This window comes from Flavobacterium soli DSM 19725, assembly GCF_000422705.1.
GTDB classification, from domain to species: domain Bacteria; phylum Bacteroidota; class Bacteroidia; order Flavobacteriales; family Flavobacteriaceae; genus Flavobacterium; species Flavobacterium soli.
The window spans coordinates 346,029-403,699 of record NZ_AUGO01000001.1; the positions used below are offsets into that span (position 1 = coordinate 346,029).

General features: G+C 36.7%; 49 protein-coding genes and 1 pseudogene (2 of these 50 cut by a window edge). 14 read left to right on the forward strand and 36 right to left on the reverse strand.

Going from position 1 to position 57,671, the window contains the following annotated elements:
* Both prs and G508_RS0101580 read right to left on the reverse strand, forming a co-directional pair.
* Window positions 1-155: the 5' portion of a ribose-phosphate diphosphokinase gene (gene prs / locus G508_RS0101575; protein ID WP_026703679.1), read on the reverse strand. The gene continues 673 nt to the left of window position 1, outside the view; 155 of the gene's 828 nt are visible here — the first part of the coding sequence; the start codon lies at window positions 153-155; its stop codon lies off the left edge, out of view.
* Window positions 156-230: 75 nt separating this feature from the next.
* On the reverse strand, window positions 231-923 hold the full coding sequence (locus G508_RS0101580) for an NUDIX hydrolase (protein ID WP_026703680.1): 693 nt from the start codon (window positions 921-923) through the stop codon (window positions 231-233).
* A 147-nt stretch (window positions 924-1,070) separates the two neighbouring features.
* Between G508_RS0101580 and G508_RS0101585 the strand changes: the two genes are divergently transcribed.
* The 6 genes from G508_RS0101585 (at window position 1,071) to G508_RS0101615 (ending at window position 6,905) form a co-directional block, all read left to right on the forward strand.
* Complete coding sequence (locus tag G508_RS0101585; RefSeq protein ID WP_026703681.1) at window positions 1,071-2,228, forward strand: iron-containing alcohol dehydrogenase; 1,158 nt, start codon at window positions 1,071-1,073, stop codon at window positions 2,226-2,228.
* A gap of 125 nt (window positions 2,229-2,353) precedes the next feature.
* A complete protein-coding gene (locus G508_RS0101590) occupies window positions 2,354-2,740 on the forward strand; it encodes a c-type cytochrome (protein ID WP_026703682.1) in 387 nt (128 codons plus the stop codon).
* Window positions 2,741-2,792: 52 nt separating this feature from the next.
* Window positions 2,793-3,266, forward strand: a complete 474-nt coding sequence (locus tag G508_RS0101595) for a methylated-DNA--[protein]-cysteine S-methyltransferase (protein WP_026703683.1) — start codon at window positions 2,793-2,795, stop codon at window positions 3,264-3,266.
* Window positions 3,267-3,481: 215 nt separating this feature from the next.
* Window positions 3,482-4,630, forward strand: a complete 1,149-nt coding sequence (locus G508_RS0101605) for a serine hydrolase domain-containing protein (RefSeq protein WP_026703685.1) — start codon at window positions 3,482-3,484, stop codon at window positions 4,628-4,630.
* 83 nt (window positions 4,631-4,713) lie between these two features.
* On the forward strand, window positions 4,714-5,427 hold the full coding sequence (locus G508_RS0101610) for a 3'-5' exonuclease (protein ID WP_026703686.1): 714 nt from the start codon (window positions 4,714-4,716) through the stop codon (window positions 5,425-5,427).
* A 38-nt stretch (window positions 5,428-5,465) separates the two neighbouring features.
* A complete protein-coding gene (locus G508_RS0101615; protein WP_026703687.1) occupies window positions 5,466-6,905 on the forward strand; it encodes a nucleoside recognition domain-containing protein in 1,440 nt (479 codons plus the stop codon).
* Between the two features lie 89 nt (window positions 6,906-6,994).
* Here the strand turns inward: G508_RS0101615 and G508_RS0101620 are convergent, their stop codons facing one another.
* From G508_RS0101620 to G508_RS0101670, 10 genes are all read right to left on the reverse strand, one after another.
* Window positions 6,995-7,654 carry a CoA transferase subunit B gene (locus G508_RS0101620; RefSeq protein WP_026703688.1) on the reverse strand — a complete coding sequence of 220 codons (660 nt, stop codon included), beginning with the start codon at window positions 7,652-7,654 and terminating at the stop codon, window positions 6,995-6,997.
* A gap of 3 nt (window positions 7,655-7,657) precedes the next feature.
* Entirely contained in the window at window positions 7,658-8,359 is a 702-nt protein-coding gene (locus tag G508_RS0101625) for a CoA transferase subunit A (RefSeq protein ID WP_026703689.1), read from the reverse strand.
* 140 nt (window positions 8,360-8,499) lie between these two features.
* Window positions 8,500-10,812: a penicillin-binding protein 1A gene (locus G508_RS0101630; protein WP_026703690.1), complete on the reverse strand. Its 2,313-nt coding sequence runs from the start codon at window positions 10,810-10,812 to the stop codon at window positions 8,500-8,502.
* A 4-nt stretch (window positions 10,813-10,816) separates the two neighbouring features.
* The gene (locus G508_RS0101635; protein ID WP_026703691.1) at window positions 10,817-11,302 is read right to left on the reverse strand and encodes a gliding motility lipoprotein GldH; all 486 of its coding nucleotides are present in this window, start codon (window positions 11,300-11,302) and stop codon (window positions 10,817-10,819) included.
* On the reverse strand, window positions 11,286-12,698 hold the full coding sequence (locus tag G508_RS0101640) for a PSP1 domain-containing protein (RefSeq protein WP_026703692.1): 1,413 nt from the start codon (window positions 12,696-12,698) through the stop codon (window positions 11,286-11,288). Before G508_RS0101640 ends, G508_RS0101635 begins: the two co-directional genes overlap by 17 nt.
* Before the next feature lie 176 nt (window positions 12,699-12,874).
* Window positions 12,875-14,224: an oxygen-dependent tRNA uridine(34) hydroxylase TrhO gene (gene trhO, locus G508_RS0101645; RefSeq protein WP_026703693.1), complete on the reverse strand. Its 1,350-nt coding sequence runs from the start codon at window positions 14,222-14,224 to the stop codon at window positions 12,875-12,877.
* Window positions 14,225-14,602: 378 nt separating this feature from the next.
* Window positions 14,603-15,013 carry a BrxA/BrxB family bacilliredoxin gene (locus tag G508_RS0101650; protein ID WP_026703694.1) on the reverse strand — a complete coding sequence of 137 codons (411 nt, stop codon included), beginning with the start codon at window positions 15,011-15,013 and terminating at the stop codon, window positions 14,603-14,605.
* Window positions 15,014-15,125: 112 nt separating this feature from the next.
* Complete coding sequence (locus tag G508_RS0101655; RefSeq protein WP_026703695.1) at window positions 15,126-16,271, reverse strand: lycopene cyclase family protein; 1,146 nt, start codon at window positions 16,269-16,271, stop codon at window positions 15,126-15,128.
* Window positions 16,272-16,433: 162 nt separating this feature from the next.
* Window positions 16,434-16,901 carry a thioredoxin family protein gene (locus G508_RS0101660; RefSeq protein WP_026703696.1) on the reverse strand — a complete coding sequence of 156 codons (468 nt, stop codon included), beginning with the start codon at window positions 16,899-16,901 and terminating at the stop codon, window positions 16,434-16,436.
* A 96-nt stretch (window positions 16,902-16,997) separates the two neighbouring features.
* Window positions 16,998-19,259 carry a TonB-dependent receptor gene (locus G508_RS0101670; RefSeq protein ID WP_026703697.1) on the reverse strand — a complete coding sequence of 754 codons (2,262 nt, stop codon included), beginning with the start codon at window positions 19,257-19,259 and terminating at the stop codon, window positions 16,998-17,000.
* 88 nt (window positions 19,260-19,347) lie between these two features.
* Between G508_RS0101670 and G508_RS0101675 the strand changes: the two genes are divergently transcribed.
* A complete protein-coding gene (locus G508_RS0101675; RefSeq protein ID WP_026703698.1) occupies window positions 19,348-20,001 on the forward strand; it encodes a metal-dependent transcriptional regulator in 654 nt (217 codons plus the stop codon).
* A gap of 1 nt (window position 20,002) precedes the next feature.
* Window positions 20,003-20,821, forward strand: a complete 819-nt coding sequence (locus tag G508_RS0101680) for a ZIP family metal transporter (RefSeq protein WP_026703699.1) — start codon at window positions 20,003-20,005, stop codon at window positions 20,819-20,821.
* A gap of 127 nt (window positions 20,822-20,948) precedes the next feature.
* Here the strand turns inward: G508_RS0101680 and G508_RS0101690 are convergent, their stop codons facing one another.
* Genes G508_RS0101690 through G508_RS0101700 form a run of 3 tightly spaced genes read right to left on the reverse strand, consistent with a single transcriptional unit; the run spans window position 20,949 to window position 24,165 of the window.
* Complete coding sequence (locus tag G508_RS0101690) at window positions 20,949-21,785, reverse strand: hypothetical protein (protein WP_157485856.1); 837 nt, start codon at window positions 21,783-21,785, stop codon at window positions 20,949-20,951.
* Window positions 21,786-21,822: 37 nt separating this feature from the next.
* On the reverse strand, window positions 21,823-23,925 hold the full coding sequence (feoB, locus tag G508_RS0101695) for a ferrous iron transport protein B (protein WP_026703701.1): 2,103 nt from the start codon (window positions 23,923-23,925) through the stop codon (window positions 21,823-21,825).
* A gap of 6 nt (window positions 23,926-23,931) precedes the next feature.
* Entirely contained in the window at window positions 23,932-24,165 is a 234-nt protein-coding gene (locus G508_RS0101700) for a FeoA family protein (RefSeq protein WP_026703702.1), read from the reverse strand.
* Between the two features lie 355 nt (window positions 24,166-24,520).
* Here G508_RS0101700 and G508_RS0101710 point away from each other — a divergent pair, with 355 nt between their 5' ends.
* Window positions 24,521-24,967, forward strand: a complete 447-nt coding sequence (locus G508_RS0101710; protein WP_026703703.1) for a lipocalin family protein — start codon at window positions 24,521-24,523, stop codon at window positions 24,965-24,967.
* Window positions 24,968-25,052: 85 nt separating this feature from the next.
* Here G508_RS0101710 and G508_RS0101715 read toward each other — a convergent pair whose 3' ends face one another.
* Window positions 25,053-25,721, reverse strand: a complete 669-nt coding sequence (locus G508_RS0101715) for an SCO family protein (protein WP_026703704.1) — start codon at window positions 25,719-25,721, stop codon at window positions 25,053-25,055.
* A gap of 130 nt (window positions 25,722-25,851) precedes the next feature.
* Here G508_RS0101715 and G508_RS0101720 point away from each other — a divergent pair, with 130 nt between their 5' ends.
* Entirely contained in the window at window positions 25,852-27,903 is a 2,052-nt protein-coding gene (locus tag G508_RS0101720; protein WP_026703705.1) for a M13 family metallopeptidase, read from the forward strand.
* Between the two features lie 167 nt (window positions 27,904-28,070).
* Here the strand turns inward: G508_RS0101720 and G508_RS0101725 are convergent, their stop codons facing one another.
* The 4 genes and pseudogenes from G508_RS0101725 to arsC all read right to left on the reverse strand — a co-directional run bounded on the left by G508_RS0101725 (window position 28,071) and on the right by arsC (window position 32,626).
* Complete coding sequence (locus G508_RS0101725; RefSeq protein ID WP_026703706.1) at window positions 28,071-28,946, reverse strand: cation diffusion facilitator family transporter; 876 nt, start codon at window positions 28,944-28,946, stop codon at window positions 28,071-28,073.
* A 59-nt stretch (window positions 28,947-29,005) separates the two neighbouring features.
* Window positions 29,006-29,544, reverse strand: a pseudogene (locus tag G508_RS20470) (IS1 family transposase).
* 225 nt (window positions 29,545-29,769) lie between these two features.
* Window positions 29,770-32,187 (reverse strand): outer membrane beta-barrel family protein, encoded by a 2,418-nt coding sequence (locus G508_RS0101735; protein WP_026703707.1) that lies wholly within the window; start codon window positions 32,185-32,187, stop codon window positions 29,770-29,772.
* A gap of 97 nt (window positions 32,188-32,284) precedes the next feature.
* Window positions 32,285-32,626, reverse strand: a complete 342-nt coding sequence (gene arsC, locus G508_RS0101740) for an arsenate reductase (glutaredoxin) (RefSeq protein WP_026703708.1) — start codon at window positions 32,624-32,626, stop codon at window positions 32,285-32,287.
* A 101-nt stretch (window positions 32,627-32,727) separates the two neighbouring features.
* On the opposite strand from arsC, the gene G508_RS0101745 reads away from it, so the two are divergent.
* Both G508_RS0101745 and G508_RS0101750 read left to right on the forward strand, forming a co-directional pair.
* A complete protein-coding gene (locus G508_RS0101745) occupies window positions 32,728-33,645 on the forward strand; it encodes a CPBP family intramembrane glutamic endopeptidase (RefSeq protein ID WP_026703709.1) in 918 nt (305 codons plus the stop codon).
* A 2-nt stretch (window positions 33,646-33,647) separates the two neighbouring features.
* Complete coding sequence (locus G508_RS0101750; protein ID WP_026703710.1) at window positions 33,648-34,688, forward strand: AMP-binding protein; 1,041 nt, start codon at window positions 33,648-33,650, stop codon at window positions 34,686-34,688.
* Between the two features lie 84 nt (window positions 34,689-34,772).
* On the opposite strand, the gene G508_RS0101755 is transcribed toward G508_RS0101750, so the two are convergent.
* On the reverse strand, window positions 34,773-36,041 hold the full coding sequence (locus G508_RS0101755) for an OmpA family protein (protein ID WP_026703711.1): 1,269 nt from the start codon (window positions 36,039-36,041) through the stop codon (window positions 34,773-34,775).
* Window positions 36,042-36,311: 270 nt separating this feature from the next.
* On the opposite strand from G508_RS0101755, the gene G508_RS0101760 reads away from it, so the two are divergent.
* Window positions 36,312-36,710, forward strand: a complete 399-nt coding sequence (locus G508_RS0101760; protein ID WP_026703712.1) for an acyl-CoA thioesterase — start codon at window positions 36,312-36,314, stop codon at window positions 36,708-36,710.
* A gap of 63 nt (window positions 36,711-36,773) precedes the next feature.
* On the opposite strand, the gene G508_RS0101765 is transcribed toward G508_RS0101760, so the two are convergent.
* The 15 genes from G508_RS0101765 to G508_RS0101835 form a co-directional block, all read right to left on the reverse strand.
* The gene (locus tag G508_RS0101765) at window positions 36,774-38,171 is read right to left on the reverse strand and encodes an efflux transporter outer membrane subunit (protein WP_026703713.1); all 1,398 of its coding nucleotides are present in this window, start codon (window positions 38,169-38,171) and stop codon (window positions 36,774-36,776) included.
* 11 nt (window positions 38,172-38,182) lie between these two features.
* Window positions 38,183-41,326: an efflux RND transporter permease subunit gene (locus G508_RS0101770; protein WP_026703714.1), complete on the reverse strand. Its 3,144-nt coding sequence runs from the start codon at window positions 41,324-41,326 to the stop codon at window positions 38,183-38,185.
* 5 nt (window positions 41,327-41,331) lie between these two features.
* On the reverse strand, window positions 41,332-42,486 hold the full coding sequence (locus G508_RS18395; RefSeq protein WP_084625899.1) for an efflux RND transporter periplasmic adaptor subunit: 1,155 nt from the start codon (window positions 42,484-42,486) through the stop codon (window positions 41,332-41,334).
* A gap of 19 nt (window positions 42,487-42,505) precedes the next feature.
* Window positions 42,506-42,997, reverse strand: a complete 492-nt coding sequence (locus G508_RS0101780; RefSeq protein ID WP_026703715.1) for a GbsR/MarR family transcriptional regulator — start codon at window positions 42,995-42,997, stop codon at window positions 42,506-42,508.
* 132 nt (window positions 42,998-43,129) lie between these two features.
* Entirely contained in the window at window positions 43,130-43,519 is a 390-nt protein-coding gene (locus tag G508_RS19945) for a septal ring lytic transglycosylase RlpA family protein (RefSeq protein ID WP_026703716.1), read from the reverse strand.
* Window positions 43,520-43,534: 15 nt separating this feature from the next.
* Window positions 43,535-44,005, reverse strand: coding sequence for a septal ring lytic transglycosylase RlpA family protein (locus tag G508_RS19950; protein ID WP_026703717.1), 471 nt, complete (start codon window positions 44,003-44,005; stop codon window positions 43,535-43,537).
* An 89-nt stretch (window positions 44,006-44,094) separates the two neighbouring features.
* A complete protein-coding gene (locus G508_RS0101795) occupies window positions 44,095-44,517 on the reverse strand; it encodes a hypothetical protein (RefSeq protein WP_026703718.1) in 423 nt (140 codons plus the stop codon).
* A gap of 93 nt (window positions 44,518-44,610) precedes the next feature.
* Entirely contained in the window at window positions 44,611-47,349 is a 2,739-nt protein-coding gene (locus G508_RS0101800) for a TonB-dependent receptor (protein ID WP_026703719.1), read from the reverse strand.
* Window positions 47,350-47,772: 423 nt separating this feature from the next.
* Window positions 47,773-49,413, reverse strand: a complete 1,641-nt coding sequence (pgi, locus tag G508_RS0101805; RefSeq protein WP_026703720.1) for a glucose-6-phosphate isomerase — start codon at window positions 49,411-49,413, stop codon at window positions 47,773-47,775.
* Between the two features lie 249 nt (window positions 49,414-49,662).
* The gene (locus G508_RS0101810; protein WP_026703721.1) at window positions 49,663-50,901 is read right to left on the reverse strand and encodes a M23 family metallopeptidase; all 1,239 of its coding nucleotides are present in this window, start codon (window positions 50,899-50,901) and stop codon (window positions 49,663-49,665) included.
* A gap of 30 nt (window positions 50,902-50,931) precedes the next feature.
* A complete protein-coding gene (locus tag G508_RS0101815; protein WP_026703722.1) occupies window positions 50,932-51,858 on the reverse strand; it encodes a tryptophan 2,3-dioxygenase family protein in 927 nt (308 codons plus the stop codon).
* Window positions 51,858-52,634, reverse strand: coding sequence for a DUF3108 domain-containing protein (locus tag G508_RS0101820; RefSeq protein ID WP_026703723.1), 777 nt, complete (start codon window positions 52,632-52,634; stop codon window positions 51,858-51,860). The genes G508_RS0101815 and G508_RS0101820 overlap by 1 nt, the downstream gene beginning before the upstream one ends.
* A 316-nt stretch (window positions 52,635-52,950) precedes the next feature.
* Window positions 52,951-54,114, reverse strand: coding sequence for a 4-hydroxyphenylpyruvate dioxygenase (gene hppD / locus G508_RS0101825; protein WP_026703724.1), 1,164 nt, complete (start codon window positions 54,112-54,114; stop codon window positions 52,951-52,953).
* Window positions 54,115-54,196: 82 nt separating this feature from the next.
* Window positions 54,197-54,412: a four helix bundle protein gene (locus G508_RS20520; RefSeq protein WP_342662947.1), complete on the reverse strand. Its 216-nt coding sequence runs from the start codon at window positions 54,410-54,412 to the stop codon at window positions 54,197-54,199.
* Window positions 54,413-54,682: 270 nt separating this feature from the next.
* Window positions 54,683-55,840, reverse strand: a complete 1,158-nt coding sequence (locus G508_RS0101835; protein WP_026703725.1) for a homogentisate 1,2-dioxygenase — start codon at window positions 55,838-55,840, stop codon at window positions 54,683-54,685.
* Window positions 55,841-56,250: 410 nt separating this feature from the next.
* Between G508_RS0101835 and G508_RS0101840 the strand changes: the two genes are divergently transcribed.
* Window positions 56,251-57,671 carry the 5' portion of a sodium-dependent transporter gene (locus G508_RS0101840; protein WP_026703726.1) on the forward strand. It continues 250 nt past the right edge of the window, so 1,421 of the gene's 1,671 nt are visible here — the first part of the coding sequence; it begins with the start codon at window positions 56,251-56,253; the stop codon falls past the right edge of the window.

Here is a 57,671-nt window from a genome sequence, read left to right on the forward strand (position 1 = left end):
GAATTGATACGGTGTGTAATGGTAACCGTTTCGGAAACATCAAAATCGGGTTTGATCTTAATGTGAGGTTCGCCACCTGAAAAAATAAAACTTTGGAATTCTATTTCTTTTTTATCAGTAAACGGTTTGAAGTTATTGTCGAGATTGAGTATCATAATTTCTTATTTTGTGTAAATGTTACGCAAAGTTAAATGAAAATAATTTAGGAATCAAAATATTTAGTGTAAAATTTACGCAAACTTTATTTCGAAGTGAAAACCTTCGTCTTGCAAAGCATTATATTTCGGTTTGTTGAATTTGAAAAGTTTGGCAGGACGGCCTGTTTTTACTGGAGAAAAGTGCTCCGTTTCTGAAATAATTCCGAAGCTTAAAATCTTTTTTCTGAAGTTTCTTCGGTCGATTTCTTTTTCAAGAATGGTGCAGTATAGATTTTCTAATTCAGAAAAAAGAAATTCTTTTGGCAATAAATCGAATCCAATTGGTTGATACGTCAACTTTGCTTTCAATCGCTCAATTCCTTTTTGTAAGATTAAATTATGGTCAAAAGCCAATTCGGGAATATTTTTCACCTCAAACCATTGTACTTTTTCTGCATCAGAATCAGCCTTTATTTCAAATTTAGAACTGTCGACCAATGCAAAATAGGCGACAGAAATTACTCTATTTCTTGAATCCCGGTGAACATCATCGCCAAAAGTATAGAGCTGTTCGAAGTAATTGATTTCCACATTTGTCTCTTCCTTGAGCTCCCGTTGAACAGCTTCTTTTAGTGTTTCATCTTCCTTAACCAAACCACCAGGCAAAGCCCAATACGCTTTTTCTGCACCAAATTTCTGCTGAATTAAAAGCACATAAAGTTTGTTGTTTTGGTAGCCAAAAACAATGGCATCAACAGCAATTCTGATATTTTGATTTTGAGACATAATTGAAAATGCGTATTATTTACACAAATATAAATATTAGTTCTTACAAGAGTTGCTTTTATTTTTTTAAAGTTGTCCGATTTCTTAACACAGCTTTACCATTTGTTCCTCATCGTGTTTCGTAATTTTGTCTAAAACACAATCATTATGCAAAATTTTGAATTATACACTCCTACCAATTATATTTTTGGGAAAGGACAAATAGAAAAATTATCAAAAGTAATCCCTCAAGGTGCTAAAATTCTTTTGGCCTATGGAGGTGGAAGCATCTTTAAAAACGGAGTTCATGAACAAGTTGTTAAGAGTCTTGAAGGGTATGAAATAGTAGAATTTGGTGGTATTGAACCGAATCCACATTTTGAAACCCTTATGAAAGCTGTTGCCGTCATCAAGGAGAAAAATCTTGATTTTATATTGGCAGTTGGTGGTGGTTCTGTAATTGACGGCGTGAAATTTATTTCGGTTGCCGTAAATTTCGAAGGAAACCCTATCGATTTGCTTCAAAAAAGAGCAGCTGTAAGTGGCAAGCCTGTTCCTTTTGGAACCGTTCTGACTTTGCCGGCTACAGGAAGCGAAATGAACTCGAGCACTGTTGTAACCATTGCCAAAACACAGGAAAAACTTTCTTTTGGAGGTCCAGCACTCTATCCTCAATTCTCAATTTGTGATCCCAAAACTATTGCCTCTTTGCCTAAAAAACAAATTGAAAATGGTATCGTGGATGCCTTCACTCACGTCATGGAACAATACATGACCTATCCTCAAGACGCCTATCTGCAAGACCGAATTGCCGAAGGTATTTTGCAAACTTTAATCGAAATTGGTCCAAAAGTAGTTGAAAATCCTACCGATTATAAATTGGCTTCAAATTTTATGTGGAGTTGCACAATGGCCTTGAATGGACTACTCAACAAAGGTGTTGTAACCGACTGGACTACTCACATGATTGGTCATGAATTAACGGCTCTTTATGGAATTGATCACGCAAGAACCCTTGCTATCATTGCTCCAAACCTTTACAAGGTAATGTTCGAAACCAAAAAAGAAAAACTCACACAATACGGAAAACGTATTTTTAACCTAACAGGAAGCGACGATGAAATCGCAAAAGAGGCCATCAACAAAACAGTTGAGTTTTTCCACCTGATGGGAATGGACACCAAGCTTTCTGAATACACGGAAGACTATAAAAAGTCTGCCGATTTTATTGTAGAACGTTTCGAAAATAGAGGTTGGAAAGCGTTGGGCGAAAAGCAAAATATTACTCCAGAGAAAGTACACAAAATTGTAGAAGCGAGTTATTAAACTATAATCACTTTCTTGATCCAAACTCTTGTTATACTGATTTCGATTTTTCGAGATTAGAATAACAAGAGTTTTTTACATAATTCAAACCATTTTAAATACATTTATACTTTCAAAAACTAACGATGAAAAAAACAATATTTCTCTTCGCCATTTTGCTTTTCATAAGCTGTAAAAAAGAAGAAACCAAAAACGAATCCCTATATCCTGAAGCTGAAAAATCTGCCGAAGAAAAACAACTTGAACTCGGACAAGCTATTTTTGAAGGAAAGGGAAATTGTTTTTCCTGCCACAAACCCGATCAAAAAATCATTGGGCCAAGTATTCAGGAAATTGCCGTAATGTATAAAGAAAAAAATGGTGATATGGTAGCCTTCCTAAAAGGAAAAGCTGAACCAATCGTTGACCCAAGTCAATATGAAGTGATGAAAACCAATTTCGCTATCACCAAAAATTTACCCGAAGAAGAATTGAAAGCTTTGGAAGCTTACTTTTATAGTTTTGCAAAATAATACTTTGTGAACTTAATGAAAACTTTTTGATCTTAGTGGTTCAATAAAATTTATGAAAACAGCCTACATCAAATCGCCTCTAGGAATCACCGAAATCATCGGGGATGAAAATGGTATTTCGAATATTTCTGTACTAGATTCTGAAAAGGAAATTTCTACAGCGATTCCTGATATGCTGAAAGATGCAGTTGCCGAACTTCAAGACTATTTTGCCGGAAACAGAAATGATTTCACCTTTAAACTCAACCCGAAAGGAACTGATTTTCAACAAAAAGTATGGCAGGAATTGCTCAATATTCCGTTTGGAAAAACGATGTCCTACTTGGAATTATCTAAAAAATTAGGGGATGTAAAAGCGATTCGGGCTGTGGCTTCCGCTAATGGAAAAAATCCATTGTGGATTGTAGTGCCGTGTCATCGTGTCATTGGAACCGATGGCTCGTTGACAGGTTATGCCGGTGGTTTATGGCGGAAAAAATGGTTGTTGGAACACGAAAATCCGTCGCATCAGCAAAGTTTATTTTAGTGTTTCTGGAATGAAATTCATTTTCTCAATAGCCCCGATGCTGCAATTGTTTGAGCTCTTAAAACTGTGACTAACAGTTTTAAAGCGAGTTGCTGCAGCGGGAAAATGGTTTCCAGACACACACTACCGTTTCGCTCCTGAAAAGAAAAAAAACTGATTTTCTGCATCCAAAAAGATTTTTGTGTAAATTCGTATGAATCGTAAATCGTTTTCACATGAAATTCCTTAAAAAATTCTTCCTTTGGTTTATTGGTTTGTTGCTTCTTTTGATTGTTTTGATGTATATTTTCAATGTTGATTATTTGCTGAAAGCGGTTAGGACAATTTATTTTAACGGGCATACGACCGCATTTCTAGACGATTACAACTATTTTGATAACCGAAAAATTGAAACCGGAGTTGCACAACCTTGGTCCGTTTCAAAATCGTATAACACGGTAAAACCAACAGCGGAATTGGAGAAAATGCACCAACAAACAGGAACGGTAGCTTTTTTGATCATTAAAAATGACAGCATTTGGAGCGAAAGTTATTATGATGGATATGCTAAAGATTCCAAATCTAATTCGTTTTCGATGGCAAAAAGTATCGTTTCGGCTAGTTTAGGAAAAGCGATTTTAGAAGGCAAAATCAAAAGTCTAGACCAAAAAGTTTCCGACTTTTTTCCTGAATTTGCAGCAGGAAAATCTGCGACAATGACGGTTGGCGATTTATCGTCGATGGCTTCCGGTTTGGATTGGGATGAGTCCTATTATAGTCCGTTTTCGATTACTACACGTGCCTATTTTGATGAAGACTTGAATGGTGTTATCTTAGGATTGAAAGGTGTTGAAACTCCGGGAACTTCCTATAAATATTTGAGCGGCAATACCCAACTTCTGGCCATGTGTATTGAAAAAGCGGTTGGAAAAAGTCTTGCAGATTATGTTTCGGAAAAATTTTGGAAGCCAATGGGGGCCGAAAATGAAGCCCTTTGGCAAACCGATAAAGAAGATGGAATCGTGAAAGCCTACTGCTGTATCGCCAGTAATGCAAGGGATTTTGCCCGTTTTGGAAAACTTTATAAACAAAATGGAAAGTGGAACGGACAGCAAATTCTAGACAGCACTTTTATAGCAACTTCTACAAAACCACGTTTTGCTGATTCGCCAGAATATGGCTATGGCTGGTGGTTGAGCGATTATAACAACAAGAACATCTACTATATGAGAGGCCATTTGGGGCAATATGTTATCGTGATTCCCGAAGACGATTTGATCATTGTTCGCCTTGGACATCAAAACGCAAGAAGCACGAATGGAACGGTTCACAGTGATGATTTTTATGTTTTTATTGATGAGACGTATAAGATGCTGGGGAAATAGTGGTCAGTGTTCAGTGGCAGTTTTCAGTTATAAGCTTTGTCAAAATAAACTAATAACCAAATAGACAAATTACACATTAAACTATGATTGAGAAAATCAGACTTGAAAATATTTTATTTTTAGATATTGAAACGGTTCCTGAAACGGAAAATTTCGATTTGTTGGATGATGAAATGAAATCGCTTTGGGGACTCAAAACCCAATACCAAAGACGGGAGGAATTTTCGCCAGAGGAATTTTATGACCGTGCTGGAATTTGGGCCGAATTTGGAAAAATCATCTGTATTTCTGTAGGCTATTTTACCTTGAAAGGTGATATTCGGCATTTTAGAGTAACTTCTTTCTTTGGTGAAGAAAAGAAAATTCTGCTTGATTTTAGTAATCTTTTGAACAATCACTATAACGGCCCACAACATCTTTTGTGTGGTCATAATTCGAAGGAATTTGATATTCCGTTTATAGCAAGACGCATGATTATTAATCAAGTTAGGATTCCGAACAAGCTGGATTTATTTGGCAAAAAGCCTTGGGAAATTCCGCATCTGGATACGTTGGAGTTGTGGAAGTTTGGTGATTACAAACATTTTACTTCGCTGAAGCTACTGACAAAAATCCTCGGAATTCCTTCTCCAAAAGGCGACATCGACGGAAGCCAAGTGGGACATGTTTTTTATGTTGAAAAAGACATCGATCGGATTGTAACCTATTGCGAAAAAGACACGATTGCTGTTGCTCAAATTTTCCTTCGCCTGAGAAGGGAAGATTTATTGATTGACGAAGAAATCATTCATATATAAATAAAAAAGGTTTATTACATTTACCAAAATAATTTTTTATGGTCCTCAGCAGATTTTGGCTTGTCATTTTTATATCCTCTCTAGCATTTATAGTACTTGGTTTCTTCTTGGGAAACAGTTATTCGGTCGATTCTGTCTTGAACGGAAAAAAAGACGACCCGATTTTAATCTCTGAAAAATATCTAAACGAACTTCCAAAGTTCCTTCAGGATAGTATTCAAAAAAATGACGAAAAATCATTTACTATAAATAGGGACACTTTAAATGCTGACACAACTTATGTATATAAAAATCAGACAGTTAAAATATACAGTGGTATCCAAAAAACAGATGGTTTGTTGCCAACTTGTAAGAACAGTTTGTTTGATTTAATCTTGCCTTTGATGGCCTATTTGGCTTTTTTCTGCGGGTTGATGGAACTGTTGATTGTTTCTGGTGCTGCCGAAAAATTAGCCAAACAATTAAGTCCGATTTTTGCAAAAGTCTTTCCTACGGTACCTAAAAACCACGAATCCATTTCGTACATGACCTTGAATTTTGCTGCCAATTTCCTAGGACTGGATTCGGCTGCAACCCCTTTTGGACTAAAAGCGATGCAGAGTTTACAGGAAATCAATCCGGATAAAGACAAAGCCAGTGATGCACAAATTATGTTTATGTGTTTGCATGCGGCAGGTTTAACCTTGATCCCAACCTCTATTATCGGTTATAGAGCTGCTGAAAATGCCGCCAATCCTGCTGATGTAATGCTTCCGTGCATCGTTACCTCTTTTATAGGAACGATTGCAGCATTAATCATTGTGGGTATCCGACAAAAAATAAATTTCTTTAGTGCTACTTTATTGGTTGCATTGATGACTGTCATTGCAGCAATTGTGGGATTATTATTCTACATCAATGGATTGGATTTGGTAGGTAAAAATTTCTTTACCGCCAACCTTTCGGGCTTAATGCTGGTCGGAATCATTGGCTTTACATTGGTTTTTTCCTTTGTCAACGAGAAAAAATTTGCTGAAAAAAGCACGACCGTTTTTGATGCTTTCGTAAGTGGAGCAAACAACGGTTTACAAACTGGAGTCAAGATTTTTCCTTATGTAATGGGAATGTTGGTCGCCATTTCTTTCTTTAGAAACAGCGGGCTATTTGAAATCATGTCGAACGGGATTGCCTTTACATTTTCGCATTTAGGTGTTGCCAAAGAAATTACGGATTCGCTTCCTGTAGCAATGTTAAGACCTTTTAGCTCAGGTGGTTCAAGAGGTTTTATGATTGATGCGATGCGAAATTTCGGTCCGGATTCGCTAACTGGTAGATTGAGCTGTATCTTTCAATGTAGTGCTGAAACCACGTTTTATGTGATTGCTGTTTATTTTGGTTCAGTAAACATCAAGAATACTAGATATACGCTTGGAACGATGTTATTAGTAGATTTAATATGTGTGATTACTGCAATTTTCGTTGCAAGCTGGTTTTTTTAATGAAATGAATCCCAAATAGTTATTAAAACAAAAAACCACAAAGTTCAAATTGAATTTTGTGGTTTTTTGTTTACGATAAAGTTTTATTTTCAATTCAAATTCATCTCCGGAATATCGCCTTCAATGATTAAATCAGCTTCGGTTGAAGCGATGATATGTTCTACTGAAACGCCTGGAGCTCTTTCGAGAAGCTTGAAGCCTTTTGGGGTAATTTCTAAAACAGCCAATTCGGTTACTACTTTTTTCACACAGCCAACGCCTGTCAATGGCAAGGTACATCTTTTCAGGATTTTAGATTCTCCTGCTTTATTGACGTGCATCATGGCTACAATAATATTTTCGGCGGAAGCCACCAAATCCATTGCACCACCCATTCCTTTCACCATCTTTCCAGGGATTTTCCAATTGGCAATATCACCGTTTTCGGCTACTTCCATTGCTCCAAGAATGGTCAGATCTACTTTCTGGCTACGAATCATTCCGAAACTGAAAGCAGAATCGAAGAAACTGGCTCCCGGAAGTGTTGTAATGGTTTGCTTTCCTGCATTAATGACATCGGCATCTTCTTCTCCTTCAAACGGAAATGGCCCCATTCCTAGAACCCCATTTTCGCTTTGAAATTCAACCGAAATATCTTCACGAACATAATTCGCAACCAATGTCGGAATCCCGATTCCGAGGTTTACGTAGTATTTATCTTTTACTTCTTTCGCAATTCGTTTTGCGATATCGTTTTTGTCTAATGCCATGATTTATGCTTTTTGTCTAACAGTTCGTTGCTCGATTCTCTTTTCAAATTTTTCACCTTGAAAGATACGTTGTACCATGATTCCTGGAATATGTATTTGATTAGGGTCGAGTGCTCCAACTGGAACCAATTCTTCTACTTCGGCAATGGTGATTTTTGCAGCACCGGCCATACAAGCGTTGAAGTTTCTGGCTGTTCCTTTGAAGATTAGATTTCCGGCGGCATCACCTTTCCATGCTTTTACGATAGAGAAATCGGCCTTGTAGGCTTCTTCCATGATGTGCATCTTGCCGTTGAATTCGCGTGCTTCTTTTCCTTCGGCAACTTCGGTTCCGTAACCTGCTGGAGTAAAGAATGCTGGAATTCCGGCTTGTGCGGCACGGCATTTTTCGGCTAATGTTCCTTGTGGTGTTAATTCTACATCGAGTTCGCCCGAAAGCATTTGGCGTTCGAATTCGGCATTTTCTCCAACATAGGAAGAAATCATTTTCTTGATTTGTTTTTTCTGCAAGAGCAATCCCAAACCAAAATCGTCTACACCTGCATTGTTTGAGATACAGGTTAAATCGGTAACATTTAGTTGCACCAATTCGGCAATGCTGTTTTCTGGAATTCCTGAAAGTCCGAAACCTCCAAGCATTATCGTCATTGAACTTTCAATTCCTTGAAGAGCTTCTTGGACGTTGTTTACTTTTTTGTTAATCATAGTTGGTTAGTAGTTTAAAAACAAAAATATTATTTGAAACGGAATGCCCTAGCCCTGATTGAAACGAAAATCCTTTTAATTTTTTCCTTTAAAAAATTAAAAGATTGTAGTGAAAAGCGGGAAAAAGCTCCTAAAAAAAATTAGAAATCGAATTCGTCAGTATCTTGTTCTACATCGCCTTCAACAGCTGTTGTGTCTTTTACTTTAGGCACCCAGCAATCTACTTTTATGGCAAGATTCTTTGGCCGTTCAAACGGTTCCTTGGATACGGTTAAGGTTTTATCTTCGTAGCATTTTTTCATGAACATTCCCCAGATTGGCAGTGCCATTGTGGCTCCTTGACCATAGGTAATACCTTTGAAATGTGCCGAACGGTCTTCGTTTCCTACCCAAACTCCGGTTGCAAGATTTGGCACCATCCCTACAAACCAACCGTCTGACTGGTTTTGAGAAGTTCCTGTTTTTCCTGCAATTGGGTTTCTCAATACATAAGGATAACCCGTTACACGATTGTATCCATGACCGCCGCCATCGGTTCTTAGACGTGCTCCAGAACCCGTTTCAGTAACTCCTTCTAATAATTTTATGACTGCATATGCAATGTCCCTATTCAATACATCGCGGGATTCAGGAACGGAACGGAACAATACATTTCCGTTTTTGTCCTCAATTCTGTCGATAACTTGTGGTTTTACATAAACACCTTGGTTGGCAAACGTACTGTAAGCGGCAACCATATCGTGAACCGTGATTTCTACGGCTCCAAGAGCGATGGAAGGTTGTGATGGAATATCTGATTTTACCCCTAATTTTTTTGTCAAATCAATTACGGCATCTGGCCCAACGCGGTCAATCAACTTTGCTGAAACGGTATTGATGGAAAGTGCTAATGCTTTTTTTAACGTAACCATTCCGCGGTATTCGTGGTTGGAATTGTTAGGTGTCCACGTTTCGGTAACGTTGTGTTTCCCTTTTGGAATAGTGTAAGGAGCATCAATAATCGAGTCGCATGGAGAATAACCTTGCTGTTCGATTGCAGTTGCATACACAAAGGGTTTGAAGGTTGAACCTACTTGACGTGCTCCTTGCTGAACGTGATCGTATTGGAAATGTTTGTAATTGATTCCTCCTACCCAAACTTTGATCGCTCCAGTTGCTGGTTCCATAGACATCACCCCGCTTTGAAGGAAATGTTTGTAGTATCTGATGGAATCATTTGGCGTCATGATGGTATCTTTTTCACCATCCCAAGAGAAAACTCTCATTTTGGTTTTTACTGTGAATGATTTTTTTATATCATCTTCATCTTTTCCTTCGGCAGACATGATTCGCCATCTTTCGGATGTTTTTCGGGCACGATTCATCAGGTTTTCAGTTTCTTTTTCAGAAATGTTTACGAAAGGAGCGTTTTTATTTTTCTTGCTTTCGATGGCAAACTCCTTTTGAAGATTGGCCATATGTGCATAAACCGCCTCTTCTGCATAAAGTTGCATACGAGAATCAATAGTGGTATAAATTTTTAGCCCATCGCGGTAGATGTCATAATCTGTTCCATCTGGTTTTTTATTGTCTTTTACCCAATTTTTCATGTATTCACGCAAATATTCACGGAAGTAAGTTGCTGTTCCTTCCTTGTGGGTTTGCAATTTGAAATCTAAAGTGATAGGAAGCTGACTGAATTTTTCCTTTTGTGCTTCGGTAATGATTTTGGATTTTACCATTTGTCCGAGAACTACATTTCGACGGTTTTTGACCCCCTGTGCATTTCGAACTGGATTGTAAAGTGATGAATTTTTGAACATCCCAACTAAAATAGCCGATTCGTCAATGGTCAATTCTTTCGGTTCTTTGTTGAAATAGGTTTTGGCTGCAGAGCGAATTCCGACTGCATAATTGTTGAAATCATATACGTTGAAATACATAGCAATGATTTCGTTTTTAGTATATTGCCTTTCAAGACGTGTAGCAATAATCCATTCTTTAATTTTCTGAATGATTCTAAAAGGCAAAAATTTAGAACCTTCACCATGGAATAATTGTTTTGCCAATTGTTGCGAAAGCGTACTTGCTCCACCACTTGTTCCTAAACTTGTAACGGCTCTTAAAGTTCCCCTACCGTCAATTCCTGAGTGTTCATAAAAACGCTCGTCTTCAGTAGCAACCAAGGCATCGACCAAATGTTTTGGCAAATCTTCATATTTAACCGAAGTTCTGTTTTCATTGTAGAATTTTCCGATGGTTTCGCCATCTGCCGAAATGATTTCGGTTGCAAGATTTGATTCTGGATTTTCTAATTCTTCAAAAGAAGGCATGGAACCTAAAATCCCCCAAGAGGCCAATAAGAAGATTAAAAAAACCACCCCTAAACCTCCTGCAAATATTTTCCAGAATTGTCTTTTATAATAAGCAAAATCCTTTTCTACAGGTTTGTTGCTGTTTTTTTTGATTGCCATAATCTTATTCTATTGATTCTATTCTAAAACCTACATCTGTAATGCCTTCGAGCTCTTCGACACCGGTAATTTTACCAGTTTGCCGAACTGCCTGTTGAATGTGCACTTTGTAATTTCCAATTTTAGGAAACTTCATTTTTTCCTTATAAAAAAGTTTGCTTTCTTTTATATCCGAAAAACCTTCACCAAGAAGTGTGCCGTCGGGATTGGTCATTTGATATTGTAATGTATCTACTTTTGTTAATCCTCCTGGTTGTTCCAAGGCTACAATCAAAAACAAATTACTAAACTGATATTGCTCATTTCCTCGAAGGTTTACAAACAAGTTATACAACTTTGTCGTGTCCGGTTGATCAAAAGAAAAAGACACAATACTGTCCTTTTTCCAAGCATCTCCAACTGATTTATAATCATCAAAAACTCTTTCCTTATCGCAGGAAAATAAAAATAGTGCTATTAAAAGAATTAAAAAACTACTTTTTAGGCTCATCTTTCTTATTCGGAATTATTCTGTTATCTGGTTTTGGTTCGTTAGGTTTTCTTTCGCCTTGAGGACGATTTTGTTGTGGCTTTCTTTTTTCAAAAGGCTTTTTCTCACCCGCTAGTCTTGGATTTTTTTGACCTTGTGGCTTGTTTTCGGTTGCTGCTGCAGGTTTATTTGCACTTATAGCTGGTTTTCCTCCATTGCTTGTAATGGCAGGTTTACCAGGATTTGCATTTACTGGTCGGTTTGCATTTGCAACAATTGCATTTTCTCCCGGCTTGCGTTTCTTGTTTGGTCGTTTCTTTTTCTTTGGCTGGTCAAAACGTGTTAAACTTTCCTGACCCATTGCGTTATTGAAATCTTTTTCTGGTGCAATATTATCCTCAATGGCATAATCTTCTAACGAAGAAACCTTGTTTTTTAGTTTGTTTTCGGCAATAATTTCCTTTACCTGATCAATTTTCAAGACGTGCCAATTGGCAAAATTATCCGTATAAGCAAACCACATCAACCCTTTAAAGATATCTTGTTTTTGACAAATTGCCATCCCTTTCTCGGTCATCAATTTGGTTTCGAATTCAGGAAAATCTTTCAAGGCATCCATGTAAGTATCCAACTCATAATTCAAGCAACACTTTAATTTTCCGCATTGTCCGGCTAATTTTTGTGGATTCAATGAAAGTTGTTGGTAACGTGCCGCAGAAGTATTCACGCTTCTAAAATCGGTTAACCAAGTAGAACAGCATAATTCTCTTCCGCAAGAACCAATTCCGCCCAAACGTGCGGCTTCCTGACGGAAACCAACCTGCTTCATCTCAATTCTGGTGCTAAATTCTTTTGCAAAATCCTTAATCAACAAACGAAAGTCAATCCTATCATTTGCCGTATAATAGAAAGTTGCCTTTGATCCATCTCCTTGAAATTCGATATCCGAAATTTTCATTTCAAGTTTTTGGGCTATGGCCAATTCACGGGCACGAACCTTCATAGGTTCTTCTTTATCACGTGCATTTGACCAAATATCAATGTCTTTTTGAGATGCTTTTCTGTAGATTTTAGGAATATCAGTATTCTTGTGATTAGTTCCTTTTTTCTTCATTTGAATCTTTACCAACTCTCCAGTTAAAGTAACAATTCCAATGTCGTGACCCGGAGAAGCTTCAGTAGCTACAATATCTCCAATGCTTAAGGTCAACTTTTCAGTATTTCTGTAAAATTCTTTTCTTCCGTTCTTGAAACGCACCTCAATACAATCAAAAGGCGCTTCACCATTGGGAAGATTCATATTGGAGAGCCAATCGAAAACGGTTAATTTGTTGCAGCTATCGGTGCCGCAAGTCCCTTTATTTCCGCAGCCTTTTGGTGCACTACCATCAGACGTTGAACAACTTGTACAGGCCATAATTTTATATAGATGTTGTAAAAACACAACTTAAAATTCGTAATTTGTTTTGTGCGTAAAGATAGCAATTTTTAAGTTGAAGTTACAAGAACGTTAAGCTGTTGCTGTTCAATATCAAACAAAAAACCTATCTCCTTGCCAAGAAATAGGTTTAACGTAGAAATGTAAACTATATTTTATTCTAAAATTTTATACAATTTATCCGAAAGTCGCACTCTGAAGGGAATGGCAAACGTCACTTTGTCGCCTGGTTTTGCAGTTATGGCTTCTGTATCGTTTACGAGCATTTTTTCCAGTATCAATTCCTGATTTCCGGTTGTAGGTCCTGCAATTAGGATTTTATCGCCAACGTTCAATTCGTTGTTTTCCATCAAGAAAAGACCTACTTGAGCTTTCACATAATAATGTTCTGCTTTTCCAAGAATTACTTTCTTGATTTTTTTAGGAAGGATTGTTTTTTTGGCTGTAGCCAATGATTGATCTGATAATTCCCCTGAATGTTTAAAAGCTAGTTTTTCTGATTTTCCTTTTCTGAAGACTTTGTTGCCAACTTGTTTGCCACTTCTCAATTTTACTTGTTCCGCCAAAGGTAAATGCGTTACTTCCAGACATTCGGTTGAACAGCAATTTTCCATAGCTGCCTTGCATTCGTCACATTGGATGAACAACAAATGACAGCCATCGTTGGCACAATTGGTATGATTGTCACACGGTTTTCCGCATTGGTGGCATTGGGAAACGATATCATCCGTGATTCTTTCGCCCAGACGGTTGTCAAAAACAAAGTTCTTTCCGATGAATTTGCTTTCCAGACCTTCTTCCTTTATTTGCTTTGCATATTGAATAATTCCTCCTTCGAGCTGAAACACATTCTTGAACCCTTGATGCTTGAAATAGGCACTTGCTTTCTCGCAACGAATACCACCTGTGCAATACATCACGAGGTTTTTATCTTCCTTGAAATCTTTTAATTGTTCGTTAATTATCGGCAAACTCTCTCTAAATGTTTCCACATCTGGAGTGATAGCTCCTTTGAAATGACCTATTTCACTTTCATAATGGTTCCTGAAATCTACTACAATCGTGTTCGGGTCTTCCAGAATCTTATTGAAATCTTTGGCTGCAAGGTGAACCCCTTTGTTGGTTACATCAAATGTTTCATCGTTTAGTCCATCGGCTACAATCTTGTCGCGTACTTTGATGGTGAGTTTCAAAAACGAGTGGTCGTCCTGTTCTACGGCAACATTCAAGCGGATGCCTTTCATAAAATCATACACTTCGAGGGTTTCGCGAAAGGCTTCAAAGTTATCGGCAGGAACGCTCATTTGGGCGTTTATCCCTTCATGGGCAACATAAATTCGGCCGAGTGCATCGAGTGCATTCCAGGCAACGAACAGGTTGTCTCTAAATTTTTTAGGGTCTTCAATTTTGGCGTATGCATAGAAAGACAACGTGAGGCGTTGTTTACCGGCTTGGTCAATGAGTTCGGCTCTTTCTTCTGCACTTAAGGTGTTATACAGTTGCATGCTATAAACGTTTTTAAGTAAAGAAATTATTTTCGGTGCAAAAGTAAGGATAATTTTTATGGGGCGAAAATGACAATTGTCATGTAATAATTTTTTGGTTTTAATTTACCACAATGTAAGTCCCAAAGTTCAAAAAATGCCTAAAGTTTTTATTCTACCCCCGACTGGAGGGAAAATTCTTTTTATTTTTTTCCTTTAAAAAAATAAAAAGATTTGGAAGGAAGGCGGGAACATGGATTAAAAAGTGCTCATCGTTTTGGTTCTAAATAATAGACACGAATTGCACGAATTTGCACTAATCATTCGTGATAATTTGTGTTGAAAACAAATCCCATAAAAAAACCACGCCGAAACGTGGTTTAGATTGTTAGCTTCTGATTAGCAGAATTCCTTGAAAGCATCTTGCAAATTCTCAGCAATCAGTTCTGCAGGGCGACCCTCGATGTGGTGACGCTCCAACATGTGAACCAACTCACCATCCTTGAAAAGCGCGATGCTTGGCGAAGACGGAGGAAACGGGAACATGAATCCACGTGCTGCATCTACAGCTTCCTTATCGACACCGGCGAAAACCGTTACCAAATGTTCTGGCTTTTTGTCACCTGCCAAACTCATTTTTGCTCCCGGACGTGCGTTTCTTGCTGCACAACCGCAAACTGAATTCACGACTACTAATGTTGTTCCTGGCTTTGCAATTGCGTTTTCAACGGCTCCTGCACTATATAATTCTTCAAAACCTGCATCGGCTAATTCAGCTCGCATTGGTTTTACCATTTCTTCTGGATACATAACTTTAATTTTAGATTTTAGATATACGCTTTTAGATTTTGCAATCTGGATGCAAAGATAATGAGAATTCTAATTTTAAAATTCAAACCCATCATAAAGATTTGTTATGATGTTATAGTCGGGTGATTCTGGTGAATAATGCCTTGATGAAGAGCATTTTTGGACATTTCCAGATGACTTGCAAATCTTCGAGGAAAGAAGTTTCTTCGTCGAGGAATTTAAAGATGAGGGTTGGGTTTCCTTTCTTGAACATGGAGGAGAAAATGCGACTCCCGAGATGGTTTTTTTGGTCTAAAATATCCAGAAGCAACAAATCATAGAACCAGAATTTGTTGGTTTTATGAAACTTTCTCAAATCGGATTCCTTGTTTAGAAATGCTACCAATTGTTTGGCTTTTTTGGTTGTATTTTTAAATGTATAACCCGTACTGGCTTTTGTCCAACCGCCTGCCGAACCAATGTGGAGGATGTTTTTTTTGTTTTCTTTCCAAAATGGGAAACACGTCATTGGGATATTTCCTTTTTCGGTTTCGATGATTTCGTAATTGGTGATGCCTAGTTTTTGGATGTATTTTTTGATTTCGTTTTCGTATTCTTCTTTCGGGAGTAAATCTTTTGAAAACAACGTATATTCAATCAAGGCTTCCGTCGAAGAAGTTGGCAAGACATACATAAACCTAGTATTGCCTCGCTGTTCTACCGAAAAATCCATGAATGTGGCTTTCGCCGAATTGAAAACCGCTTGTTCACTTTTGATGAACCACCCGATAAAATGCTGTTGCAACAACGGATATTTGGTTTGCTTTTGAACCATTTCCGGATTGTAGATGCTGTTGAATAATTTGTTGCAAGAGAAGCTTTCTTCGTTGGTTTGCACCACGACATTTTTGCCAGATTCGCTAAAACCTAGAATTTCCTGATTTAAAAAGGTGATGTTTTTTTCGACAGATAATCGTTTGAACACCTTGTTGTAGAAATCAATTCCCTTGATCATTTTATATTGATAGGGTTTCAAATCAAGGTCTCGGCTGAATTTTTCGTTGGCAAAAAGTGCGAAATCCCATTCCTCTGAAATTATTTTTTTCCAATCGCCTTTGCCTTCTTCCCAGAAACACCAGGTTCTGTCGTTGGTTCTTTTGGTATTGATATCTAGAAGAAGGATTTCTTTTTGCTGGAATTGTCCTGAAACGACCATTTCATAAACCGTCATCAAGGCTGACAATCCTGTTCCGGTGAAGATGTAATCGTAGTGTTTCATTCTTCAAAAATAGAGAATTAAGTGAACACAGATTAAACAAATTTTCACAGATTTTTATTTCGACAAATAATTTAATAATTGTTTAGCATTGACAAAAGATTCGATTTGGTTTCAAAGTGAACACAGATTACACAAATTGGCACAGATTTTTTTCCGAATATTCTACTCTTTATCTATTATTTCGAGAAGTATTTCTAATAATTCTTTTGGGTTTATAAAAGATTGGATTTGCATTTCAATGATATAATTTGAGTTTAGAATCATTAGAGTCGGATAAGATACCGTTCCGTCTTTTTCAGCCAAAGATTCGGCTAATTCGTGTATGCCCGAATTGTTTCCTTTGGGTTTGTATTTGAAGATGCGATTGTTAAATGTGATGTCGTTTTTAGCTTCTGCATCGAAGGAAACAAAATAGAAATTTTCGTTTAATTGCTTGATGGTTTCCTCGTTTTTGAAGGTCGAATTCTGCATCATCTTGCAGTATTTGCACCACGAAGTATGGATGAAAATTACAAACGGTTTTGGATTTTCGATGGAAAGTTTTTCGGCTTCTTCGAAAGTGTGCGTTTTTAATTGGGCAAAGTTTTGATTTGCCATTAAAATAAAACATATGATTAGAAGCTTTTTCATTTGCCACAGATTAAAGGATTTTCACTGATTTTGTTTCTTCTAAATTTTAAATCTGCGGAAATCTGCGTCATCAGCATAAATTCGCGTTTTTAAAAATTATTTCAAAGTATAGCGCAATCCAAAGAAACTACGAATTCCCTGATTCGGACCATAAACATATCCCGGATCAAAAGTCAAACCATACGGATTATCAGGAGTTACCATCGCATTTCCGTTTGGATCATATTGCACATTTTTATCGAAAGGGTCGTTTGCTCTTGCAATAATAAATGGATTTCCTTTGTTTGGTGTCCAATTCAAAAGGTTTTTTACACCCAGATAAATTTCGAAATTCTTGAATTTATTGAACGTGAATTGAATGTTTTGGATGCTCCAAGTTGGTGAATATTCTTTTCTTGGATCAAGTTCACCTAAAACAGGCAAACGCATCGGACCATAAATATTTCCGGTGTAATCAATATCCAAAAATAATTTCGGCAAACGATAGGAAATCGCCCACGTTCCTGAGAATTTTTCGGTTAGAATTTGTCGTGTCTTGATGTTGTCTTCTGTTTTGGAAACATCCATATAAGTAGCACCTAGAATCAGTTTCAGTCCGTTTTGAAAAACCATATCCACGTTCGAACTGATTCCTTTTGTAACGGCAAAACCATTCAAATTTTTATAAATAATCTGGTTCGGATTTGTGTCATAATCCGGAATAATCGAGTTCGTAAAATAGGTGTACCAAGCCGAAGTTTCAATTCCGATAAAGTTGCCGTTTTCTGAATATATTTTCTTCAGATAATTCAAATTCACGTTATAGGATTGTTCTGGTTTTAAATTTTCAAGAACAATAACTTCGCGAGAACCCGTCAAAGCCGCATGCTCTTCGGTAAAAAGATTTACGATTCGAAAACCCGTTCCTGCATTCAAACGGAAAATATCATTGTCGGTCGCTTTGAATTTATAAGCAAAACGTGGTGTAAAAATAGAACCGTGATTGTCATTATAATCGTATCTCGCACCAAGCAAGATGGTATGTTTTTCATTAAATTTAATTTCGTCCTGAACGAATAAACTCGGAATCCAATTTTCATCCGTTGTTGCTGTTGCCGGAGTATTATCGTTGTAAAAATTATAACGAATGGCCGTTCCAAAAAGCAAATCGTGATTTCTTATTTTCTTGTCCCAAGTCAGCTGGCCAAAGCCAATTTTTTGCTGAGCCAAATATTTCGTGTTTCCGTAAACCGAATTCTGATCGTGGTCGGTATACGAAAAAGAAAAGAGCATTTTTTCCTTTACTGGAAGTTCATAGGCTCCTAACAATTCATACCGTTCTGTGTAAATACTTTCGCCATAGACTTCATCCCCACCACGGTATTTTTTTTCCCATTGCATCTCGCCACCCCAACGGTCTTCATAAAAATAACGTCCGGCAAGCGAAAACAGCTTGTTGCTTTTTCGGTTGAAATTCCACTTTTGGAAAACCGAAATACGTTCCTGAAGCGTAACATCGGTAAAATTATCGCCATTATTATCTATAGGATTGTCATAGTTGAAATAATTGGTTCCGATTAAAACCGAAGCCGTCTTTCCCACATTGGCTTTAAAGCCTAAATCTAAATTCGCCTCGCCCCAACTTGTCGTGAAACCATCAGCCGAAAAAACGGGAGCACTTTTTGGGTTTTTAGTAATGATGTTGATAAGGCCTCCAACTGCTTCACTTCCGTACAAAGACGAAGCCGGACCTTTCACCACTTCAACACGTTCCAAAAGCGAATTCGGAATTCCAGACAAACCATAAACCGTTGAAAGTCCGCTAACGATTGGCATTCCATCAATCAAAACCAACGTATAAGGACCTTCGAGACCATTAATATGAATATCGCCCGTGTTGCAAACGTTGCAATTTAATTGAGGACGAACGCCGTTTACATTTTGCAACGCTTCAAAAATATTAGCAGTTGGATTCTTTTTAAAGAAAACAGGCGAATACGTTTCAACCGGAACGGGACTTTCCGAACGTCGAACGGCTTTCAAGGTTCCGGTGACCACGACTTCATCTAACGCATTATCATCTTCCTCTAAATTAAAATCCTGAATAAAGTTCTCGTTTTCAATAATTGAAATGGCTTTCTGGATTGTTTTTTTTCCAATGTAGGAAACTTGTATTTTATATTTTCCAGATGCTAGGTTTTCAAATTTATAAGAACCTAAACTGTCCGTTATGATGGTTTTTGATGTTCCAATCATTTTTACCACCACTCCATTAACTGGAATTTCATCAACATAAATAACTCCAGAAACACTCGCTTTATCTTGAGCATAAATTATTTGAGAAAATATAATTAGAGTTATATAGACTATATTTTTCATTTATTTTAAATATATTTTTAGGCAAATCTAAAAATAAATTTTTAATGAAAAAAATATATATATTTGTAAAGCTAAATTTTTTATTCTAATGACCTATTCCGAAGAGAATTACCTGAAGGCGATTTATCATTTATCCTTGTTCCAAAAGAAAGGAGTGAACACCAATGCCATTGCTAAAATGATTGACAGCAAGGCTTCGTCGGTAACGGATATGATCAAGAAATTAGCAGAGAAAAATTTAGTAGAATACCAGAAATACCAAGGTGTTTCCTTGACTGCTGAAGGTTTGCTTGAAGCAAAAATGATCGTACGGAAACACCGCCTTTGGGAAGTTTTTTTGGTAGAAAAACTCGATTTTTCTTGGGATGAAGTACATGATGTTGCCGAAGAATTGGAGCACATCAATTCTGAAAAATTAATCAACAAGCTCGATGCCTTTTTAGGTTTTCCAACCGAAGATCCTCATGGGGATCCGATTCCGAATGCGAAAGGCGAAATCAAAAAAATGGACAAGAAGCTATTATCCGAATTAAAACTGAATCAAAAATCAATTTGTGTTGGCGTGAAAGATTCGTCTTCAAATTTCTTGAAATACCTGGATAAACAACAGATTGCATTGGGCTCAACTATCGAAATCATTGAAAAAGAAAGTTTTGATGCCTCTCTAATCGTTTTGGTAAACGGAAACGAAATGAACATTTCCAATAAAATTGCCAGTAATCTTTACGTAAAAACAGTATAACATGTTCCAAGATATTATAAAATTTTTCGAAAGTATCGACCCGATTTTGGCGGCTTTGTATGCAACTCTTTTCACTTGGGGATTGACTGCTTTTGGAGCCTCATTTGTTTTCTTTTTTAAGAATATGAACCGTGCCGTTCTCGATGGAATGCTTGGTTTTACTGGTGGCGTGATGGTTGCTGCAAGTTACTGGAGTCTATTGGCACCAGCCATAGAAATGAGTGAAGGCGAAGGTTTTGTAAAAGTAATTCCGGCTGCCGTTGGATTTATGTTGGGTGCTATTTTTCTTTTTGGCTTGGATAAAACATTACCGCATCTTCATATAAATTTCAAGGAAACCGAAGGTGTAAAATCGCCTTGGCAACGAACTACTTTATTGGTTTTGGCCATCACACTTCATAATATTCCTGAAGGTTTGGCGGTTGGAGTTTTGTTTGGTGGTGTTGCTGCCGGAATTCCAGAAGCTTCTATTGCAGGAGCTGTAACCTTGGCAATTGGTATTGGAATTCAGAATTTCCCTGAAGGAATTGCCGTTTCTATGCCGTTGAGAAGGATGGGGATGAGCCGTTGGAAAAGTTTTATGTATGGACAATCTTCGGCTTTGGTAGAACCAATTGCTGGTGTAATTGGAGCTGTTGCAGTAACATTTTTCACTCCTATTTTACCTTATGCTTTGGCTTTTGCCGCTGGAGCGATGATTTTTGTTGTTGTGGAAGAGGTAATTCCCGAGACGCAACAGGATAAAAATACCGATATTGCAACACTAGGTTTTATTGGTGGTTTCGTCGTGATGATGACTTTGGATGTGGCTTTGGGTTAATTACAACCGCAATCATCTGTTCCGCAATTTTTGGCTTTTTTCTTTTTCCAAAAAAACTTTTTGATGAGGAAAACAACCGCTATTGCAAGGGCTGAAAACGCTAATATTTCTTGAATGTAAATCATAATTAAAAATAAATTCCGCCACCAACTGTAATAAAATTGTAGACTGGTGTGGCAATTTTGAGCCGTTCATAACCCATTGTAAAAAAATAATTTTTCTTGTGGTATTTGCTTTGTAATTCAAGAGCATTTACTGGAAATCCGTTAATGCTGCTCCATTGCTGACTACCTGAAAAACTAATTTGATTCGTCATAAAATAATCTGCCGAAAGGCCAAATGAAAATCCAAACTTCCCCACTTCATTCCCAACATAGGAAGCTCCAATATTCCAACCTAAATTAAATCTTTCTAATCGAACTCTATCATAAGCCAAATTCAAATGCAAGAGAGAAAGATTATTCGTTGTATTCTGTACCTTATTAAATTCGAAAAGCTCCCTGTAATCTGCCTGAATATAAAAGTATTGAAACGGTCGTGCTTTTACTTCAAGATGATTGCCTAACAAACTGCTATTGTTGTAAATAAATTTATTTTCGACATCTATCCTGCATACATTTTTACCGATAGTTTCGGTTATTATACTCTCATAATTTCCGGATTTTCCGTTATAAAAAGGATAAGGAGTCAAATTACTGTAAAGATGGTCTTCGTTGGTATAATCTCCTATCAAACCATATTTAAAAACTCCGAAAGTAATATAGAAAAATAAATCTCCGAAAAAACCTAAACTATCATCATCATCCGAACTAGAAGAAGATGATCTGCTAGACGAATTGCCACTATTTGTATTGCTCCTTGAGGACGAATTCAATTCTGATTTAGATTTTTCCAATTTATTTTGGGCTGAAATAGTCGTCCATGAAAAAATTAAAACTATAAATAAAGGGTAGCTTTTTTTCATAAAATGTTTTGCTAAGAACATCAAAAACCGAACCGAATTATTCTAAAAATTGATATGCAATTAAAGCAACAGTATATGCAAAAACACTCATGGCAAAAAGCTGAATTGCAGGCCATTTCCAGGAATTCGTTTCTTTTTTCACAATGGCTAAAGTACTTGCACATTGCATCGCGAATGCATAAAATAACAGCAACGAAATTCCAGAAGCAAAATTAAATACTTTCTTACCCGTTATTGGATGCACTTCGGCCTGCATCTTGCTTTTTATGGTTTCTTCATTATCACTTCCACCAACACTGTAAATAGTGGCTAAAGTTCCCACAAAAACTTCCCTTGCAGCAAACGAACTGATAATCGCAATACCTATTTTCCAATCATATCCCAACGGTTCAATCACGGGCTCAATGCTTTTTCCCATAATCCCGATATAGGAATTTTCAATTTTATAGGAGGCGATGGCATCCTCCATTTCTTTTTCAGAAAGGTTGGCATTTTCGGGTGAAGTGGTGACAATTTTTTCAGCAAATTCAAAATTATGGCCTGGACCATACGAAGCCAAAAACCAAAGAATGATAGATATCGCAAGAATTATTTTTCCAGCTCCAAAGACAAAAGCTTTTGTTTTTTCCAACACATTCAAGCCTACATTTTTAAATAATGGAAGTTTATAATTGGGCATTTCCACTACAAAAAAGGTCTTGTTTTTAATTTTCAATATTTTATTCAGAATATAAGCCGAAAATATAGCGGCTCCAAAACCTAAAAGATACAACAACATCAACGTTAATCCTTGTGTGTTGAAGATTCCGAAGATGCGTGTTTTTGGGATCACCAATGAAATCAATATGGAATAAACAGGTAATCTGGCCGAACAAGTTGTAAAGGGTGTAACCAAAATTGTAATCAGTCTTTCTTTCCAACTCTCAATATTTCTCGTCGCCATAATTGCCGGAATCGCACAAGCAGTTCCTGAGATTAACGGAACGACACTCTTACCGCTAAGGCCAAAACGTCGCATGATTTTATCCATCAGGAAAACAACACGGCTCATATAACCGCTTTCTTCCAAAAGGGAAATAAAGAGAAACAGAAACGCAATTTGTGGTATGAAAATAACGATTCCGCCAATTCCTGGAATGATACCTTGCGAAAGCAAATCAGTAAAAACTCCGGGTGGTAAATTTTCGGCTGCAGCCGAACTTAACGAGGCAAAGCTCTGGTCGATAAATTCCATGGGAATACTTGACCAATCAAATATGGATTGGAAAATCAACAGTAGAATCGCTGCAAAAATTACATAGCCCCAGAATTTGTGTGTCAAAACACGATCCAGTTTGCTTCGGAAATCCTTGGCATTTTCCGTATCAATCGTCCGTCCAACTTTTAAAACATCATTTATAAATTGATAACGCTTGATGGTTTCTTTCTGTTGCAAACGTTTTAAATCGGATGGTGATTTGGCGAAATTATGGGTTTCAATTGTCTTCCTGTCAAGGTTTGAAAAATTGACATCTTGCGTAATGACCAACCATAATTTATACAACAATTGGTTCGGGAAAGCCTTTTTCAAACCTCCGAAATATTCCGGATCAATACTTGAAGCATTCAGGCAAGGTTCGGTAGAAACATTATTATAATCGACAATTAATTTTTTCAAATTATCAATTCCAAGTTTTTTCCGGGAACTTACTAATGCTATTTTGGTTTTCAATTGTTCTTCGAGATAGGGAATATCGAGCGTGATGCCTTTCAATTCCATCCTGTCAGACATGTTTATCACTAAAATTGTTGGAATTCCCAAGTCTTTTATCTGTGTGAAAAGTAACAGATTTCGTTTTAGGTTTTCAACATCGGTTACCACCACAACAACATCTGGAAAATCCTTGTCGTTTTTGTTTAAAAGCAATTCGATGACAACATTTTCGTCAAGCGAACTGGCATTCAAGCTGTAAGTTCCGGGTAAATCAAGTATGGTAGCCTTAAAACCAAGTGGCAAATTACAGAAACCCTGTTTTCTTTCGACAGTGATTCCTGGATAATTTCCTACTTGCTGGTTCAGTCCCGTCAACTGGTTAAACACCGAAGTCTTTCCAGTATTGGGATTCCCAATTAAAGCTACTTTTATATTTTGATCGGACATTGAGGACTATTCTTGGATGAGTTCAATCTGGATTTTTCTGGCAGTTTCTAGCCTTATGGCAAGATAGCTATCATTAATATTTAGAAACAACGGATCTCCAAAAGGGGCAATTTGAAGCAATTCGACACTGTTTCCTGGCAAACATCCCATCTCGATTAACTTCAACGGAATAACCTCGATGTCAAAATCGGTAATGGTGGCGCTCTGTCCTATTCGAAGCTGGTCGATTGTTGTTTGCAAATCTTATTTAGATTGATTTTAGATTGCGAAAGTACAAATTATTATCCTAATAAAAAGTTATTTTTCGTTTTGAAAGTGACTTTTGATGTGTTTGATAAGTATTTTGATGTCTTCTTTTATATTCGCTTTCAAAAAATTTTATTATGCCATTAGGGTTTTCCAGAATCAAAGTCATGTAGGATTATTTATTTTGAAAAATACCCATTATTAGGTATTTATAATTATTTTATCAATGCTATATTTGCATATATAAATTTTTTTAACTTAAATAACAATAACATACAGCCATATTTAACACTTTAACATTCAAATGGTGTCGTAAATAAAGATAATTTTAATAGTAAATTCCAAAACCATGAAAACAAAATTTTTACCCTTATTTTTTTTAGTAACAATGATGTTCTCTTGTTCTAGTGATGACGGAGGCGAGAACAATTCAACAACTCAAGAGCAACTCATCGGGAAATGGATGCAACTCTCTGAAAAAGAAACAGCCAATGGAACTGTTGTTTATGATGAAAACTGGGAACATTTGTGCAATTCTAAAAAAGATTATGTTGAATTTTATGAAAACGGAGAATTTGACTGGATCCAATATGAAAGCTCTTGCGAAATAGATGCAGAAAGTTCAAATCAAGAGGCAACGTATTCCTTATCTGGTAATACTCTAACTTTTGGAGGCGATGGGGAATTAAATACTGTTGAAATCGAGAGTATTTCGGCTACAACCTTAGTTGTAAAAACCGAAGAAACCTATCAAGGCGTAAACTATGTTTATTCTACAACATTAAAAAAAATGTAATCCTAATTAAATACTAAACCAAAGCACAAGTGGTCTTACTTATGCTTTGGTTTTTTATAGTATCAACAAAATTCCTAGAAAATCTTTATTCTTGTGTTGATAACCAATTGATATCTTCAATCAGTCTTTTAATATCTTCTTTTTTGGTTCCGTCATAAAAACCTCTGACGCGTCTTTTGGTATCTACCAGAACAAAATTTTCGGTATGCACCATATCATAAAGTTCTTCTGGCTTTCCCGTTTTTACAGCAAGATAGGATTTTCTTGCAATTCCATAAATGTCCTTTTTATTACCTGTAACCAAGTTCCATTTGCTATCGTCAACTCCTTTTTCGATGGCATATTTTTTTAAAACAGGAACACTGTCCATATCCGGCAAAACCGAATGTGAAAGCAACATCACTTTAGGATTATTGATAATGGCTTTTTGAACCTCGACCATATTAGTCGTCATTACTGGACAAATGGTTTGACAGGTGGTAAAGAAAAAATCGGCTACATAAATCTTGCCTTCATAATCCTTTTGGGTGATCGTTTTTCCGTTTTGATTGGTAAAAGAAAAATCAGCAATCGTGTGGTATTTGCTAACGTGCTGCATCGTGCTGTCTACCAATTCTGGATTTACATCAGCCGGATTCATGATTGGGAGCCTTTTTTCTGGAGTAAGTACCCTCATAAAAAGAAAAATACAGGTTGCTGAAAAAATCAGCATTACAATAAAAAAGAGTCGGTACTTTTTGAAGAACTGTAACATCTTGGAATTTTGATGCAAAAATACGAAAACAAGTGGTTGTAACACCTCTAACAACTGTTATTCAAATCATAATTTAAGAATATTTCAAATTTAATTCGATATTTTTGTCAATATAACATAAATCAACAACATGAGACTATTGAATAAAAATCTATTCTTTGTGCTACCTGCACTTATCGGGCTCTCCGAAAGTCAGGCTCAAAGTAAACCAGGCGTTGGAATCAACACCTCTTTTATGGACAAAACCGTAGAACCAAATGACGATTTCTTCCGCTTTGTAAACGGAGCTTGGTTTGACAAAACCGAAATCCCAAGCGACAGAACACGTTGGGGAAGCTTTGACGAACTACGCCAAAATACCGACAAGGATGCTTTGGAAATTCTAAAGGAAGCTTCTACAAACCCAAAATATAAATCCAATACTGATCAAGGAAAAGCGGTTAACCTTTATAGAACCATTCTGGACACTATTGGACGAAACAAAGCTGGAATCACTCCTATAAAACCTTATTTGGCAAAAATTAATGCCGTGAAAAACGTTAAGGATTTGCAAGCCTTGATGATTGAAATGGAACCTCTTGGTGGAATCGGATTTTTTGGAGCAGGTGTTGGTACCGATGCCAAAAACAGCAATAGAAACGTAGTGAACGTTGGATTAGGATCTCTTGGATTGCCAGACCGCGACTATTATGTTTCAAACGAAGCAGATTCTAAAGAAAAACGTGAAAAATATGTCTTACATGTTGCTAAAATGCTACAATTTTTAGGTGAGAAACCTGCCAAAGCGAAAGCCGATGCTGAAAAAATCCTAGCCTTAGAAATTGCCATGTCAACGCCAAGATTAGACAGAGTGGAAAGAAGGGACCGAACCAAAACCTACAATCCAATGACCGTTGCCGATTTGCAAAAATTGACACCTTCTATAAACTGGAAAGGATTTTTAAATGGAATCGGACTTTCAAACGTTGACTCTCTGATTGTTTCCCAACCAAAATATATGACTTCTCTAGAAACCATCTTCAAGCAAAATAAAGTCGAAGACTGGAAAGCTTATATGAGATGGACATTGTTGAATGATGCTGCTGGGCAATTATCAACGGAGATTGAAAATGCAAATTTTGAATTTTATGGTAAGACCTTAACAGGGGCTATCAAACAAAGACCACGCGAAGAAAGAGCTTTGCAAACCATCAACGGAACTGTTGGTGAAGCTTTGGGGAAATTATATGTAGAGAAAAAATTTCCTGCCGAAGCCAAAGCTAAAGCCGAAAAAATGATCAAGAATGTTTTTATAGCATTCGAAAACCGCATCAATAACTTGCCTTGGATGAACAAAGCAACCAAAGTGAGTGCAATCGAAAAACTACACAAATCCAGAATCAAAATTGGTTATCCTGACAAATGGAAGGACTATTCTGAATTGACCTTGAAAAGTCCTGAAGAAGGCGGAAGCTATTTCAGTAATATGGAAGCCATTTCGAAATGGAGATTCAAAGAAAATATTGCCGACTTGAACAAGCCTGTTGACAAAGACGAGTGGTTCATGTCACCACAAACAGTGAATGCCTACTACAATCCTTCCTATAACGAAATTGTGTTTCCAGCCGCCATCTTGCAACCTCCTTTCTATGATTATAAAGCTGACGAAGCTGTAAATTATGGCGGAATTGGAGCTGTTATCGGTCATGAAATCTCGCATGGTTTTGATGATTCGGGTGCTCGATATAATGCTGATGGAAATTTAATCAACTGGTGGTCTGATGAAGATTTGAAACTGTTTACTGATCTTGGTGGTGCACTAGCCGATCAATATAGCACTTTGCAACCGCTTCCAGGAATTTATGTAGATGGAAAATTTACATTAGGAGAAAACATTGGAGATCTTGGTGGTGTGAATGCTGCTTTTGATGGTTTGCAGATTTATTTGAAAGAAAATGGAAACCCAGGTTTGATTGACGGTTTCACGCCAGAACAGCGTTTCTTTATCTCTTGGGCAACCATCTGGAGAACAAAAGCACGTGATGAGGCGATTAAAAACCAAGTGAAAACCGATCCGCATTCTCCAGGATTATACAGAGCCTATGTGCCTTTGCAAAACGTGGACGCTTTCTACAAAGCTTTTAACATCAAGCAAGGAGATGGCATGTATGTTGACCCAGAGAAGAGAGTAAAAATCTGGTAATCTATAGAATTAATTAGATACAAATTGCACCAATTTTCACAGATGATTTCGTGAAAATTGGTGCAATTTTTTATCATTAAAAATTTAAACCATTAAGATAGTAAGAAAATTAAGGTTTAATGAATCTTACTATCTTAATGGTTTAACTAATCTCTAATTGTCAAATTTCATAAATCATCTGGTTCAGTATGAATCAGTACATCAGCAATTTCGGGCATGGCTGCAATGATGGCATCCTTTAATCGATGGGCAATCTCGTGACCTTCGCTAACAGTAATATTTCCATCTACTGTTAAATGCAAATCGACCAAATAGGTCATTCCTGTTTTTCTAACGAAGCATTTTTCGGTATCAATCACGCCTTCAACTGTCGTGGCAACGTTCCTGATATCTTCTATCATGTCGTCATATAAATGCTCGTCGAGAATTTCGCCTAAAGCGGGTCTAAAGATCAGATAGGCATTATAGATGATAAAAAATGAGGCAAACAATGCTGCCCAATCATCGGCGGTTTCATAGCCAGGACCCATATAGATCGCGATCGAAATTCCGATGAAAGCCATAAGCGAAGTGATAGCATCGCTCCTGTGGTGCCAAGCATCTGCCTTGAGCGAAGAACTATTGGTTTCGTCGCTTTTCTTAGAAACGATTCTGTAGAAAATTTCTTTGATAACTACAATAATCGCCAAAACAATAAGTGTGTATTTTTCGGGTGTCTGATGAGGTGTCTGAATGTTTTGAATGCTTTCATAAGCAATGATCGTGGCCGAAATCACCAAGAATCCAACAACGGCAAAGGTGACTAACGTTTCGGCTCGACCGTGACCATAAGGATGATTGGAATCTGCTGGCTTGGTGGAATATTTGATGCCAAAAAGCACCAAGGCAGACGATAAAACATCGGTTGTAGATTCTATGGCATCGGCGATCAAGGCATAGGAATTGCCAAAATAGCCCGTTATTCCTTTGGCTAATGCCAGAAAAAAATTACCCAGAATACTGAGGTAGGTCGCTTTGATGGCTTTATCTTTATTGGTTGTCATTGGGGAATTGTTGTGCTTGCAAAGGTATCACAAAATATTTGGTTGTGGTTTGATCTAAATTAAAAGTCAATTAAGCTTTTGCCTGCTTGACTCCAAAAATACATCTTTAAAACTGAAATCAAGATTACCAAGCTTTTACTAAAGCAGATAGTCCTCCTGTTTAATCTTTTCAGATGGGTTCTCAATGTCAGATTCTTCCTTTCAATATGATTCATGCCGAAATTCCCCTCCTTTGGAGGGATGCCCAAAGGGCGGGGTGGTTGCTCTTGCCAGATTTCCAATACTAAGTAAACTTCTCGTCAACCTCATAGGTTTTTCCCTTACTGATAATGGGTTGCTGAATGCTCTTGGCAATTGACACAACTCTTTTAAGTAATGTGGTAGTCGAAATTTTCAATACCCTTGCAGTGCTTCTTATTCCCAAGCCCTCTTTTGTTAATTGGATGATGTTCTGGTTGAGATCTGACTTATAAGCATTGTAGCCATAGCAAGACTGTTGCCGCTTTTGACAGATACAACATTTATAACGTTGTTTCCCATTGTTTTGAAATCCATTCCTTATGCATTTACCATTACAAAAATTACATTTTATTTCCATGACCTATTTTGATACACTAAGATACAAGAAAAGCATTTTTAGGCCTTATCCGACCTCAAAAATAGAAGAGGTGACCTGTTTGGTCACCTCTAATTGGTTTGGAATCTCAAAATACACATTGTTTTTCAAGGAGTTAGGGTGATGCTTTTCAAAAACACCTAATCTGAAACATTACCCAAAAAAAAGACCACCTTTCGGTAGTCTTTTCTCCTATTGAATTTATAATTAACCTCCCATATATTCGCTGTCCTCACCACCTTGACGTGTTGGAACTCTTTCTTTTTCGTTCTTCTTTTTATTGAATCTGTAGGTGAACGAAAGGTTGATTTGACGTTCTCTCCATTGCATTTCGCTATAAGAATTTAGCACATTTGCAATGTTCGTCTCACTGATTCTTTTTCTGGAATTGAAAATATCACTCACGTTTAATGAGATGGTTGCTTGTTCTTTAAAAAGATCCTTGCTCAAAGCCGTGTTTGCTGATAAAACCCCTAGGCTTCTTCCTTGAAAATTTTCCTGTGGTGCGTTATAAGTGGCGTTCAATTGCCATTCTATTTTGTAGGGCAATGTGATTTTAGAATTCACTCTAGTGAACCATCCTGTTGCTACATTATCCAAATTGATCCCTACTTCTTCTCCCTCGAAGTTGGTATAATCATATTCGCCTACGGTTTCATTTCTAAAGAAATTGAAATTACTGTTCAATCTCCACCATTTGAAAGGATTGTAATTTAATGTAAATTCAAAACCAAAACGGTATTCTTTGGCCAAGTTGATAGGCCCGCTCAAAATCACTGGTGTTCCGTTGACAAAATCGCCTGATTCTCTTCTAACGAATTGAAAAACATCTTTCGTTTGGTTCATATAGGCCGATGTACTCAAGGTTAGTTTTTTCCATCTTTTTAAGTACCCTAAATCAAAAGCATCTGTCATGGCAGGGTCCAAGTCTGGGTTTCCTTGGAATATGTTGATATCACTGGAACGATTTTGAAACGGATTTAAGAATCGGCCTCTTGGTCGTTGAATTCTTCGGCTATAGCTTAATGAAACATTACTTTCATCCGAAAGTTCGTAGGTCAAGAAGGCACTTGGAAAAAAGTTATTGTAGTTTTTTGAATTGTAATCATTGGTTGCCAATTGGTTTACGTCAATTTTAGAATCTTCCCAACGAAGACCTAACAAATAGGAGAATTTGCTGATTTTTGAACCATATTGAGTGTATAATGCATTTACATTTTCTTTGTATTCGAAGTCATCCACAACATCCAAAATTTGAAACTTGGCATTGTTATCTGTGAAACTTCCTCTATATCCTGCTTCAAAACGACCACTTTCTTTTATAGGAAGCACATAATCGGTTTGCAATTGTGTTGTGGTTTGCTTTTGATCGTTGAAGGTTGTTTCGTTCCCGTTTGTATCATCAAAGATAATAGCGGTATCATTATCCCTATTCAAGGACACATTTGCATCAACCGTTAATTGATGTCCTTCTTTTTTAAATTTCTTAATGAAATTTGTAGCATATTCAATATTTTCTCCTTCAGTAATTTGGTTATTAGTTCGGGTTCTCGTAGAAAGTAAATTTCTATTGCTGTCATAATTTTTAAAAACTGTAACATCAGGGTTTTCTCCCGAATCATTTCTAAAAGAGAAGATGTGAGTCCAAGTTGTAGAGTCGTCTAAAAACCAGTCGATACCGAAATTACTATTGTATCCGTCTCTTGTTCGTTCGTTATTTCTTCGTTCGTCAATAAATTTAAAAGGCGAATCTGGATCCACATATTCTGTATTGGTCATCGAGTTTCCAGGACTTGTTCTATAATTATACCCTTGTGTTGTAAAAAGGTTGAACTGTTCGGTTTTATAGTTGATGTTTCCCGTAATTCCGTAGGTTTCAGGATCTCCAACAGTTGCAGTAATCACACCATTGATTCCTTGATTTTTACCTTTTTTAAGCAAGATATTGATGATACCGCCTCCACCTTCTGCATCATATCGAGCAGATGGATTGGTGATAATCTCTACTTTATCAATTGCATCGGCTGGAATTTGGCGTAAAGCTTCGGCTATATTGATGGCGTTTGAAGGCCGGCCGTCGATTAAAATCCTTACACTTTCATTTCCACGAAGGCTCACCGTTCCATCAGAATCAACCGAAACAGAAGGCACATTATCTAGCACGTCGCTCACAGAGCCTCCTTTAACAATCATGTCCTGACCCACATTATAAACCTTTTTATCGAGTTTTAGACTCACAGACGAAACTTCCTGACGTACCTCAACGGCATTTAACAGGGTAGCATCTTCTGCCAAGGCAAAACTACCTAGATTTGTATTTTCTAGAATACTTCGTTGCTTGATTTCTATCGGCTTGAAGGAAATGAATTCGACCTTAACGTCATAAACACCTGCATTGATTTCAAATTGGAATTCGCCTTTTGCATCTGTAATTCCGCCAGTAATGTCACTTGGATTTTGAGGATTTTGGAAGGTAACAGTAGTATATTCTAGGGGTTGCTTTGTGGCTTTATCAATTACTTTTCCAGTAACTTTTACTTTTTTTGCCTGGCCTCCTTGTTGCGAAAAGCCTAAAAAAGAAATCATTAAGAAAAGTAGCGTTAGGGCATGCTTGAAATTTTTCATCAATTTGGAATTTAAATTATCGAGATAAGACCACAAAAATACCTCTTGGTTTAAGCCTTAATTCACAAAGGTTTGTTAAAACATCAATTGAACTGTTCTAAATTATTGTCGTGATTGCTGTTGGTGGCCTTCCTATGATTGCTTTGTTGCCATTGATGACAATTGGTCGTTCAATTAGAATGGGATGTTGAATCATTGCATCGATAATTTCATCATCTGATAAAGGCTTATTTTTGAATTCTTCTTTCCAAATAGTTTCGTTTTGACGAACCAGTTTCAAGGGTTTAATACCTATCTTTTTGATAATTTCTTTCAATTCTTTTTTCGACGGATGGTTTTCAAGGTATTTGATGATTTCAAATTCTTTTCCAGAGGCTTCAAGAAGTGCCAAACCTTCTCTTGATTTTCCGCAACGAGGATTGTGCAAGATCTGTATCATAATAAATTTTTTTTTTTTTACAAAGTAATTGAAATCATTTGAGAAATTAGGTTAAATTCGGGGTAAGTATTTATTTCCCTACTTTTAAAAAAATCACGATTATGTTTATAGAACAAATGAACACCAAGAAGTTCAATTTTATCCTTTATCTTCCAATTCCGCTAGGTTTTTTATTATTGATGATTGTTAATTATGTGAGCAGTCAAGGTATGGATACTGAAAAAGTGATTCACGATTTGATTGCCCAAATTGGAGTTAATCTTACTTTTATTCTATTAGTTGGCCCTCTTTCGTTTGCCTGTCTGTTCTTGCTTTTTTGGGTAAAAGTGTTGCATCAGCAAAGTATCCGAAGCCTTACAACTTCACGGCAAAAGGTGGATTGGGGCAGAATTATGTTTTCATTTACTTTATGGGCTGTACTCACGATTTTGATGGTTTCGTTGGCTTATTTTGCCAACCCTGAAAATTTTCATGTCAACTTTCAAGCCGTTCCTTTCTTCACCTTTTTGATTTTGGCTATTCTCTTGATCCCCTTACAAACTAGTTTTGAAGAATATTTTTTTAGAGGTTACCTCATGCAAGGAATTGGTGTTGTAACGAAAAGCAGATTATGGCCCTTTTTGATTACATCTATACTCTTTGGCGTGATGCACATTGCGAATCCAGAAGTTGGAAAAATGGGTTATATCATTATGGTCTATTATATTGGAACTGGCTTTTTCCTTGCAATCCTTACTTTGATGGATGAAGGTCTAGAACTGGCTTTAGGCTTTCATGCTGCCAATAACTTAATAGGTGCTTTGTTGATTACCTCCGATTGGTCGGCTTTTCAAACACATTCTATATTAAAAGATCTTTCTGAACCAAGTGCTGGTTTTGATGTAATCTTGCCAGTGGTAATAATTTTTCCAATTCTTTTATTTATCTTTAGTAAAAAGTATAATTGGACCGGATGGAAAGAAAAACTTACCGGAAGAATTGCTGCAAACCCAATAAATGAACTTAATAAAATTGACTAAAAATGTATATTCCAACTTATCGTGATGTCCATAATAAATTTAAGCTCAACGGCTTTCATTTGGATCGTGACGACCTCTGCCGTGTGGCTTATAGTTTTATTAAAGAAGGCGATGCTTTCGAGAAACCTGTTGGCGATTTCCTACTGGATTGGTTTGATGACAAAGATTATATCGAGATGCAAACCTCTGGAAGTACTGGAATTCCGAAGCTTATTCGTGTAAAAAAACAAGCCATGGTAAACTCATCACTTGCAACGGGCAATTTTTTTGATATTAACCCCGGTGATAGAGTCTTGAATTGCCTTCCTGTAAAATATGTTGCAGGAAAATTGATGTTTGTGAGAAGCTTTATTCTTGGCTTGGACATGGATTTTGTAGCTCCAAGTTCGAAACCACTTAAAAACAATGATGTTGTTTATGATTTCTCGGCAATGGTTCCGCTCCAGGCTCAAAATTCATTGAATGAGCTGCACATGATTAAAAAATTGATTGTTGGTGGAGCCAAAATAAATGCTGCTTTAGAAGAAGAATTATTAAAACTTCCAACAAAATCCTTTGAAACGTATGGCATGACCGAAACGGTTTCTCATATTGCTGCAAAAAACGTAGGTGATAAAAGTTTCAAAGTTCTGCCAAATGTAACTATCGAAAAAGATGAAAGAAACTGTCTTGTAATTCACGCTCCAAACATTTCTGAAAGCCCGATTATTACGAATGACTTGGTAGAATTGATTTCGGATACCGAATTCATTTTTCTTGGCAGATTAGATAATGTCATCAACAGTGGTGGTATAAAATTTAGTCCCGAAATTATTGAAGAAAAACTGATCAAGCTCATTGATAGAAGATTTTTTGTAATTGGACTTCCCGATGCTGATTTGGGTGAGAAATTAGTGCTTGTTATAGAAGGAGAAGAACATGGCTTACAACCGAATCTTTTCGATAAATTAGACAAATATGAAAAGCCTAAAGAGATTTTATTTGTTCCTAAATTTAAAGAAACAGGTAATGGAAAAATTATTAGGAGAGATTCATTAGCATAAACATTTTTTATTACATCATATTAAAAACAAAAAGCCCTGATTTCTCAGGGCTTTTTCTATATTCAGTATTCTCTTGATCAAAAATTATTTGATTTTGAAAGTAACTCTTCTTACGATTTGACGCGCTTGCTTAGAATCTTTGTTTACAGAAGTATCTTCTCCGTTAGCAACAACATTCAATCTTGAAGCACTGATTCCAGCATCAACCAAAATTTGTTTCACGTTGTTAGCTCTTTCTTGAGATAAATTCTTGTTGTAATCAGCATTTCCAATTTCGTCAGCATAACCTACTACATCAGCAGAAGCAGATGGATTAGCTTTCAAATATTTCACTAGGAAGTTAATTCCTGAAGCAGAGTCAGTTGTTGGTTGCGTTTTGTTGAAATCGAAGTATACATTAACATAACCATCGTTGATCATACTCTTAACATCCATTCCTGACGTAGAAGAATTTCCTTTATCTCCGTATTTAGTTTCGAAATAGTTTTCCAATTCGTCAGCAACACCATTGTTGTTTCTGTCAATTGTTCTACCTTTAGTATCAACTGCTACACCCGCCATAGAATTTGGCTCTGCATCAAACATATCTGGAACACCGTCTGCATCAGAATCAGTCAAACCAGTTTCGATTGTAGCGATTCTAGCTTCTAAAGCATCTATTTCTTCTTGCAAAGCTGAATCTAAACTAACCCAGTCAGCATGTTTTTCGTTACTACCAAGGTAAACTGTCAAACCAAGTGATCCTTGGAACAAAATTCCTTGGAAACCTCTACCACCTACAGGGCTAGCACCATCAAAAGTACGGTCTTGGCTAACTGTTAAAAGTGTTGTGAAATCTCCTGTTAAAGCTACTCTGTTTGAAAGTCTCAATTGTGGTGTTAAACCCACCATGAAGTTACCCATTTTATCAGTAAAATCGTGGTTATCACTCTTTAATTGTGCATAACCAAAACCTCCATGAGCTAACAATCCTACTCTTCCAGTCCAAGTTTCAAAACCTAAAACTCTACCAACATTAGCAACAAGTTGCAAATCTGTTCTGTATAAATGAGTATCAAAATCCATTGACTCATCTTTTCCAGTGAAGCTGTAATATCCAGCATCTAGTTTCAAACCAAATTTGTTGTTGAACATGTAACGAACACCAAAATCAGCATTCCATGGGCTTGGAGTTGATTGAAAATAACCTGAAGTTGCAGGTCTTTGAAATTTGTTAACTCCACCATTTAATTCAATAGACCATTTGTTATAATCTGAAGCATTATTTTCAGTCGATGGTGTGGTCTCATCTGTTTGTGCGAATACACCTGTCGTAAGTGCAAAAGCGCTAAGGGTAAGTAAAATCTTTTTCATCCTAGTTTTAATTTTTTAGTTTTAATTTTGTACAAAGATAAGTCAATTTTAATAACTAGAAAAGCCTTTTTAACAAAATTTTTAACAATATCGTTTTAATTATTACGAATTATTCAAAACAATAGCATTATTTTTTATTGATTTCACAACCTATGCAAGCATAATAAATAAAATCCTCAAGCCTTCTATTTTAAAAATTATCATATTCTTAATAAGACAAATGTATAGGGATTTTATTAAATTGTACTTTTACAATTTAAGGAAAACATTATGAGATTTCACACTAGAAAATGGGTTAAACCAGAAGATTTAAACCCAAACGGCACATTATTCGGGGGGAAATTACTAGCTTGGATTGATGAAGAGCTAGCTTTATACTCCATTATTCAGCTAGAGAATTCGAGGATTGTAACCAAACATATGTCTGAAATCAACTTTAGGAGTTCAGCGAAACAGGGTGATATTATTGAAATTGGTATCGATGTTGTAAAGTTTGGAAATACATCCATTACATTAAAATGCGAAGTACGAAACATTATGACTTGGGATACCATTATTACAATCGATACTATTACTATGGTAAGTTTAGATGACGAAGGAAAACCAAAATCCCATGGGAAAACCACTATTGAGTTTATTAAAGATCGAAAAAGTAATTTTTCATCATAAAAAAACCACTCAATACATTATATATCGAGTGGTTTAGGAACAAATAAAACCAAAATTAAAATCTTACCATCCGCCACCTAAGGCTTTGTAAAGCATGATAACGGCATTATATTGTTTGTATTGATTGTCGATCAAATTCAATTCCGTATTCAAGGCTTGATCTTTTGCCGTTAATACTTCCAAGTAATTCACCAAACCATAGGTTAGCAATTCATCTGAATAATCGGCTGCTTTTTTCAAGGCATCCACTTGTTGTGTTCGGATTTTTAATTTCGCACTTTCGTTTGAATACTGTTGCAAAGCATCCGAAACTTCTTTTCCAGCCGTCAATAAAGATTGCTCAAATTGAAGATAGGCTTTTTGCTGGTTGGCTTTTGCGACTTCATAGCGTGTCTTGATTTGCCTTTGGTTGAAAATCGGCTGTGTCAGCCCTGTAACAATATTGGCAAATAATGAATTCGCACTGAACCATTCTTTTAATTCAACCGTTTGAAGACCGCCTGTTGCCGTAACTTTCAACGAAGGATAAAAACTACTTTTTGCCACATTGGTCATTTCAAAATTGCTGATCAAATTGTATTCTGCAGCCAAAACATCGGGTCTTTTGCTCAATGCCATTGCTGGAATTCCAAGGTTGATATCAGCCGTTACTTTCTGATTCTCGAAAGTGCTTCTCTCTATTTTTCGTGGTGCCTCGCCCAAAAGGATGCTCATCGTGTTTTCAAGAATGATGATGCTGTTTTTCAAATCTTCCTTGATGATTTGTGTGGCATACAATTGTGCTTCTGTTTGCTTAACGCCAACTTCGTTCACATTTCCAGCATCTTTCAACGCTATGATGGTTTCTATACTTTGATTTCTGTTTACCAAAGTAGAATCTACCACCTTTAGTTGAGCATCCAAAGCCATCAATTGAAAATAAGTCGATGCAATATTGGAAATCAATTGTGTTTGAACGGCTTGTTGAGCTGCAATTGTTTGCAAGTAACTCGCATTCGTAGCTCTTTTATTACTTCTGATCTTACCCCAGATATCGGCTTCCCACGAAAGATTTCCAGTTATTTGGTACTGATCAACGTTTCTGTCTTCTAGTATTCTTCCAAATTGACTGTTTCTTGATAAAATTTGATGGGTCCAATCGGCACCTAAACTCAACGTCGGGAAATAACCCGCCTTTCCTTGTTTCATATTGGCATTTGCCGCATCAATGGTTTGCATTGCAATTCTAATATCTAAATTGTTTTGCAATCCTTTTTTGATATGACCTTGCAAAATCGGGTCGGTAAACAACTTATCCCACGATAGATTTCCCAAAGAAGTACTATCCGTCAAGGTTTGTTCCGTTCTGTAAAGATTATCCGTTTTCACCTCTGGTCGTTTATAATCCTTAGCCACGAAACACGAATGCATCATACCAGCGACCAAAACGACTGTTACTATTTTATATATCTTATTATTCATTTTTCTTAAAATTATAATGTTTCAGGGTCTGTTTCTGTTGGCTTTCCTGATATTCTTTCTTGCAATCCTTGGAAGATTACAAACAGAATTGGAATTACAAAAACTCCAAAAATAGTTCCTATCAACATTCCTCCAACAGCTCCCATACCGATAGAACGGTTTCCAACGGCTCCAACTCCAGAAGCCAACGCCAAAGGCAATAATCCGAAGATAAAAGCCAACGAGGTCATCAAAATTGGTCGCAAACGTGCTTTTGCTCCTTCAATTGCTGCAGGAAGCAACTCCATTCCGTGTCGTCTTCTCTGTATTGCAAACTCGACAATAAGAATGGCATTTTTCGCCAGTAGTCCTATCAACATTATCAGGGCAACCTGGAAATAAATATTATTTTCTAGTCCGGCTAATTTTACGAAGCCAATAGCTCCAGCTATTCCGACAGGCAAGGAAAGTAATACTGCCAAAGGAACCAAATAGCTTTCATATTGAGCACTCAGCAAGAAATAAACAAAGATCAAACTCAACAAGAATACTCCAGCGGCTTGGCTTCCTGCCAAAATTTCCTCACGTGTCATTCCTGAGAATTCGTAAGAATAGGTTTTTGGCAAATGCTGTGCGGCAACTTCATCGATCGCTTTGATGGCATCTCCCGAACTGTATCCTGGTTTTGCTTTTCCATTTACGTTTACAGCTTTCAACATATTGAAACGAGCAACAGCTTCAGGACCATATATTCTTTTAAAGTCGATGAACTGGCTAATAGCAACCTGTTGACCGCTTGCATTTTTCACATAAATGTTATTGATTGATTCTTCAGTAGCCCTGTCAGAAGGTTTTGCCTGAATCATTACACGGTATTGCTTTCCGAATTTATTGAAATCCGTTGTGTACAATCCTCCATAATAACCTTGCATGGTATTGAAGATATCGGAAACAGAAACTCCTGCATCTTTCGCTCTTTCCACATTGATATCCATTTGATATTGCGGGAAAGACGGATTGAAATTCGTCATAGCATATTGAATTTCAGGACGCTTCATCAATTCACCCAAGAATTCATTACTCACTTTACTTACCGTTGCCCAATCATCATCTCCTGTATCTTGAATTTTAAACTCAAAACCATCGGCAGTACCAAAACCTTGAACACTCGGAGGTGTAAAGAACAAAGCTCTTGCATCCTTGAAATGAGCCGTTCTTCCGAACAATTCTCTCACAACTGCATCAACCGATTGGTTGGCTTCTTTTCGTTCTTTCCAGTCTTTCAATTTGATTACCGTAAAGGCATACGAACCACCGTTCACACTGTTCAGCAAACTGAAACCAACCACACTCATCCTTGCTTCCACAATATCCATTGAGGCCAAAATTGAATCCAATTCATTAACGGCCTTTTGGGTTTTCTCCAAAGTTGTTCCCGGAGGAAGTGTCAAATCGGCCATAATGATTCCCCTATCTTCATTCGGAATAAATCCTGATGGAGTGGTTTGAAACAATAAAATAGTGATTCCAGAGAAAACCAATAAAGCAACAACCGTAATCCATTTTTTTCTACCCAAAAACCCTAACGATTTTACGTAACGGTTGTTCATTCGATCAAAACTTGAATTGAAGGCGATAAAGAATCTGTCCTTGAAATTCTTCTTATGATGATCACCTTCTGCATGAGGTTTTAGGAACAAGGCACATAAGGCAGGACTTAACGTCAAGGCATTTACAGCCGAAATCAAAATCGCAATCGCCAATGTAATCGCAAATTGTTGGTAGAAAACTCCTGATGGTCCACTTAAAAAGGATACTGGAATAAATACCGCTGCCATTACCAAAGTAATCGAAATAATCGCTCCTGTAATTTCGCTCATGGCCGAAACTGTAGCTTCTTTTCCAGATTTTGCACCTTCATCGAGTTTGGCGTGAACCGCCTCGACGACCACAATTGCATCATCGACCACAATACCAATAGCAAGAATCATCGCAAATAGCGTCAACATATTGATGGAGAATCCAAACAATTGCAGGAAGAAAAATGTACCAACAATAGCAACCGGAACTGCAATAGCCGGAATCAATGTCGAACGAAAATCCTGCAAGAAAATATATACTACGATAAATACCAAGATGAAAGCTTCAAGCAAAGTCATCAATACTTTATCAATAGAAGCATCCAAGAATGTTTTCGTATTAAACGGAATCACATAATCTACACCTGCTGGAAAACTTGGTTTTGTTTCTTCCAAAATAGCCATAACTTCGGTGATGATATCTTGTGCATTCGACCCAGAAGTTTGAAAAACCCCAACCGCAACACCTTCTTCTCCCATGGCGATATTCTTGGTTCCATAATTAAAACCTCCCAATTCAACCGTAGCAACATCTTTCAGGTGAAGGAAATTTCCATTTCCTGTAGCCTTGATTACGATATTCTCATAATCGGCAATTTCAGAAAGCCTTCCTTTATATTTAATCACATATTCATAAACTCCTTCGGCATTTTCTCCAAATTTACCTGGAGCGGCTTCCACATTTTGTTCTTGCAAGGCGGCTTGGATGTCTTTTGGAGTAACACTATAGGATGCCATTTTCTCTGGATCAATCCAGATTCTCATCGAATAATCTTTGGCTCCAAAAACGTTTACCTGCCCAACACCTTTAACACGCTGTAATTTCGGAACAAGGTTAATTTTGGCATAATTCTGAATATACGTTTCATCGAAATCCTTGTTTTTAGAATACAAGGCAAAGAACATCAAAGCACTCGTCTGGCTTTTTAAAGTTGTAACCCCTGTCTGAATAACCGCTTGAGGCAATTTACTTGTAGCACGAGCCACACGGTTCTGAACGTTTACGGCAGCAATATCAGGATCAACACCTAACTCGAAATAAACCGAGATTTTTGCCGAACCGTCATTAGCAGAAGAAGAAGTCATATAGGTCATTCCTTCCACACCGTTTATTTCTTCCTCCAAAGGAATCACCACACTGTTCAATACCGTTTCGGCATTCGCTCCTGTATAAGTCGCATTTACCTGAACAGTTGGTGGTGCGATTTCAGGATATTGTTCTATCGGTAACGACATCAATCCTAAAATTCCCAAAATGGTGATTAGGATGGAGATTACCGTTGAAAGAACGGGTCTTTCTATAAAAGTTTTTAACATCTGGATTATTTTTTAGCTGGGGTATTGTTTGTTTTTACTGTATCTTTTGCTACCGCTGGAGTTTCTACCGCAGCTGGAGTTTCAGTTTTTGCAGGTTGAGGAACAATTTCGGTATCATCTTTCAATTTTGATGCACCTTCAACTACCACAACATCACCTTCGGATAAACCTGAAGTTACGATATAGTTTAATTCTGAAGTTCCGCTAACTTCGATGATTTTTGATTTCACTTTGTTTCCTTCTCCTACCACATAAATCATCTTTTTTCCTTGCACTTCAAAAACGGCGTTTTGAGGAACCAACATCACATCTTTTTGTTCAATTGGCAAACGGATCACTCCACTGCTTCCGCTTCGCAAAAGGCCTTCTGGGTTTTTGAATTCAGCCCTGAATTGTGTAGTTCCCGTTTGAGGATTTACTAGACCGTTCATTGTAGCGATTCTTCCTTTTTGATCATATTCTGAACCATCCACCAAAAGCAATGAAACTTCTGGAGCCGCTTTCAATTTTTCGGCAGTTGTAGCTCCTTTGAATGTTTTGTTGAAGAAAAGCAATTGTTTTTCGTTCATAGAAAAATAAGCACGTACAATTTTAGTATCCGAAACCGTCGTAAGCGGCATTTCGCTTGTAGCACTAACTAAGCTTCCTTCTCTAAAAGGCAAGCTTCCGATAACTCCGTTTACAGGCGAAACGATCGTTCCGTAACCGATATTGGCGGCGATACTTCCATAATTGCTTTTGGCTTGAGCCAATTTAGCTTTGGCAGTTTCAAGTTGCACATTGCTGATGATTTTTCGATCCACCAAAGGCTTCAATCGGTCCACCTCAACTTGAGCTGCCTGAACTGCCGCTTTTGCTGCCGAAGCTTCTTGGTTCAACGTTTGAGTTTCCAGCTTAAAAAGCAATTGCCCTTTTCGAACCACTTGACCTTCATCAACATAAATTTTCTGAATAAAACCGTTTACTTTGGCTCGGATTTCAACATTTTGCTGACCTTCCAAATTCGCTGTATATTCTTGATACACAACTGCATCTTGCTTCGTAATGGTTTGAACCGGGAAAGGAACTGGTCCTTGGGGTGGCATTTGTTGTTCTTCTTTTTTGCCACAAGAAGCTACAATCAGCAAGGCAAATATCGAAACTATTGAAAAATTCTTCATTTGTATAAAATTGGTTTGATTAGGATTTATTTTTATTTTCTATTTCTTTGAATCGCTCGATGGTTTTCTTTAGCAGCCCTTCAACTTCCAAAACGTGATTCTTATATTCTTTTACATTTTCGAGATTCATTCTTTCTTGTGGAGAAGAAATGGTTTTTTCTCTGTAGGAAACCATCTTATCAATTATCTTTTTCTCAAAATCTATCATCTTCAGATAATTATCGAGACGCTCGCTGAAGGGTGAAGGTTTGAAATATTTTTTCCGATCGCCTGGCAAGGTGTAGTAAGTAATCTTGCCAATCTTTAATAGAAGATTCAAACTGGTGGAAACGGAGCTTTTACTGGCTAACATTCGCTCTACTAAATCTTCAAACGTCATTCCTTTGTTGCAACTATCCACTATTAGAACTCCGAGAATTCTTGATGCCAATGGCGGAAGGTGATGCAGGGTTTCAAAATGAATTCCAAACATTTCAATCAATTCTTCTTTCTCTTTCTGTATGTCTGTCATTACTTAAAAATTTTTTGCAAAGATAAATAAGGTTCGGCTACAACCGAACTAAACGAACTTAAATTTGTGTTAATTTTTTATTATGAAATTACAAGGCATAAAAAAAGCCTGCAATGCAGACTTAAAGTATTATTATTTTATAACCTCAATACGGACCTTGAGGGTTCCATGGTTTTTATTATCAGTAATTTCCATAAAGGCTTTTTTTGAAAGGTCTATTTCGCGAGATTTTTTAAACGGCCCCCTGTCATTAATTTCTACAACAACTGATTTGTCATTTGCAAGATTTGTTACTTTTACTTTTGTACCGAAAGGCAAAGTTCTATGAGCGGCGGTTAATTTACTGTTGCTGAATTTTTCGCCACTTGCTGTTGTTCGTCCATTAAATTTATCGTGATAATAGGAAGCTTCGGCTTTTGATTTTAAAACTTTTCCTGATACATTTTTAGACGAAGAACAACTTGTGAGGAAGAGGACCAACATCAGCATCATTGAAAATAATTGTAGAACCGATTTTTTCATTTGATTGATTTTGGATTATTCGATTATTTCAATCGTAACTTTTTGAGCTCCACTATTCTTGTTTGCCGCTATTTCCATAAAAGCTTTCTTGGTCAAATCTATTTCTCTACCTTTTGTAAACGGACCTCTATCAGTAACCACAACAACGACAGATTTACCACTAATTTCGTTGGTGACTTTCAACTTGGTTCCAAAAGGAAATTTTCGATGTGCAGCTGTATATTTGTCGTTGCTAAATTTTGTTCCGCTAGCGGTTCTTCTTCCGTTGAATTTATCATGATAATAGGAAGCATGTGCATTCTTTTTGTGCAATTTGAGTTTCAAATTGCTAATCAAGCCCAAACTATCTGCAATAGCAGCATTTTTTTTGATGGTATCTTGGGTAACTTTCTTTGGATCTTGAGTACTTTTTATTTGATGAGAAAAACTACTCAAGAAAACAGTAGCACCAGCTATTAAAAGCAGTAACGATAATTTCTGTTTCATACTAAATCATATTTTTTGTGAGTAATGGCTTTACAAATACCATACCTTAAAATAAAAAAAGCTTCACAATCGAAGCTTTTGATTGGTTTTTAGAACCATAATTTCCATGGAATTCTGCTTAATATCAGCACTAAACCAAGTGTATAGAAAATGGCAAATGTTTTGAATTTTGAAGTTGAATCAGTCAGTTTCTTATGTTTAGACCATCCTATGGTGATCAAAATGATAGCGATAATATTAATAAGAGGGTGCTCTAGAGAAGTAAGTCTCAGCTCAGCATTTTTCATTTCGCCCAAAACAGCTTTTCCTAATGGGGATACAAAATACAACACCAATCCGAAAACAAATTGAATATGGGTAAAAATCAAAGCAAACAAAGCCAGTTTTCTGTCTTTTCCTGTGAATTCTTTTTTAGAAGAATAACCAATCAAGGCGTTTACAACAGCAATAAAAAGAAATAACAAAACTAGATAAGCCCAACCGGAATGTGCTTTTTGAATGAATTCGTACATGTGTTTTAATTTTTGGAAATCAAATATAGTAAATTTATGGCAAAATAAAAGCCTCACATTACTGCAAGGCTTTCTATTTTTATTGAATACAAATTAGAAATTATATCGAATTGAGGCATTCCATGTTCTACCTAAACCGAAGTATCCAAAGTTTCCATCCGCAATTCCGTTATAGACTCTACCATTTGATTGATAAGTCCCCAATGAAGGATTTGAAGAACTAATGTTATCAGTCGTTTTTGTATTACTTGTTAGTTCAGATAAATAGATTTGATTTAAAAGGTTGTTTACATTTATTCTGAAGCTAACATTATTTTGTTTGTTTTTGCCTACCAACATTTTATAGGAAATCCCAAGATCTACTAAATAATAACTTGGTAACTCTAAATTTTCTTTAGCAGCAACATTTGCATGCAATTTTTCATAATATCTCCAATCAGCATCAATTGAAAAACGAGGCAAAAACTCATATCGTGTACCTAAACCAAATGTAGTTTGAGCACCATCTCCAACTTTTCCTCCATCTAAATCGGTTTCTGTAACTTCTAACGGATTTAAATTTTCATCTCTTTTGGTACTGATTGCATTACCATCATATTCCCAGTTTCCTACAGAAGCAAAACCTTTAACATCTAAATTTGAAAGTGGTTTGAAAACAAAATCCAACTCTAAACCAGAGTGAACTTGCTTAACACCTTGGTTTTCTGTGAAAATAACATCTCCTGCTAATACCGGTGTAGTTCCAATTGTTCCGTCAGCCGCTTGAACCCCTGAAGTTGTCACCACTCTATCTTCCCAAGTGGTTCTATAAGCATTTAAGCTTGCAGTAAACATTCTTGATTTAAAGCTATAACCCGCTTCAAGACCTAAAACTTTTTCGTTTTCAGTTAATGGGTTAACTTGATTTGTGAAATTCAAGTAAATATTGTCGTGATAAGGCTGACGTGAATAGTATCCTGCATTTGCATACACTGAATGCTGTTCTGCAAAAATATAAGCTGACCCTCCTTTTACATTATATCCAATGTTCGAAATTTTTTCAGAATCTTGAAACTCTTCCTGATAGTCATAATAATCGAATCGTTGGTGAGTTTGATTTGAAACTGCTCCTTGAACAAAAGCTGAAAAATTATCATTTGCATACTCTAACTGACCAAAAACACCACCATAGGAAATAGTTTCACTATAATCATAATCTATTTTTTGGTTCCCGGCTGCATTATTAAAAAAAGCATGCCAAGGATCGATATTATACGATTCTGTCACAGTATTTGATTGACTTGGCAATGTGTTTGGATTTGGAACAACATGAGTGTTGTCTCTTAAAGGTCTGCTTTCGGACCATCCTCTTAATCCCATAAAGTTTGAGATTTGACGATAATGATCACCATTATAAGTCCTTAAATCTAAACCAAAATTCAAGTTCAGGTTTTTACCTAATTCTTTTTTCAAATTGGATACAATTCCATACCACTCATGGTTATTCATAGAAGCTCTGATAGCATAGTTTGAATTTGTCCCAATTCCGTCAGCATCTGCTAGATTATTGTCATAAATTTGATCAAAATCGATATAAGTATCTTGGATTGATCCTGTTATTGGATTCAATTGTTTTACATACCTTTTGTTAGCACTGGATCCATAATTTCCAGTTCCTCCACCTCTACCCCATGAAGCATATAATACCGTAGATAAAGAGGTTGTGCTGTTGATGTTGAAATCCCAGTTCAGGTTAGCAACCGGCTTGTGATAGAAATTTACTCTTTCAGAAACATATTTCCCGTTTAAATAACCATAGTTGTTATTATACTTTCTGCCAAAGGCTAAATAATCAGAAATTCTCTTTGTGAAATTTTGGTCGTGTTCTTGTGGAGCACCTGTAATTAAAAAGTTAAAACTATGTCTGTCGTTTGGTTTGTATCCAAAAGAGATGAAATAGTTTTGACCTTCTCCTCTAGTACCTTCATTGTATCCCTCTCCTTGCCAGTGTGTCATCATTACACTAACTCCAAAACCATTTTTCATGATTCCAGTATTATAAGCCGCTGTAGTTTTTAAAAACGAATCATTACCAACACCTGTTGAAACAAATCCTCCTTCTTTTTTATCCGTTGCTTTGGTAACAAAGTTCACTGTCCCTCCCACTGAAGAAATGGCTAATTTTGATGAACCTAAACCTCTTTGTATTTGAATGAAATTTGCAATATCTGACATTCCAGACCAGTTTGACCAATACATTTTTCCGTCTTCCATTCCGTTGATAGGTTGACCGTTCAACAAGAAAGCAGTATTGTCCTGTTGAAATCCACGAACACTAATTCTAGAATCTCCAAAACCTCCAGCTTGACCAGAAACGTAAACTGATGGCGAGTTCACCATCGTTTGTGTAATATCCGATGAACCTACTTTTTCTACGATTTCAGAAGATTTAATTGTGGTTACCGCGATAGGTGTCTTCCTGTCCTTGGCTAAATCGATGATACCTTTACCAACGACAATAACTTCATCCAATTGACTTGTATCTTCCGTCAAGCGGATGGCTCCCAAATCGATTGTTTGACCATTTTTCACTGAGAAATCAATGGTTTTTGTTTCAAATCCAATGAATGTAATTACGATTTGACCAGTAGCAACTGTACTTTGCAAGCTAAATTTCCCATCCATATCAGTCGACGTACCGATTGAAGTTCCCTTTATGGTAACATTTACACCAGGAATTCCTGCATTCAATTGTTCATCAATAAGGGTTCCTGTAATTTTTCCTTGCGAAAATACTGTTGAAGCTGCCATTAATAGCAATCCTGTTAGTATCCAATTTTTAATCGTTTTCATACACTTTGTTTTAATTTTCAGCAAAATTGTAACAAGTGCAGACTATAAGAGTTAACGAATGGTTAAGAAAAAGCTAGTGCTGATTTTTTAACCTTGCCACAACTTTTTAGTTATCAAAGCTTAATGCTTTGGTAATATCAATCCCATCAGTAGTTTTTTTTTAGTTGCAAAAGAGGGTTTCGTCGTAGGATGTTTTTAGATGTAAATTCCATGAAGGTGTCGTAGCCCTACGAAAGTGTCCCGACAACTATTTTGGGCCTGTCGTACTACTACGAAAGCTTCCCGCAAAACTTTTGGGCACTTCGTAGCCCTACGAAAGCTTCCCGCAAACTGTCGGGAAACAATTGTAGGCCTACGACGGTCTCCAGAAACTGAATTGACTCCGTCGTAGGCCTACAATGGGTAGCAAATTTTGAAAAAAGACTATTTTTTCAAGAAATGCTGTAGCAAAAATGTAGTAGAACTGTCGTGTTCGTTGATATTTCCTGAATTGATTTCCGAAAGAATAGAATTAGCCAATTGCTTGCCTAGCTCCACACCCCATTGATCATAACTAAAGATGTTCCAAATTACACCCTGAACGAAAATTTTGTGTTCATATAAAGCAACGAGCGAACCTAAGGTTTCTGGCGTTAGCTTTTGAATCAATAAAGTATTCGTTGGTTTATTTCCTGTGAACACTTTAAACGGTAGTAAAAATTCGGCTTGACCGGTAGAAAAATTCAATTTCGTGAATTCGGCATTCACTTGGCTTTCGGTTTTTCCGTTTAAAAGTGCTTCGGTTTGAGCGAAAAAATTTGACATCAATTTATCGTGGTGGTTGTCATCGCCATACAAAGGTTTTACAAATCCGATGAAATCAGTCGGGATCAGTTTTGTTCCCTGGTGAATCAATTGAAAGAAGGCGTGTTGCGAGTTTGTTCCCGGCTCTCCCCAAATGATAGTTCCCGTTTGATAGTTAACTGGGTTTCCGTCACGGTCAACACTTTTTCCGTTGCTTTCCATGATGCCTTGTTGCAAATAAGGAGCAAGTTTTTGTAAATATTGGGTATAGGGAATCAAGGCTTCGCTTTCGGCACCAAAGAAATTATTGTACCAGATGCTTAGCAAAGCTAGAACGACTGGAATATTTTTATCAAAAGAAGTGGTCTTGAAATGTTCGTCCATTTCGTTGGCTCCTTTCAATAATTTATCAAAATTGTCATAACCAACGGCTAGACTTATTGATAACCCAACTGCACTCCACAGCGAAAAACGTCCTCCAACCCAGTCCCACATTGGGAAAACGTTTTCCGGATTGATACCGAATTCGGTTACGTTTTTAATATTGGTAGAAACCGCCACAAAATGCTTGGCAACATCTTCCTGCTTAGCAGATTTCAAGAACCATTTTCGGATAGTTTCAGAATTGGTAAGGGTTTCCTGAGTGGTAAATGTTTTAGAAACAATTACGAAAAGTGTTGTTTCGGGATTTAATTTCTTGATGATTTCGTTCACGTGATCACCATCAACATTGGAAACAAAATGAACGTTCAAATGATTCTTATAAAATTGCAACGCTTCCACCACCATTGCAGGACCTAAATCAGATCCGCCAATTCCAATGTTTACAACATCTGTAAATGTCTTTCCTGTGAAACCTTTTCGGTCGCCATTAACTATTTCATTTGTAAAGGTTTTGATTTTATTTTTTACTTCGTAGATTTCTGGGATTACGTTTTCGCCATCAACCTTTACTTCTGCAGTTGCTGGAGCTCTCAAGGCAGTGTGTAAAACGGCTCTGTTTTCGGTCTTGTTGATCAAGTCGCCGTCAAAATATTTGGCAATGGCTTCCTGAAGGTTTACTTCTTCGGCCAATTGTAGCAAAAGATCGACGGTTTCCTGATTGATGATATTTTTTGAATAATCTACCAAAAAATCATTCCATTGAAGGTGAAATTTTTCGGTTCGGGTTGCATCTTCCTGAAACATTTGTTTCATGGATGCGCTTTGCATTTCGGTAAAATGTTTTTGCAATTTGTTCCAAGCTGTTGTTGCTGTGGGATTTGTATTGTGTAATGCCATTATAATGTGGTATTGGGGATTTGTGTCTTGATTTAAAAAATGCAAATTTACAACATTAGTTTGTAAAGTAAACGTTAAGGTGTTTTAGCCCAGATTGAAATGGAAAGCCTCCTGCCTGAAAAGCTATTTTTTTCTGGCAGAAAAGAGCGACCAACGGAAGCTCCTTTTGTGACTTGAAAAAAAAGCTTTTCAGGCAGGAGCTTGGAATGGAAAGCTGGATTAGCTCCTGAAAAAAAATCGTCAGGGAAATTATTTCTTGAATTTTATTGCAGCAATGCTATCCAATTCTTTTTTTAGAGGTGCCATTTCGGCCATGAATCGCGGTTTGAATTTGGCATTCATAGGTTCCGAATTCGGTAGTTTTTGTCGAAGTGCATCTACTTGAACGCCATTTTTCCAGAAGCGGTAGCACACGTGAGGACCTGTTGCTAATCCTGTACTTCCTACTTTCCCGATGACATCGCCTTGTGAAACGCGTTGACCGCGACGTACCAAAATTTTCGACATGTGCAGGTATTGTGTGGAATAGGTGCTGTTGTGTTTTACTTTTACGTAGTTTCCGTTTCCGGCGGTGTAGCCTGTTCTTTCTACAACTCCAGAAGCTGTGGTCACGATTGGCGTACCGTGAGCGGCGGCATAATCGGTTCCGTTATGTGCCTTGAAACGTTGCTGGACAGGGTGAAATCTACGGGTCGAAAATTTAGAAGAAATCCTGTAACCAAATTTTAGCGGAGCTTTGAGGAACATGTTTTTCAACACTTTCCCTTCTTCGTCATAATAATCGACTTTTCGTGAAGTGGTATCTTGCTTGAAAGGAAATGCATAGATTTTTTTCCCTTTATATTCAAAGAATGAGGCTTCGAGGCTTTCTACTCCTGCAAAAATGGTGTCGTTGATGTATTTTTCTGTGAAGGTTACGGCAAATTTATCGCCTTTTTGAATCTTGAAGAAATCGACAGAATAGGCATAGATGTCGGCTAGATTTTGGGCCATCGAGGCATTGACTCCAGCTTTGCTAAGCGTTTCGGATAAAGAACCGCTGATTTCTGTGGCAATTGTTCTTCTCTTTAAGGTAATAGGTTTTTGCTTTTTATAAGCATGAACTGAATCTCTAAAATCCACTACATAATAATTGGCGATATCAGCTTGATAAATAAAAACCTGAAGCTTTTTTGAAGCATCTTTTGTTCGAAGCATTGTGTAAGGTTTCCCGATTCTGATGTTTCGTAGATTGAAAGAATCTCTTACCCTATCTGCAATTTCGTGTACTTTTTTATCACCCAGATTTTGCTTTTCCAAAATACTACCAAAAGTATCTCCACTAACAATAGTGTCCTGAACAACATCATAGTCGTTGAGCTTGAAACCGAATTCTATTATTACAGGTTCAGGTTTCTTTACTTCAACAGGTTTTGTTTTTTCTTCAGCTTCTTTTTTACAGGAAACAAGAGAGATTAGCAGTACTAGTGTCAGGAGTAATCTTTTCAAATCTTTGTTTTTATGCAGTTAAACTATAAACTATTTTTCTTCTCCCCAGTTTTTGAGTTCTTCATCCGACCATAATTCTGGGAAAAATATTCTTCGTTGGTATTTTGGGTGCATGTATTTTTTCCAATCACTTCCTCCTGTTGCTTCTCCAGCTCCTTTTCCACTTCCGTCGATATATTTCTTGGCAGTATTGAGGTGTTGCATGACCCATGTGATGTTTACCGTATGGTCATAATGACGCATGGCATTTATCAAATCAGGGTTTTGCTGAGCCTCTTGAGGAAGCTGTTTGAATTTTTGCCAGATGTTTATGGTGTTGTATTCTTCCATATAGGCTAAAAATTCTTTTTTGTATTTTCTTTCGAATTCTGCTAAAAGATATGACTTTTCTCCGGTGTGATAATCTTTACCTGCAGCTTGCCAATATAAATGTTCCATGGCATGTTCATAAGGTGTATTCCTGTCTATTGAAGCTCTAAAACGGTAATCGATCAGATTAATCAAATCAGTAGAAGCGAATTCTATCAAACGGTATTGGGCACTTTGAAAACCACTTGCTGGTGTCAAAGTATTGCGGAATTTCATGTATTGTTCGACTTCCATTCCGTCACCCATAATGTCGAAAGAAGTAGTCAACATATTAAAATAGCGACTAATTCGCATTAGCTTTTCAGTAAAGAAAGCTGTCTCTGGTTTTTCTGTGTGTGAAAGTTGTTCGATTTCCCAAAGGATCATCTTGAACAACAATTCGTTTACCTGATGATACATGATAAAAACCATTTCATCAGGCAATGTTGTCCTTTGGGTTTGAAGATTTAGCAAAGCATCAGTTTGAATATAGTCCCAATAGGTTATGGGTTTTGACCAAAGTAACCCTTCTAAATGGGTATCGGTTTTTTGTCCGATTTCTTTGAATTTAGTATCTAATTGCTCTAATAAATCTTCTCTGTGTGTCATTATGGTTTAACTTTTACTGTAAATGGATATTTGAGTCCCTTGAATCCATCCAAATCTGCTTTTAAAGAACCTACTGCCAAACTGGCCTTGATTCTAATAGGCATTTTATTGTCATCGTCTGAAATCCAAACCGTTAAGCTTTCTTGTTCTTTAAAAACACGTCCTGCTTGAACATAAGGTCTGAAAACCATACAAGGAATCGTGCCAAATTTAGTTTTTATATCTTCTTTACCAATATATTTTAACTTAAATTTCGTCGTCTCATCATCAAAAAACATATCAATTGATATTGATTCACCAACTTTTAGTTCATCAATTGTTGGATGGTTTCTCAAATAATAAAATGTTGACAAAATATCCTGAGTATTGGCAGGAATGACGATTGTCTTTTCTTTTTTGTTCTTATAATCTTTTACAAGCACTGTGTGTTTTGTATGATCAAAAAAACCTTGCTGATTTTTGGTATAACCTCCTTCATCAATTTTTCGCACATATTGATATGGGTTTCCTGTTTCCTTATCGAAATAACTTTCATAGGTATCATCTACCTTAAAGAAGAATTTTGTCATTCCAGTTGTCCATCCTTTACCAACAGCATGGAACACTTTCTTATTGTTTTTGACTCCTTCTTTTACTTCTAAGGTTGCATAACCAGCATTCACGATTCCATAATGCATTCTGAACTTGAACCATTCTCCTACATCAAAGGCACGTTCTTTTTGGGGTTTGAAACTTACGAGTGTAATAAAAACTGCAAATATTAAGATCTTTTTCATTGGGGTAGCATTTTTTTTTAGATACAATATACAATTTTTGTTCCAAATGTACCAAAACAAAAAAACCCAGTCAAAAATATGACTGAGTTTTTATGCTATTAACCAACCAAAAAACTATAAATTATGAAAATCTATATAAAATTCGAAGGAAACCACTCCTTCTCTTTTTGCGATGCAAAGATAATGTGTTTTATTGCGATATTCCAAGAAATAAAAGATATTTAACATTAATTTGACAATGCAAGGGTTACTACAACGTTGTATTTTATGGATTTGCTAAAAAATAATAAATATTTTATGTTAGTTTTTGCTTGTTTTACAAAGTTCCTCTTTTTTCCTGTTCTCTTTCGATAGATTCAAAAAGTGCTTTAAAGTTTCCTGCACCAAAACCGCGAGCTCCCATCCTTTGAATTACTTCAAAAAACAATGTCGGACGATCTTCTACTGGTTTGGTGAAAATTTGCAATAAATAACCCTCTTCATCTGCATCAATCATGATTCCAAGTTTTTGAAGTTCATTGATATCTTCTTTAAACTTATCCATGTGGTCTCTTAATCTTTCTGGGATGGCATCATAATAGGCTTGAGGTGGAGTGCTCAAGAATTCTATTCCACGTGAACGCATGTCAGCAACAGTTGTAATAATATCGTCTGTAGCGACTGCAATATGCTGCACTCCTTCACCTTCATAGAAGTCTAGATATTCTTCTATTTGAGAACGTTTTTTTCCGTTAGCTGGTTCATTGATTGGGAATTTTATTCTACCATTCCCGTTACTCATTACTTTAGACATCAAAGCTGAATATTCGGTAGTAATTTGCTTGTCGTCAAAAGAAAGGAAATTCACAAATCCCATCACGTCTTCAAACCATTTTACTGCTTCATCCATTCTATTCCATCCTGTATTTCCAACCATATGGTCTATAAATTTTAATCCAACAGGTTTAGGATTATAATCAGATTTCCATTCAACGTATCCTGGTAAAAAGATTCCGTTATAATTTTTACGTTCTACAAAGACAAAAACGGTTTCCCCATATGCACCATATATACCAGCACGAACTACTTCGCCATTATCATCTTTTTCAACAACTGGTTCAAAATAGGATTTTGCTCCACGTTTTGTGGTTTCTTCATAAGCAGAACGAGCATCTTCTACCCAAAGTGCAATAACTTTAACACCATCACCATGCTTTTTCACATGTTCTCCAATAGGAGAATTGCTATTCAAAGCTGTTGTTAAAACCAAACGGATTTTATCTTGTTTTAAAACATATGATGCTTTGTCCTTTACTCCCGTTTCTAATCCCGCATAAGCCAATGATTGAAATCCAAAAGCCGTTTTGTAGAAATGAGCTGCTTGTTTTGCATTACCCACATAAAATTCTACATAATCTGTACCTAAAAGAGGCAAGAAATCTTGAGCTCCTTCAAATATTTTTTCTAATCCGTATTCTACTGATTTTATTTCTTTTGACATAATATAATTAGATAATTTGGCAATTAGATAATGAGATAATTTTTGAAATGAGAATAGAAAAATCACCTCATTTTCTAATTATCTAGTTGCCTTTAGTTGTTGCTATAATTTTATTTAATCTTTTTAATATTTCCTCCAAATCATTTAATAATTCTTTACAATCAGGATACGATTTATGTGCCTCACATAGAAACAACCAATATTCCGCTTCATCGGCTTCTTTGATTGCAATTTTTAACTTATGTATAAAATCAGCTTTGCTTTCAGCATTCTGAGCTTCTTTTGAATTGGCCCCAATTGATGTTCCTGATTAAAATTTGATTTGCTAAAACGTATTTTCTATTTTCCTGTAATATTTCCGTGTAATCCATGATCTTCAATGAAATTTCGAAAGTTTTCAATAGAAGAACATTGTTTTTGTATCGTTCGTTGAAAGTCATTTTTAATTAGATAATTTAATAGGATTATATATTTCTATTTAGTTTCAGATGAATTATCTGATTATTCAAATTGACTAATTGATTTCGGCTTCGAGAGAAATTATCTAATTAACTAATTTTCTAATTAATTATTCCACCCAAGATTTATAGTACTGTCCGTCATCTAATCCCATAGCTTCCTCGGTTACCATCAAAGGACGGAACGTATCAACCATAACCGCCAACTCTTGTGTTTCGGTATGTCCAATACTTCTTTCCATTGCCCCAGGTGCTGGTCCGTGTGGAATTCCTTTTGGATGCAATGTAATATGTCCTTGCTCTATATTGTTTCTTGACATGAAATCGCCGTCAACATAATATAAAACCTCATCACTATCAATGTTACTGTGATTGTATGGAGCCGGAATTGATTTTGGATGATAGTCGTAAAGCCTTGGACAGAACGAACAAACAACGAAAGTTGACGTCTCAAAAGTTTGATGGATTGGAGGTGGTAAATGCACACGTCCAGTGATTGGTTCGAAATTATGAATGCTGAAAGCGTACGGGAAATTGTAACCGTCCCAACCAATAACATCAAACGGATGTGTGGCATACACTACTTCGTGAAGCATTCCTTCTTTTTTAATCTTGATAAGGAAGTCTCCTTTTTCGTCGTGTGTTTCTAAATCGGTTGGCAATTTGAAATCTCTTTCGCAGAAAGGTGAATGCTCTAAATGCTGACCAGATTCGTTTTTATAACGTTTTGGGGTGTAAAATGGGGCGAAAGATTCAACATAGAATAAGCGATTTTCTTCCGTATCAAATTCAATCTGATAGATGATCCCTCGTGGAATAATAAGATAATCTCCGTATTCAAATGGAATATTTCCCATCATTGTACGAAGTGTTCCTGTTCCCTTGTGAATAAAAATCATTTCATCGGCATCGGCATTCTTGTAGAAATAATCGCGTAGGGATTTTCTTGGAGCTGCCAAACCGATGGTACAATCTCTGTTGACCAACATTGCTTTTCGACTATCTAGAAAATCATCCGCAGGTTTTAATTCAAACCCTTTTAGCAATAGCGATTTTATATTTTTTCCGATGGTAATTTTTGGTTCAACATTGTGAGATGCTAGAATTTCCTTTACTTGTGTTGGCCTGTGAACATGATATAATAAGGAAGAATGTCCGTGGAATCCTTCTGTTCCAAAAAGCTGTTCGTAGTATAATCCACCTTCTGGCTTTTCGAACTGTGTATGTCTTTTTTGGGGGAAATTACCCAGTTTATGATATATTGGCATTTTTTTTAATTAGATAATTAAACAATTAGATAATTAGAAAATGGGTATTGTAGTTAGATAATTAGTTCATTTTCTAATTGACTAATTATCTAATTGAAGTCATTCTGGATTTCTCTTTATGAGGAATTTTAAATGTGACAATAAACCTATCCAAGTCGTTTTCATAACACAAATATCGGAAAAATTAATTTTTTGATAGTGATTATTGCGAAATATTTATTGAAAGTAATTTTCTATAATCGATTAAAAAATGTCATCATTCTGAAGTTCGCTTCAAATGCTTTTCATTTTCTATTGCTTATCTGTTAAAAAACCTTCATAACAGAATAAAATTAAAGCTTTTGGACAATTTAATTTCTTTTTACGTTTGTTTTTTTATCTTTGGTTTTGAATAATTACATACTATTTATATGTCAGTAAAATCAGAATCGTGGGGATCAAGAGTTGGGTTAATACTTGCAATGGCTGGAAATGCAGTAGGATTAGGTAATTTCCTTCGATTTCCCGTTCAAGCGGTTCAGAATGGCGGTGGAGCTTTCATCATTCCCTATTTAGTTTGTTTTTTATTGATGGGTATTCCTTTATTGTATATCGAATGGGCTTCTGGACGTTTTGGAGGTAAATTTGGAAACCACAGTACGCCTTATATATTAGATTCGATGGTAAAAGGCAGAATCCTAAAATATATTGGAGTTTTTGGAATATTTACCAATGTTGCTGTTGCCGCATATTACTGTTATATAGAATCTTGGACGATGTCTTATGTTTACCATTCATTAGCAGGAACATTTGAAGGCATGAGTCAGAGTGGCGTTGCAGGATTTTTTGATTCCTATGTTGATATTGCCCAATCTACTACTGGAATACCTTTTGAAGCCGTCATTTTTTATATTTTATGCTTATTATTAAATACCTACATCTTATCGAAAGGATTAGGTGGGATAGAAAAGGTCGCCAAAATTGGGATGCCCCTTTTAATTCTTTTCGGAATGATTTTGGCCATTAGAGGATTAACACTTGGAACAAGTGGTGCTTCGGACTTATTTCCAGATGCCAATGCTTGGGATGGTTTGAACTTTTTATGGACACCTCAATATAGTTCCTTACTAGATTTAAAAGTTTGGATGGCGGCTGCAGGTCAAATATTTTTCACCCTTTCAGTTGGTATGGGAACCATCCATTGCTATGCCGCTTATATGAAGCCAAAAGATGATATCGCCTTGAATGCGGTTTCGGCTGGATTCATGAACGAATTTGTAGAGGTTGTTTTAGGAAGCTTAATCGTAATTCCAATTGCAGCCGGATATTTAGGACTTGACTGGGTGATAGAAAATGCTGGATTTGGAATGGCTTTTCAAACAATGCCTTATTTGTTTCAACAATGGGGACCTCTTCTAGCAGCATTGGCTGGATTATTTTGGTTTGGCTTGCTGTTTTTTGCTGGAATAACATCTTCTCTCGCCATGGGGACTCCTTGGATGGGATTCATGCGGGACGAATTCAACTGGGGTAGAAATAAAGGTGCTTGGTCTTTTGGATTGCTAATTTTAGTGATGGGATTACCAACCGTTCTATTCTTTAAACAAGGCGTTTTTGATGAATATGATTATTGGGCAGGAACCGTGAGTTTGGTTGTTTTTGCAATGCTCGAAACCATTTTGTTTTCATGGATTTTTGGAATGAAAAAAGGTTGGGCAGAAATCACAAGTGGTGCCGATATAAAAGTTCCATCAATTTATAAATTCATCATCAAGTTTGTAACTCCTATAATGCTTATCATCATATTTTTAGGCTCTCTGTTCAAACCTTTAAACAACGATTGGTCAGGTAA

What these genes read in the sequence shown, in the direction of transcription:
- G508_RS0101580 (WP_026703680.1), bottom strand. Translation starts at nt 923, where the DNA reads ATGTCTCAAAATCAAAATATCAGAATTGCTGTTGATGCCATTGTTTTT.
- G508_RS0101585 (WP_026703681.1), top strand. Translation starts at nt 1,071, where the DNA reads ATGCAAAATTTTGAATTATACACTCCTACCAATTATATTTTTGGGAAA.
- G508_RS0101590 (WP_026703682.1), top strand. Translation starts at nt 2,354, where the DNA reads ATGAAAAAAACAATATTTCTCTTCGCCATTTTGCTTTTCATAAGCTGT.
- G508_RS0101595 (WP_026703683.1), top strand. Translation starts at nt 2,793, where the DNA reads ATGAAAACAGCCTACATCAAATCGCCTCTAGGAATCACCGAAATCATC.
- G508_RS0101605 (WP_026703685.1), top strand. Translation starts at nt 3,482, where the DNA reads ATGAAATTCCTTAAAAAATTCTTCCTTTGGTTTATTGGTTTGTTGCTT.
- G508_RS0101610 (WP_026703686.1), top strand. Translation starts at nt 4,714, where the DNA reads ATGATTGAGAAAATCAGACTTGAAAATATTTTATTTTTAGATATTGAA.
- G508_RS0101615 (WP_026703687.1), top strand. Translation starts at nt 5,466, where the DNA reads ATGGTCCTCAGCAGATTTTGGCTTGTCATTTTTATATCCTCTCTAGCA.
- G508_RS0101620 (WP_026703688.1), bottom strand. Translation starts at nt 7,654, where the DNA reads ATGGCATTAGACAAAAACGATATCGCAAAACGAATTGCGAAAGAAGTA.
- G508_RS0101625 (WP_026703689.1), bottom strand. Translation starts at nt 8,359, where the DNA reads ATGATTAACAAAAAAGTAAACAACGTCCAAGAAGCTCTTCAAGGAATT.
- G508_RS0101630 (WP_026703690.1), bottom strand. Translation starts at nt 10,812, where the DNA reads ATGGCAATCAAAAAAAACAGCAACAAACCTGTAGAAAAGGATTTTGCT.
- G508_RS0101635 (WP_026703691.1), bottom strand. Translation starts at nt 11,302, where the DNA reads ATGAGCCTAAAAAGTAGTTTTTTAATTCTTTTAATAGCACTATTTTTA.
- G508_RS0101640 (WP_026703692.1), bottom strand. Translation starts at nt 12,698, where the DNA reads ATGGCCTGTACAAGTTGTTCAACGTCTGATGGTAGTGCACCAAAAGGC.
- trhO (WP_026703693.1), bottom strand. Translation starts at nt 14,224, where the DNA reads ATGCAACTGTATAACACCTTAAGTGCAGAAGAAAGAGCCGAACTCATT.
- G508_RS0101650 (WP_026703694.1), bottom strand. Translation starts at nt 15,013, where the DNA reads ATGTATCCAGAAGAAATGGTAAAACCAATGCGAGCTGAATTAGCCGAT.
- G508_RS0101655 (WP_026703695.1), bottom strand. Translation starts at nt 16,271, where the DNA reads ATGAAACACTACGATTACATCTTCACCGGAACAGGATTGTCAGCCTTG.
- G508_RS0101660 (WP_026703696.1), bottom strand. Translation starts at nt 16,901, where the DNA reads ATGAAAAAGCTTCTAATCATATGTTTTATTTTAATGGCAAATCAAAAC.
- G508_RS0101670 (WP_026703697.1), bottom strand. Translation starts at nt 19,259, where the DNA reads ATGAAAAATATAGTCTATATAACTCTAATTATATTTTCTCAAATAATT.
- G508_RS0101675 (WP_026703698.1), top strand. Translation starts at nt 19,348, where the DNA reads ATGACCTATTCCGAAGAGAATTACCTGAAGGCGATTTATCATTTATCC.
- G508_RS0101680 (WP_026703699.1), top strand. Translation starts at nt 20,003, where the DNA reads ATGTTCCAAGATATTATAAAATTTTTCGAAAGTATCGACCCGATTTTG.
- G508_RS0101690 (WP_157485856.1), bottom strand. Translation starts at nt 21,785, where the DNA reads ATGAAAAAAAGCTACCCTTTATTTATAGTTTTAATTTTTTCATGGACG.
- feoB (WP_026703701.1), bottom strand. Translation starts at nt 23,925, where the DNA reads ATGTCCGATCAAAATATAAAAGTAGCTTTAATTGGGAATCCCAATACT.
- G508_RS0101710 (WP_026703703.1), top strand. Translation starts at nt 24,521, where the DNA reads ATGAAAACAAAATTTTTACCCTTATTTTTTTTAGTAACAATGATGTTC.
- G508_RS0101715 (WP_026703704.1), bottom strand. Translation starts at nt 25,721, where the DNA reads ATGTTACAGTTCTTCAAAAAGTACCGACTCTTTTTTATTGTAATGCTG.
- G508_RS0101720 (WP_026703705.1), top strand. Translation starts at nt 25,852, where the DNA reads ATGAGACTATTGAATAAAAATCTATTCTTTGTGCTACCTGCACTTATC.
- G508_RS0101725 (WP_026703706.1), bottom strand. Translation starts at nt 28,946, where the DNA reads ATGACAACCAATAAAGATAAAGCCATCAAAGCGACCTACCTCAGTATT.
- G508_RS0101735 (WP_026703707.1), bottom strand. Translation starts at nt 32,187, where the DNA reads ATGAAAAATTTCAAGCATGCCCTAACGCTACTTTTCTTAATGATTTCT.
- arsC (WP_026703708.1), bottom strand. Translation starts at nt 32,626, where the DNA reads ATGATACAGATCTTGCACAATCCTCGTTGCGGAAAATCAAGAGAAGGT.
- G508_RS0101745 (WP_026703709.1), top strand. Translation starts at nt 32,728, where the DNA reads ATGTTTATAGAACAAATGAACACCAAGAAGTTCAATTTTATCCTTTAT.
- G508_RS0101750 (WP_026703710.1), top strand. Translation starts at nt 33,648, where the DNA reads ATGTATATTCCAACTTATCGTGATGTCCATAATAAATTTAAGCTCAAC.
- G508_RS0101755 (WP_026703711.1), bottom strand. Translation starts at nt 36,041, where the DNA reads ATGAAAAAGATTTTACTTACCCTTAGCGCTTTTGCACTTACGACAGGT.
- G508_RS0101760 (WP_026703712.1), top strand. Translation starts at nt 36,312, where the DNA reads ATGAGATTTCACACTAGAAAATGGGTTAAACCAGAAGATTTAAACCCA.
- G508_RS0101765 (WP_026703713.1), bottom strand. Translation starts at nt 38,171, where the DNA reads ATGAATAATAAGATATATAAAATAGTAACAGTCGTTTTGGTCGCTGGT.
- G508_RS0101770 (WP_026703714.1), bottom strand. Translation starts at nt 41,326, where the DNA reads ATGTTAAAAACTTTTATAGAAAGACCCGTTCTTTCAACGGTAATCTCC.
- G508_RS18395 (WP_084625899.1), bottom strand. Translation starts at nt 42,486, where the DNA reads ATGAAGAATTTTTCAATAGTTTCGATATTTGCCTTGCTGATTGTAGCT.
- G508_RS0101780 (WP_026703715.1), bottom strand. Translation starts at nt 42,997, where the DNA reads ATGACAGACATACAGAAAGAGAAAGAAGAATTGATTGAAATGTTTGGA.
- G508_RS19945 (WP_026703716.1), bottom strand. Translation starts at nt 43,519, where the DNA reads ATGAAAAAATCGGTTCTACAATTATTTTCAATGATGCTGATGTTGGTC.
- G508_RS19950 (WP_026703717.1), bottom strand. Translation starts at nt 44,005, where the DNA reads ATGAAACAGAAATTATCGTTACTGCTTTTAATAGCTGGTGCTACTGTT.
- G508_RS0101795 (WP_026703718.1), bottom strand. Translation starts at nt 44,517, where the DNA reads ATGTACGAATTCATTCAAAAAGCACATTCCGGTTGGGCTTATCTAGTT.
- G508_RS0101800 (WP_026703719.1), bottom strand. Translation starts at nt 47,349, where the DNA reads ATGAAAACGATTAAAAATTGGATACTAACAGGATTGCTATTAATGGCA.
- pgi (WP_026703720.1), bottom strand. Translation starts at nt 49,413, where the DNA reads ATGGCATTACACAATACAAATCCCACAGCAACAACAGCTTGGAACAAA.
- G508_RS0101815 (WP_026703722.1), bottom strand. Translation starts at nt 51,858, where the DNA reads ATGACACACAGAGAAGATTTATTAGAGCAATTAGATACTAAATTCAAA.
- G508_RS0101820 (WP_026703723.1), bottom strand. Translation starts at nt 52,634, where the DNA reads ATGAAAAAGATCTTAATATTTGCAGTTTTTATTACACTCGTAAGTTTC.
- hppD (WP_026703724.1), bottom strand. Translation starts at nt 54,114, where the DNA reads ATGTCAAAAGAAATAAAATCAGTAGAATACGGATTAGAAAAAATATTT.
- G508_RS0101835 (WP_026703725.1), bottom strand. Translation starts at nt 55,840, where the DNA reads ATGCCAATATATCATAAACTGGGTAATTTCCCCCAAAAAAGACATACA.